The 57,671-nt window shown below is 30.7% G+C and carries 61 protein-coding genes and 1 riboswitch (2 of these 62 running past the window's edge); of the genes, 45 read left to right on the forward strand and 16 right to left on the reverse strand.

The window, feature by feature from the left end; genetic code table 11:
* From ABDZ69_RS01185 to ABDZ69_RS01200, 4 genes are all read left to right on the forward strand, one after another.
* Positions 1-3,170 carry the 3' portion of an ABC transporter permease gene (locus tag ABDZ69_RS01185; protein ID WP_343765588.1) on the forward strand. It extends 58 nt beyond the left edge of the window, so only the last 3,170 of its 3,228 coding nucleotides appear in the window; its start codon lies off the left edge, out of view; it ends in the stop codon at positions 3,168-3,170.
* 160 nt (positions 3,171-3,330) lie between these two features.
* Positions 3,331-3,672 carry a PadR family transcriptional regulator gene (locus tag ABDZ69_RS01190; RefSeq protein ID WP_343765590.1) on the forward strand — a complete coding sequence of 114 codons (342 nt, stop codon included), beginning with the start codon at positions 3,331-3,333 and terminating at the stop codon, positions 3,670-3,672.
* A gap of 12 nt (positions 3,673-3,684) precedes the next feature.
* A complete protein-coding gene (locus tag ABDZ69_RS01195; protein WP_343765593.1) occupies positions 3,685-4,683 on the forward strand; it encodes an HAAS signaling domain-containing protein in 999 nt (332 codons plus the stop codon).
* Positions 4,684-4,740: 57 nt separating this feature from the next.
* Positions 4,741-5,001, forward strand: a complete 261-nt coding sequence (locus tag ABDZ69_RS01200; protein ID WP_343765596.1) for a YkuS family protein — start codon at positions 4,741-4,743, stop codon at positions 4,999-5,001.
* Between the two features lie 174 nt (positions 5,002-5,175).
* Here the strand turns inward: ABDZ69_RS01200 and ABDZ69_RS01205 are convergent, their stop codons facing one another.
* Positions 5,176-7,131 carry a hypothetical protein gene (locus ABDZ69_RS01205; protein WP_343765598.1) on the reverse strand — a complete coding sequence of 652 codons (1,956 nt, stop codon included), beginning with the start codon at positions 7,129-7,131 and terminating at the stop codon, positions 5,176-5,178.
* A 166-nt stretch (positions 7,132-7,297) separates the two neighbouring features.
* Here ABDZ69_RS01205 and ABDZ69_RS01210 point away from each other — a divergent pair, with 166 nt between their 5' ends.
* The 4 genes from ABDZ69_RS01210 (at position 7,298) to ABDZ69_RS01225 (ending at position 8,908) form a co-directional block, all read left to right on the forward strand.
* Positions 7,298-7,774 (forward strand): hypothetical protein, encoded by a 477-nt coding sequence (locus ABDZ69_RS01210; RefSeq protein ID WP_343765600.1) that lies wholly within the window; start codon positions 7,298-7,300, stop codon positions 7,772-7,774.
* A gap of 111 nt (positions 7,775-7,885) precedes the next feature.
* Positions 7,886-8,017 carry a hypothetical protein gene (locus ABDZ69_RS01215; RefSeq protein WP_343765602.1) on the forward strand — a complete coding sequence of 44 codons (132 nt, stop codon included), beginning with the start codon at positions 7,886-7,888 and terminating at the stop codon, positions 8,015-8,017.
* Positions 8,018-8,120: 103 nt separating this feature from the next.
* Complete coding sequence (locus ABDZ69_RS01220) at positions 8,121-8,363, forward strand: hypothetical protein (protein WP_343765605.1); 243 nt, start codon at positions 8,121-8,123, stop codon at positions 8,361-8,363.
* Positions 8,364-8,413: 50 nt separating this feature from the next.
* Positions 8,414-8,908, forward strand: coding sequence for a hypothetical protein (locus ABDZ69_RS01225; RefSeq protein WP_343765608.1), 495 nt, complete (start codon positions 8,414-8,416; stop codon positions 8,906-8,908).
* Positions 8,909-8,951: 43 nt separating this feature from the next.
* Here ABDZ69_RS01225 and ABDZ69_RS01230 read toward each other — a convergent pair whose 3' ends face one another.
* The 5 genes from ABDZ69_RS01230 to ABDZ69_RS01250 all read right to left on the reverse strand — a co-directional run bounded on the left by ABDZ69_RS01230 (position 8,952) and on the right by ABDZ69_RS01250 (position 12,218).
* Positions 8,952-9,098, reverse strand: a complete 147-nt coding sequence (locus ABDZ69_RS01230) for a hypothetical protein (RefSeq protein WP_343765611.1) — start codon at positions 9,096-9,098, stop codon at positions 8,952-8,954.
* A 418-nt stretch (positions 9,099-9,516) separates the two neighbouring features.
* Positions 9,517-10,392, reverse strand: a complete 876-nt coding sequence (locus ABDZ69_RS01235; protein ID WP_343765614.1) for a LysR family transcriptional regulator — start codon at positions 10,390-10,392, stop codon at positions 9,517-9,519.
* A 26-nt stretch (positions 10,393-10,418) separates the two neighbouring features.
* Positions 10,419-10,949 carry a chromate transporter gene (locus tag ABDZ69_RS01240; RefSeq protein ID WP_343765616.1) on the reverse strand — a complete coding sequence of 177 codons (531 nt, stop codon included), beginning with the start codon at positions 10,947-10,949 and terminating at the stop codon, positions 10,419-10,421.
* Position 10,950: 1 nt separating this feature from the next.
* A complete protein-coding gene (locus tag ABDZ69_RS01245; protein WP_343765619.1) occupies positions 10,951-11,487 on the reverse strand; it encodes a chromate transporter in 537 nt (178 codons plus the stop codon).
* Positions 11,488-11,606: 119 nt separating this feature from the next.
* Positions 11,607-12,218 carry a DUF2238 domain-containing protein gene (locus tag ABDZ69_RS01250; RefSeq protein WP_343765622.1) on the reverse strand — a complete coding sequence of 204 codons (612 nt, stop codon included), beginning with the start codon at positions 12,216-12,218 and terminating at the stop codon, positions 11,607-11,609.
* Between the two features lie 138 nt (positions 12,219-12,356).
* Between ABDZ69_RS01250 and ABDZ69_RS01255 the strand changes: the two genes are divergently transcribed.
* A complete protein-coding gene (locus tag ABDZ69_RS01255) occupies positions 12,357-12,644 on the forward strand; it encodes a DUF6199 family natural product biosynthesis protein (protein WP_343765624.1) in 288 nt (95 codons plus the stop codon).
* Positions 12,645-12,822: 178 nt separating this feature from the next.
* On the opposite strand, the gene ABDZ69_RS01260 is transcribed toward ABDZ69_RS01255, so the two are convergent.
* Complete coding sequence (locus ABDZ69_RS01260) at positions 12,823-13,269, reverse strand: ImmA/IrrE family metallo-endopeptidase (RefSeq protein ID WP_343765626.1); 447 nt, start codon at positions 13,267-13,269, stop codon at positions 12,823-12,825.
* Positions 13,270-13,307: 38 nt separating this feature from the next.
* Complete coding sequence (locus ABDZ69_RS01265; protein WP_343765629.1) at positions 13,308-13,685, reverse strand: helix-turn-helix domain-containing protein; 378 nt, start codon at positions 13,683-13,685, stop codon at positions 13,308-13,310.
* Between the two features lie 243 nt (positions 13,686-13,928).
* Between ABDZ69_RS01265 and ABDZ69_RS01270 the strand changes: the two genes are divergently transcribed.
* The 27 genes from ABDZ69_RS01270 to ABDZ69_RS01400 all read left to right on the forward strand — a co-directional run bounded on the left by ABDZ69_RS01270 (position 13,929) and on the right by ABDZ69_RS01400 (position 30,602).
* Positions 13,929-14,378 carry a sigma factor-like helix-turn-helix DNA-binding protein gene (locus tag ABDZ69_RS01270; protein WP_343765632.1) on the forward strand — a complete coding sequence of 150 codons (450 nt, stop codon included), beginning with the start codon at positions 13,929-13,931 and terminating at the stop codon, positions 14,376-14,378.
* Positions 14,379-14,497: 119 nt separating this feature from the next.
* The gene (locus tag ABDZ69_RS01275; protein ID WP_343765634.1) at positions 14,498-14,674 is read left to right on the forward strand and encodes a hypothetical protein; all 177 of its coding nucleotides are present in this window, start codon (positions 14,498-14,500) and stop codon (positions 14,672-14,674) included.
* Between the two features lie 27 nt (positions 14,675-14,701).
* Positions 14,702-15,133 carry a phage tail terminator family protein gene (locus ABDZ69_RS01280; protein WP_343765636.1) on the forward strand — a complete coding sequence of 144 codons (432 nt, stop codon included), beginning with the start codon at positions 14,702-14,704 and terminating at the stop codon, positions 15,131-15,133.
* Entirely contained in the window at positions 15,126-15,302 is a 177-nt protein-coding gene (locus tag ABDZ69_RS01285; protein ID WP_343765638.1) for a hypothetical protein, read from the forward strand. Before ABDZ69_RS01280 ends, ABDZ69_RS01285 begins: the two co-directional genes overlap by 8 nt.
* Complete coding sequence (locus tag ABDZ69_RS01290; protein ID WP_343765640.1) at positions 15,303-16,619, forward strand: phage tail sheath family protein; 1,317 nt, start codon at positions 15,303-15,305, stop codon at positions 16,617-16,619.
* 3 nt (positions 16,620-16,622) lie between these two features.
* Positions 16,623-17,087: a phage tail tube protein gene (locus tag ABDZ69_RS01295; RefSeq protein ID WP_343765642.1), complete on the forward strand. Its 465-nt coding sequence runs from the start codon at positions 16,623-16,625 to the stop codon at positions 17,085-17,087.
* A gap of 16 nt (positions 17,088-17,103) precedes the next feature.
* Positions 17,104-17,514, forward strand: a complete 411-nt coding sequence (locus ABDZ69_RS01300; protein WP_343765644.1) for a phage tail assembly chaperone — start codon at positions 17,104-17,106, stop codon at positions 17,512-17,514.
* Between the two features lie 258 nt (positions 17,515-17,772).
* A complete protein-coding gene (locus ABDZ69_RS01305) occupies positions 17,773-18,855 on the forward strand; it encodes a hypothetical protein (RefSeq protein WP_343765647.1) in 1,083 nt (360 codons plus the stop codon).
* Positions 18,856-18,924: 69 nt separating this feature from the next.
* The gene (locus ABDZ69_RS01310; protein ID WP_343765650.1) at positions 18,925-20,814 is read left to right on the forward strand and encodes a phage tail tape measure protein; all 1,890 of its coding nucleotides are present in this window, start codon (positions 18,925-18,927) and stop codon (positions 20,812-20,814) included.
* On the forward strand, positions 20,814-21,470 hold the full coding sequence (locus tag ABDZ69_RS01315) for a LysM peptidoglycan-binding domain-containing protein (RefSeq protein ID WP_343765653.1): 657 nt from the start codon (positions 20,814-20,816) through the stop codon (positions 21,468-21,470). Before ABDZ69_RS01310 ends, ABDZ69_RS01315 begins: the two co-directional genes overlap by 1 nt.
* 10 nt (positions 21,471-21,480) lie before the next feature.
* On the forward strand, positions 21,481-22,455 hold the full coding sequence (locus ABDZ69_RS01320) for an XkdQ/YqbQ family protein (protein ID WP_343765655.1): 975 nt from the start codon (positions 21,481-21,483) through the stop codon (positions 22,453-22,455).
* A gap of 2 nt (positions 22,456-22,457) precedes the next feature.
* Positions 22,458-22,790, forward strand: a complete 333-nt coding sequence (locus tag ABDZ69_RS01325; protein WP_343765657.1) for a DUF2577 domain-containing protein — start codon at positions 22,458-22,460, stop codon at positions 22,788-22,790.
* 2 nt (positions 22,791-22,792) lie between these two features.
* A complete protein-coding gene (locus tag ABDZ69_RS01330) occupies positions 22,793-23,206 on the forward strand; it encodes a DUF2634 domain-containing protein (RefSeq protein WP_343765659.1) in 414 nt (137 codons plus the stop codon).
* A complete protein-coding gene (locus tag ABDZ69_RS01335; RefSeq protein ID WP_343765661.1) occupies positions 23,207-24,250 on the forward strand; it encodes a baseplate J/gp47 family protein in 1,044 nt (347 codons plus the stop codon).
* A 4-nt stretch (positions 24,251-24,254) separates the two neighbouring features.
* Entirely contained in the window at positions 24,255-24,854 is a 600-nt protein-coding gene (locus tag ABDZ69_RS01340) for a YmfQ family protein (protein ID WP_343765663.1), read from the forward strand.
* A gap of 11 nt (positions 24,855-24,865) precedes the next feature.
* The gene (locus tag ABDZ69_RS01345; RefSeq protein WP_343765664.1) at positions 24,866-25,966 is read left to right on the forward strand and encodes a pyocin knob domain-containing protein; all 1,101 of its coding nucleotides are present in this window, start codon (positions 24,866-24,868) and stop codon (positions 25,964-25,966) included.
* A gap of 13 nt (positions 25,967-25,979) precedes the next feature.
* On the forward strand, positions 25,980-26,309 hold the full coding sequence (locus ABDZ69_RS01350; protein ID WP_343765667.1) for a hypothetical protein: 330 nt from the start codon (positions 25,980-25,982) through the stop codon (positions 26,307-26,309).
* A 1-nt stretch (position 26,310) separates the two neighbouring features.
* Positions 26,311-26,499, forward strand: coding sequence for a hypothetical protein (locus ABDZ69_RS01355; protein WP_343765668.1), 189 nt, complete (start codon positions 26,311-26,313; stop codon positions 26,497-26,499).
* 121 nt (positions 26,500-26,620) lie between these two features.
* A complete protein-coding gene (locus tag ABDZ69_RS01360) occupies positions 26,621-26,905 on the forward strand; it encodes a putative phage tail protein (protein ID WP_343769549.1) in 285 nt (94 codons plus the stop codon).
* Positions 26,906-27,156: 251 nt separating this feature from the next.
* The gene (locus tag ABDZ69_RS01365; protein WP_343765670.1) at positions 27,157-28,011 is read left to right on the forward strand and encodes a pyocin knob domain-containing protein; all 855 of its coding nucleotides are present in this window, start codon (positions 27,157-27,159) and stop codon (positions 28,009-28,011) included.
* Between the two features lie 4 nt (positions 28,012-28,015).
* Complete coding sequence (locus ABDZ69_RS01370) at positions 28,016-28,312, forward strand: hypothetical protein (RefSeq protein WP_343765672.1); 297 nt, start codon at positions 28,016-28,018, stop codon at positions 28,310-28,312.
* Between the two features lies 1 nt (position 28,313).
* Positions 28,314-28,472 (forward strand): hypothetical protein, encoded by a 159-nt coding sequence (locus ABDZ69_RS01375; RefSeq protein WP_343765674.1) that lies wholly within the window; start codon positions 28,314-28,316, stop codon positions 28,470-28,472.
* 135 nt (positions 28,473-28,607) lie between these two features.
* Positions 28,608-29,120, forward strand: coding sequence for an SHOCT domain-containing protein (locus ABDZ69_RS01380; protein ID WP_343765676.1), 513 nt, complete (start codon positions 28,608-28,610; stop codon positions 29,118-29,120).
* Between the two features lie 161 nt (positions 29,121-29,281).
* Complete coding sequence (locus ABDZ69_RS01385) at positions 29,282-29,482, forward strand: hypothetical protein (RefSeq protein ID WP_343765678.1); 201 nt, start codon at positions 29,282-29,284, stop codon at positions 29,480-29,482.
* A gap of 75 nt (positions 29,483-29,557) precedes the next feature.
* The gene (locus tag ABDZ69_RS01390; protein WP_343765680.1) at positions 29,558-29,791 is read left to right on the forward strand and encodes a hemolysin XhlA family protein; all 234 of its coding nucleotides are present in this window, start codon (positions 29,558-29,560) and stop codon (positions 29,789-29,791) included.
* Positions 29,792-29,803: 12 nt separating this feature from the next.
* The gene (locus ABDZ69_RS01395) at positions 29,804-30,061 is read left to right on the forward strand and encodes a phage holin family protein (protein ID WP_343765682.1); all 258 of its coding nucleotides are present in this window, start codon (positions 29,804-29,806) and stop codon (positions 30,059-30,061) included.
* A gap of 1 nt (position 30,062) precedes the next feature.
* Positions 30,063-30,602: an N-acetylmuramoyl-L-alanine amidase gene (locus ABDZ69_RS01400; RefSeq protein ID WP_343765684.1), complete on the forward strand. Its 540-nt coding sequence runs from the start codon at positions 30,063-30,065 to the stop codon at positions 30,600-30,602.
* Positions 30,603-30,640: 38 nt separating this feature from the next.
* Here ABDZ69_RS01400 and ABDZ69_RS01405 read toward each other — a convergent pair whose 3' ends face one another.
* On the reverse strand, positions 30,641-31,336 hold the full coding sequence (locus ABDZ69_RS01405; protein ID WP_343765686.1) for a cyclic nucleotide-binding domain-containing protein: 696 nt from the start codon (positions 31,334-31,336) through the stop codon (positions 30,641-30,643).
* 112 nt (positions 31,337-31,448) lie between these two features.
* Here ABDZ69_RS01405 and ABDZ69_RS01410 point away from each other — a divergent pair, with 112 nt between their 5' ends.
* Together ABDZ69_RS01410 and ABDZ69_RS01415 are read left to right on the forward strand one after the other, a co-directional pair.
* Positions 31,449-31,871 carry a DMT family transporter gene (locus ABDZ69_RS01410; RefSeq protein WP_343765688.1) on the forward strand — a complete coding sequence of 141 codons (423 nt, stop codon included), beginning with the start codon at positions 31,449-31,451 and terminating at the stop codon, positions 31,869-31,871.
* 10 nt (positions 31,872-31,881) lie between these two features.
* Positions 31,882-32,325: a DMT family transporter gene (locus tag ABDZ69_RS01415; RefSeq protein WP_343765690.1), complete on the forward strand. Its 444-nt coding sequence runs from the start codon at positions 31,882-31,884 to the stop codon at positions 32,323-32,325.
* A gap of 318 nt (positions 32,326-32,643) precedes the next feature.
* On the opposite strand, the gene ABDZ69_RS01420 is transcribed toward ABDZ69_RS01415, so the two are convergent.
* The 3 genes from ABDZ69_RS01420 to ABDZ69_RS01430 form a co-directional block, all read right to left on the reverse strand.
* The gene (locus ABDZ69_RS01420) at positions 32,644-33,012 is read right to left on the reverse strand and encodes a phage holin family protein (protein WP_343765693.1); all 369 of its coding nucleotides are present in this window, start codon (positions 33,010-33,012) and stop codon (positions 32,644-32,646) included.
* 153 nt (positions 33,013-33,165) lie between these two features.
* Complete coding sequence (locus ABDZ69_RS01425; RefSeq protein WP_343765695.1) at positions 33,166-34,314, reverse strand: DEAD/DEAH box helicase; 1,149 nt, start codon at positions 34,312-34,314, stop codon at positions 33,166-33,168.
* Positions 34,315-34,341: 27 nt separating this feature from the next.
* The gene (locus ABDZ69_RS01430) at positions 34,342-35,085 is read right to left on the reverse strand and encodes a flavodoxin family protein (protein WP_343765698.1); all 744 of its coding nucleotides are present in this window, start codon (positions 35,083-35,085) and stop codon (positions 34,342-34,344) included.
* 102 nt (positions 35,086-35,187) lie between these two features.
* Between ABDZ69_RS01430 and ABDZ69_RS01435 the strand changes: the two genes are divergently transcribed.
* Positions 35,188-37,392 carry a DNA topoisomerase III gene (locus ABDZ69_RS01435; RefSeq protein ID WP_343765700.1) on the forward strand — a complete coding sequence of 735 codons (2,205 nt, stop codon included), beginning with the start codon at positions 35,188-35,190 and terminating at the stop codon, positions 37,390-37,392.
* A gap of 101 nt (positions 37,393-37,493) precedes the next feature.
* Here the strand turns inward: ABDZ69_RS01435 and ABDZ69_RS01440 are convergent, their stop codons facing one another.
* Positions 37,494-38,735: a Fic family protein gene (locus tag ABDZ69_RS01440; protein WP_343765702.1), complete on the reverse strand. Its 1,242-nt coding sequence runs from the start codon at positions 38,733-38,735 to the stop codon at positions 37,494-37,496.
* A 185-nt stretch (positions 38,736-38,920) separates the two neighbouring features.
* Between ABDZ69_RS01440 and ABDZ69_RS01445 the strand changes: the two genes are divergently transcribed.
* Positions 38,921-39,421, forward strand: coding sequence for a TspO/MBR family protein (locus tag ABDZ69_RS01445; RefSeq protein WP_343765704.1), 501 nt, complete (start codon positions 38,921-38,923; stop codon positions 39,419-39,421).
* A 265-nt stretch (positions 39,422-39,686) separates the two neighbouring features.
* Here ABDZ69_RS01445 and ABDZ69_RS01450 read toward each other — a convergent pair whose 3' ends face one another.
* Positions 39,687-40,583: an acetamidase/formamidase family protein gene (locus ABDZ69_RS01450; protein WP_343765706.1), complete on the reverse strand. Its 897-nt coding sequence runs from the start codon at positions 40,581-40,583 to the stop codon at positions 39,687-39,689.
* Between the two features lie 236 nt (positions 40,584-40,819).
* On the opposite strand from ABDZ69_RS01450, the gene ftsH reads away from it, so the two are divergent.
* Entirely contained in the window at positions 40,820-42,679 is a 1,860-nt protein-coding gene (gene ftsH / locus ABDZ69_RS01455) for an ATP-dependent zinc metalloprotease FtsH (protein ID WP_343765708.1), read from the forward strand.
* On the forward strand, positions 42,672-44,807 hold the full coding sequence (locus ABDZ69_RS01460; RefSeq protein ID WP_343765710.1) for a HelD family protein: 2,136 nt from the start codon (positions 42,672-42,674) through the stop codon (positions 44,805-44,807). Before ftsH ends, ABDZ69_RS01460 begins: the two co-directional genes overlap by 8 nt.
* A gap of 21 nt (positions 44,808-44,828) precedes the next feature.
* Here the strand turns inward: ABDZ69_RS01460 and ABDZ69_RS01465 are convergent, their stop codons facing one another.
* Together ABDZ69_RS01465 and ABDZ69_RS01470 are read right to left on the reverse strand one after the other, a co-directional pair.
* Positions 44,829-45,902 (reverse strand): PRK06851 family protein, encoded by a 1,074-nt coding sequence (locus ABDZ69_RS01465; RefSeq protein WP_343765712.1) that lies wholly within the window; start codon positions 45,900-45,902, stop codon positions 44,829-44,831.
* A 78-nt stretch (positions 45,903-45,980) separates the two neighbouring features.
* Positions 45,981-47,138 (reverse strand): cation diffusion facilitator family transporter, encoded by a 1,158-nt coding sequence (locus tag ABDZ69_RS01470; protein WP_343765714.1) that lies wholly within the window; start codon positions 47,136-47,138, stop codon positions 45,981-45,983.
* Positions 47,139-47,255: 117 nt separating this feature from the next.
* On the opposite strand from ABDZ69_RS01470, the gene ABDZ69_RS01475 reads away from it, so the two are divergent.
* The 3 genes from ABDZ69_RS01475 to ABDZ69_RS01485 all read left to right on the forward strand — a co-directional run.
* Positions 47,256-48,557, forward strand: coding sequence for a M18 family aminopeptidase (locus tag ABDZ69_RS01475; RefSeq protein WP_343765716.1), 1,302 nt, complete (start codon positions 47,256-47,258; stop codon positions 48,555-48,557).
* A 63-nt stretch (positions 48,558-48,620) separates the two neighbouring features.
* Positions 48,621-48,787: riboswitch (Lysine riboswitch) on the forward strand.
* A 69-nt stretch (positions 48,788-48,856) separates the two neighbouring features.
* Positions 48,857-50,149, forward strand: coding sequence for a diaminopimelate decarboxylase (gene lysA, locus ABDZ69_RS01480; RefSeq protein WP_343765718.1), 1,293 nt, complete (start codon positions 48,857-48,859; stop codon positions 50,147-50,149).
* Between the two features lie 197 nt (positions 50,150-50,346).
* Positions 50,347-57,671: the 5' portion of a glycoside hydrolase family 94 protein gene (locus ABDZ69_RS01485; protein WP_343765721.1), read on the forward strand. 1,111 nt of this gene lie beyond the right edge of the window; 7,325 of the gene's 8,436 nt are visible here — the first part of the coding sequence; its start codon is at positions 50,347-50,349; its stop codon lies off the right edge, out of view.

The following is a 57,671-nucleotide window of genomic DNA, read 5'->3' on the forward strand; positions in this document are numbered from 1 at the left end:
GATTTCTATCTATTTTAGCCATTGTAGCCTTGGGTGTAGCTTTTTTCTCGGGTCTTAAGATATCTCCAGAGGATATGAAAAATACCGCAGATAAATATTATGACGATTACAATTTAATGGATATAAGAGTGGTGTCCACCTTAGGTTTAACGGAAGGGGACTTAGGAGAAATAAGAAAAATTCAAGGAGTAGAAGGGGTCTTTGGAACCTATAGCTTAGATGCCTTAGCGGAATATGAGGAAAAGGAAGTAGTGCTAAGGGTTCATGGGTTACCCTTAGATAAATTAAAAGATAACCATGGAGATTATATTAACAGAGTAAGACTCATTGAGGGAAGGTTACCTGAGAAGTCTGGGGAGTGTGTCATTGAAAAGGGAAAAAATGATTCTATAAATGTGCCTTTAGGTACTGTAATTAAGGTTAATTCAGGAAAGGATACCCCTTTAAGTGATAACCTTAAAACAACAGAATATAAAGTAGTGGGTATGGTGCAGACCCCTTACTACCTATCGTTTGAAAAGGGAAGCAGTAATATTGGCAATGGTCAAGTAAGAAATTTTATAATGATTCCACAGGAAGATTTTAAATCAGAGGTTTTTACAGAAATTTTTGCTACAGTTAAAGGAGCGAAGGAACTAAACTCTTATAAAGAGGAATATTTTAATGTGGTTCATAAAGTTACAGATGAGATTAAAAACTTGGCTAAAGATAGGGAAGTTCTTAGATATGCAGATATTTTACAAGAAGGAAAAGAGGAATTAGAAAAAGGTAAAAGGGAATATTTAAAGGAAAAGACTGATGCAGAAGAAAAATTATCTAAAGCTTTAAAAGAAATAAATGATGGTAAATTAGAAATAAGTAGTAATGAAAATAAACTTGCAAAAGAAGAAAGAGATTTCAATTTTTCTATTAAAGAAGGAAAAGAGAAAATAGCTAAGGGTGAGGCAGATTTATTAAAAGGAGAGGCGGAATATGAAAAAGGCCTTAAAACCTTCAATGAAAATAAGGCTTTGGCAGAAGAGGGATTTAAAAAGGCCGAGGAAGAAATTAAAAAAGGAGAAGATGCTATAGTTTTATTACAGAGTAAGATAGAAGAAATTAAGGCTGCTTTAGAAAATCCAGAAGTACCTCAGAGCGAAAGGGAAAAGCTTTCTCAGGAATTGCAAACCACTCTTCAAATGTTAACTGGAACTAAAGAGAGTGTAGAAAAGGGGAAAAGAGAATTAGGGATAAAAAAGACTGAATTGGCTAAAGGACAGGAAGAACTTAATGAATCCAAAGCTTTATTGATTTCTTCTAGAGAAAAGTTAGAAAAGGAAAAAATAAAGCTTAAGGAAGGAGAAGAAAAGGGTCTTTTAGAATTTAAAAAGGGAAGAGAAGAAATTCAAAAGGCCAAAATAGACTTAAAAAAGGGTGAAGAAGAATATAAAACCTCAAAGGAAAAGGCAGATAAGGAACTTTTAAAAGCTTTAAAGGAAATTGAGGAGGGCGAAAAGGACTTAGAAAAAATTGAAAAGGGAAAATGGTATGTATTAGATAGAGATAGCCATTATTCCTATGTAGACTATGGTGGGGCAGCAGATAGAATTGATGCCTTATCTAGAGTGTTTCCGGTATTTTTTGCCTTAGTTGCAGCTTTAGTATGTCTAACCACTATGACTAGAATGGTAGATGAGCAAAGGGTAAATATAGGAACACTAAAAGCATTAGGGTATGGGAAGGGAGCTATAGCTTCTAAGTACATATTTTATGCTTTAACCGCAACATTTTTAGGTTGTGTAATAGGAATAGCTATAGGATTTACAGTATTCCCAATAGTTATTTTTAATGCCTATGGAATTATGTATGTATTACCTCCCGTTATCTTAAGTTTTAATGGGGCTTTAGCAACCTCAATATCATTAGGAGCTGTAAGCGTTACTACAATGGCTGCGTTTTTTGCTTGTAATAATGAATTAAGGGAAAGTCCCTCTTCACTAATGAGACCAAGGGCTCCTAAAGAAGGAAAGAGAATACTACTGGAAAGAATACCTTTCATTTGGAATAGATTAAATTTTAGTGGCAAAGTTACAACGAGAAATATATTTAGATATAAAAGAAGATTTTTCATGACCGTATTTGGGATAGCAGGATGTACTGCCTTAATGCTTTCGGCCTTCGGTATAAAGGATTCCATTAGAACTTTGGTAGATAAACAGTTTGGAGTTTTATTTACCTATGATATGACTGTAAGACTAGAGCCTGAGGCTGTGAAATATGTGGCTGAAGATGATAGAATAGCTAGCCATGAATTAATATTTAGAGAAAGTGGAAGTCTTTCATTAAATGATATAAAAAAAGATATTTCCATAATAGTTCCAAAGGATTTAGATAATATAGACGATTTCATACATCTTCAAGGACGTAAAGATGAAAAGAAAATTAATATTCCTGAAGATGGAGTGATAATCACTGAGCAGGTTGGTAAGATTTTGGGGGCAAAAGTTGGAGATGAGATAAAGCTTATTAATAATGAAGATGATGAAGCTTTAGTTAAGGTAAGTGCCATCACTGAAAACTATCTTTTCAATTATGTGTATTTATCTCCAAGGTTTTATAAGACGATTTTTAAGGAAAAAGTAGAATTTAATGAGGCTATAGGAGTTTTAAAGAATACTTCTAAGGAGTTTGAAGATAGCTTATCTAGAGATTTAATGAAAAAAGAAGGAATTTCTAACGTAAGCTTTAACACTGCTATTAAAGAAAATTTTGAGGATACCATAAGAAGTTTAAACTATGTAGTGCTAGTTATGATTATATCTGCAGGAGCATTGGCTTTTGTAGTCTTATATAATTTAACCAATGTTAATATAAGCGAAAGAATAAGAGAGATTGCCACTATAAAGGTTCTGGGTTTTTATGATAATGAGGTGTCTGCATACATTTACAGGGAAAATACAATCCTAACCCTTATAGGAACTCTAGTGGGACTGGTCATGGGAGTATTCTTACATAGGTTTATAATGACTACTGTAGAAATGGAAAACATGATGTTTGGACTTAAGTTGAATTTTAAGAGTTATATAATTTCTGTAGCTCTAACCCTAGTATTTGCAATTCTTGTAAACGTGGCGATGTATTATAAGCTTAGAAATGTTGAAATGGTGGAGTCTTTAAAGAGCGTGGATTAAAAAGAGTTATTTATGAGAATAAACATATTCATTAAAGTAGGAATGAATATGTTTATTTTTTTATATGTTTATTTATCAAAAAAATAATATTTATAAAATAATAATAATATATTTAGAATAGTGTGTATCGTACAGTATTATAAAATTAGGAGGTGATTAAGTGAAAGAAAACAAAGATGATGTGCTACTTAGCAGCTTAGTGCAGGAACTGAGAAGGGGTACAATAATTCTAAGTGTATTAAGTCAATTAAAATCACCGCAATATGGATATTCTCTCGTTGTATTGCTTGAAGAGAAGGGAATAGCTGTAGATGCAGGCACTCTATATCCACTTCTAAGGAGGTTGGAAAAACAAGGACTCTTATATAGCAGTTGGGAAGTAGAAAGCGCAAAACCAAGGAAGTATTATCATTTAACTGATAGTGGTAAGAATATATATAATAAACTATGTGAACAATGGCTGGATATGGTTAAAAACATGGATAATCTTATAAATAGTTAGGGGGGGAAATCAATGGATATAATTAATCGATATGTTTATGCTGTTACGAGAAATTTGCCAGAAAAACAACGGGAAGACATAGAAAAAGAATTAAAAACACTAATAGATGATATGATCGAAGAACTGGAAGAGTCAGAGCCTTATGAAAGTAAAGTGAAAAAAGTACTATTGGAGCTAGGAGATCCTGAAGTACTTGCAGATAATTATAGAGGTTCTAAACGTTATTTAATAGGTCCTAAAAATTATGATAAATATATAACTATACTTAAAATAGTTTTAGGGGCTGTATTTATAGGGATATCAATAGGAGTTATTGTAGGAAGTATCGTTGATAATACTCAAAATATAGTTAGTATTTTTTCAAATTATTTGGGAGCATTGTTCTCAGCACTTCTTCAAGGCTTTGCTTGGACTACTGTGGGCTTTGCTATTGCAGAGCGAAATAATGCCAATGATGCAGGAATTAGACTACAAAAGGATAAGTGGACTTTATCGGAGCTACCAATAATTCCAGAGAAAAAAGCCATAATATCTCCAATAGAATCAGTGGTAGCAATATTATTTTCAACTATTTTCATGGCTATATTCTATTTTTCGCCTGAACTTTTTGCTGCATATATTCAAAATTCCAAAGGAATATCAATAATACCCGTATTTAATTTAGAAATTGTAATGGGATATAAAATATTCTTTGTAATTATTTTCATACTAAGCATACTCAAGGAAGTACTAAAGCTTATTTCAAGAAGATGGACGTTGAAACTTGCAGCTTCCTTTACATTTTTAAGTGTAATTTCAACGATTTTAATGTTAATAGTATTTACTAACCCAGGAGTATGGAATCCAGACTTTGCAGGTGAAATAATTAAGTATACAAATTTAAGCGTTGATTTTAGTAACTTATGGTCAAGGCTAACATCATCATTCATTATAATTATGATTATAGCTTGTATTTTAGAAGTATCAACGGCACTGTACAAGGGAGTAAAGTATAACGTAACAAAACAGTAGAAATTATAGTATATATTAGCAGCTATCTGTACAGAATAATCCTGAGGTGATATAGTTATGAAAAAAGTTGGTATACAAAAAGGGTTAAAAAATGTAGCGGATTTTTTAACTAAAGAAGGGTATTCAGTGCAAGAACTAGGTGAATCAATGGAAAGCAGTGAGTCAAAGTTAGATAACCTAGATGTTATTGTAACAGCAGATTATAACGCTAACATGATGGGATATAGTAATACAGAAACTAAAACTCCTATAATAAATGCAAGTGGATTAACTCCCCAGGAAATAAAGAGTTTAATTGATAAGCATAATAGTAAGTAAATAAAAGCTACTAAGTATTGTAATAGATACTTTAGTAGCTTTTTAAATTATTTTTTTATAATTGTACTAATTTACAGGAGTACTTATTCATACGCTTTGTACATTAAAAATAGAGATAACCTTTGGGCTATCTCTATTTTTATCAATTTGTAGGAAAGCTGTGATTTGTGAAATTTAATTATTATTTAAAAGATTATCTATTACTTGATTAATTTCAGCTTTTGTTAAATTAGCTCCCTTTGCATTTCTTGCAATTATTATAGCATCTCTTACTGCTTTGACATTACTTGTTTGTACAGTATTTATTCCTAATTTTGTATAATAGCTAAGAGTTGTTGTTCCTGAATTTATCATTGAAAGTGACGTTATTATTGTGTTTGCATCTGCTTGTACTTTTCTTAGCGTTGAGTGCTTTTTACCTTTTAATGCTTCATTAACATCAACTAAATTGATATCAGTCACACCAGTTACTCCTATTAATTTATAATCATCTAAGGTTGCTGTCCCTGCATTTACCGATCCAAATGAGATTTGTATTTTATTTAAAACATCATTTATTACTTGATTAATTTCAGCCTTTGTTAAGTTAGCTCCTTTTGTATCTTTTGCGATTATTATAGCATCTCTTACTGCTTTAGCGTTATCTGATTGTACAGTATTTATTCCCAATTTTGTATAATAACTAAGAGTTGTTGTTCCTGAATTTATGGTTATAAGTGAATTTATTATTGTATTTGCATCTGTTTGTACTTTGCTTAACGTTGAGTGCTCTTTACCTTTTAATGCTTCATTAACATCGACTAAATTGACATCAGTTACACCAGTTACTCCTATTAATTTATAATCGTCTAAAGTTGCTATTCCTGCATTTACTGCATCAAGTGAGATTGCTATTTTATTTAAAACATCATTTATTACTTGATTAATTTCGGCTTTTGTTAAGTTAGCTCCCTTTGCATCTTTTGCAATCATTATAGCTTCCTTTACTGCTTTGGCGTTATCTGCTTGTACAGTACTTATTCCCAATTTTGTATAATAACTAAGAGTTGTTGTTCCTGAATTTATGGTTATAAGTGAATTTATTATTGTGTTTGCATCTGTTTGTAGCTTGCTTAATATTGTATGTTCTTTATCTTTTAATGCTTCATTAACATCAACTAAATTGATATCAGTTACACCAGTTACCCCTATTAATTTATAATCGTCTAAAGTTGCTGTTCCTGCATTTACCGATGCAAATGACCCTTCTATTTTTTGTGGTAACTCATCTAGAACTACTTTTATTTCATCTTTTGTTAAATCACATTCCTTTGAATTTCTTGTAATTATTATAGCAATATTTAACTGTTTTAAGTTATTTGATTGAACATTTTCTATGCCTATTGCTTTATAATCATTTATACTAGCTGTTCCTGTATTTATTTTTATAAGTGCTTCCTTTTCCTTTATTTCTATTTTTATCTCGTCTACTATTTGATTTATAGTTTCTTGAACATTAGCTGCGGTTACAGTTTTACCCTTAACTTTATTATTTACTGATTGCAAGTCAGAAATAGTTAAAGGATTTACTCCCACTATTTCATAATCATTCATAGTGGCATTTCCAGCATTTATATTTTCAATAGATTGTTGTATTTTTTCATCTTCGAATACTGGAATATTTACATAGCAGTAATCATTTAGAATCTGCCCGCCCAAATTATACGGAGCTGATCTTACTTCAATAAGATGTTTACCTGGAGTTAAATATTTTATTGCAAAAGTTGTATAACGTGATTGTTCCTTTTCTTGAAATTCAAGTAAAACATCCGTGCTTTCTCCTATAAACTTACCATCTACATGTACAGTTGTATTATCATAGTAATTAGTATGCTTAGTTTGAATTACAATTTCTTTAGTATTCATATCATATGTGCGACCTGAAAATTCAGCTACCTGTATATTGTTAACATAATAAGTAAGTATTTCTCCATTATAATCATAACGTCTTTTAGCATCACCTATTGCATTAATTTTAAAGCTCAAGCTTGAATTATTATCATAAGCTTGTACCTTTTTTGTGTGCATAAAAGTTGCAAATAATAATATAGTGACAAATACCGTCATGACTTTTTTATACATGTGTTTCATATAATCTCCTCCTTATACTCTATTTATATATTAAGTTATTTTTTTCAAAAGTAAATATATATTTCCAATTATTTAATTATATATTATTATTGTATTAAGTATTATATTTAAAATACGAATATAATAATATGAAATTTTATAATGATATTTAAAAGGGGAGATTTCTATGAGTAGAATATATAATAATATAAATAATCAGAGCGTTAATATTAATCAGAGCCAAGCTTTTGAAAAGGCAAAATTAAATAAAGAAAATGAATTAAGTAAAAATATTACGGAAGAAGTAAAAAAAAATGATAGCATAACAATAAGTGAACAAAATGAAAATATAATTAATACTAAAAAAGCTCATGATGCTTTTAAAGATACTTGTTCCGATTTTGGATATACAGAAACTTCACTGGGTGCATATGCTGATATGAGCCTTTATTATGCTATTGCAGTAGATCAGATGAGAAGCCGAGGAATTTCAGTACCATACTTCACTCTTGATGGAAAAAACAATGATTTTTTACCATTTGTAGATAAATTAAAGGACTTTGCTAAAGAATTAAATATGAGTAATCCAGGTTTTTTACCAAGTCAATTTTTGGACTTTTGTGATGCATTCAAAGAAAAATTAATTCAGTATGGTTGTGAGTAAAGTTAATTAAATAAGTATTAATATAAGTTACTAATTATTGTATTAGGTGTTATATTTAAAACACGAATATAATGATAGGACGATTTATAGTGGTATTTAGAGGGAGCTTCTATGAGTAGAATATATAATAATATAAATAACCAAAGCCTTAATGTTAATAAGAGCCAAGTTTTTGAAAAGGCAAAATTAAATAAAGAAAATGAATTAAGTAAAAATATTACTGAAGAAGTAAAAAAAAAATGATAGCATAACAATAAGTGAACAAAATGAAAATATAATTAATACTAAAAAAGCTCATGATGCTTTTAAAGATGCTTATTCCGACTTTGGATATACAAAAACTTCAATGGGTGCATATGCTGATATGAGCTATTATTACGTTATGGCAGCGACTCAGATGAGAAACCGAGGAATATCAGTACCATACTTCACTCTTGATGGAAAAAACAATGATTTTTTACCATTTGTAGATAAATTAAAGGACTTTGCTAAAGAATTAAATATGACTAATCCAGGTTTTTTACCAAATCAATTTTTGGACTTTTGTGATGCATTTAAAGAAAAATTAATACAGTATGGTTGTGAGTAAAAATGCAGTAAAACTTTTGACGATACTAGTATCTGCAAGGGGAGATTTCTATGAGTAAAATATATAATAATATAAATAACCAAAGCCTTAATGTTAATAAGAGCCAAGCTTTTGAAAAGGCAAAATTAAATAAAGAAAATGAATTAAGTAAAAATATTACTGAAGAAATAAAAAAAAATGATAGCATAACAATAAGTGAGCAAAATGAAAATATAATTAATACTAAAAAAGCTCATGATGCTTTTAAAGATACTTGTTCCGACTTTGGATATACAAAAACTTCAATGGGTGCATATGCAGATATGAGCTATTATTATGTTATGGCAGTAAGTTTGATGGAGGATAAAGGAATTTCAGTACCATACTTCACTCTTGATGGAAAAAACAATGATTTTTTACCATTTGTAGATAAATTAAAGGACTTTGCTAAGGAATTAAATATGAGTAATCCAGGTTTTTTACCAAGTCAATTTTTAGATTTTTGTGATGCATTTAAAGAAAAGTTAATACAGTATGGTTGTGAGGAAAATATAGTAAGTAAATAAAAGCTACTAAGTATTGTAATAGATACTTTAGTAGCTTTTTAAATTATTTTTTTATAATTGTACTAATAAGGTTCTTAATATAATCTAAGTCTATTCCTTCATTTTTACAATAAAGTCTAATTTCAGATTCATATTTATTATTAAAAGAATCAACGTAATAATCTAAATAAGGGGCTCCGATGATGAACATATATATCACCTCCCAATAAAGTATTTGTGTTTGTGAAATTAAAACTTGAAATTAACATAATACATGCACTCCTTTCGTAAATTTTTTATATTAAAAAAAGCCGCAGGTATACCACGGCTTTTAATACACAAAAATAAAATTATAAATTAAAAAACCATGGGTCATGATAACCCATGGTACAAAAGCAAATAAACATTATAAATCAAAAAAATTTATATAACACTTTTGGCAGAGCTATCAACATTTAATGTTTCTATATATTTAATTGCAGTGTTTGATGAAAATATTGTATTTAACATAACTCTACCTCCTTGTTTAAATTTTATTTTAATAAAAGTATTATAACACATGTAGAAAATATTGTAAACATTTTTTGGAATTTTATTTTCTAAATATTAGTAATTAAATATAAAATTAATTATTCAAGAACTCTGTTTATAAAATCATCTATAAAGCTAATTTCTGTATCATAAAGGTACACAAAATTAAATTCTCTATGAATAAAAACATTTTCTATAGGAATTATTTTCATAGTTCCCGCTGCTATTTCCTTTTCTACAGATACTTTAGACAATATGCTAAGGCCGGCTTCTTCTTCTACTAAAGTCTTTATTCCATTAATGCTGCTAATCTCTAAATGGTGGTTTAATACATCTTGGCTATAACCCTTGCTTGTTAGAACTCCCTCTATTATTTCCCTAGTACCAGAACCTTTTTCTCTTAGAATAAGATTCTCTTTAAGTAGTTCATCAATAGTTATACTCTCTATTTTACATAGCTCTCCCTTTGTTGGACCGACTAATACAAGGTCATCATCTCTAAACTTTTTATATTTAAATTTAGTTTTATCAAAGGGACCCTCGATTAAAGCCATGGATAATTCCCTATCTAATAATTTTTTTAAAATAATGTTAGTATTATTAACAGTTAATGCTATACTTATATTTTTATTTACTTCCATATAATCATAAATAATTCTAGGCAACACATAATCACCAATAGTCATTGTGGCACCTAGTTTGTATCTTTTTTTGTTCAAATCTTTTTGTTCTAACTTATCTTTTAAGTTTTCGTGTATATTAATCATTTCACTAGCATATTGAAGAAAAATCTTTCCTTCATCAGTTAATCTAAGTATTCTACCTTCTTGCTTAAAAAGGCTAACGCTATAATAGTTCTCCAAGTACTGAATTTGTTTATATACTGCAGGCTGGGTTAAATTAAGGATTTTTGCAGCCTTAGTATAATTTTTTGTTTTCGCTACAGTTATAAAAGTATATAATCTAGAATCCATATATTTCACCACCTACTATAAGTATACTACAAAATACCGTAAAGTAGAGAACCCATTCCTCCAGCTATTACAATGGTGACTATTGGATGTATCTTAGTTTTCAAGCTAAGTAAAAGTATTGATAAACCTATAAATACAGATTTTATATCTAAATAGGATTGATCGGCTAGGGAGAAGAAGGCACTAAGAATAAGTGCAATTAAAGCAGGTCGCATGCCCCTTAGACCAGATTTCAGGATTTTTGAGTCTTTAAATTTAAGAATAAAATGTGTAGCTATTGATACTAAAATAAAGGAAAAGGATACAACTCCTAAAGTTGCAAAGAAACTTCCCCAAAATCCATATATTTTATATCCTACAAAGGTAGCAGTGTTTATTGAAATTGGCCCTGGAGTCATTTGGGATACTCCGATAATATCTAAAAATTCTGAAGAAGTTAACCAGCCATTGTTAGTCACCACTTCTCTTTCTATTAAAGGCAGCATGGCATACCCACCACCGTAGCCAAATATTCCTATTTTAAAAAAGCTTATATATAATTTAAAAATAGTACTCATGTTAAATTTCCACCTTTCTTAGTGATAATATGCCATAAGTTGCAGAAAGAAATATAATTGCAACAGGATGTACATTTAATATTTTGATGGCAACTAGAGATAAAATTATAATAAAAACACTAGTAAGATCTTTTTTTACTGACTTAGATAAACTCTTTACTGCTAATAGCACAAGGACAGGAACAGCGCCGTTTATTCCTTTGAAGATATTATCTATGAAAGCTATATCCCTAAATTTTGCAAAACACATTGCTATAAGTAAAATAATTAAAAATGATGGTAAGATAACACCCATTAATGCCAAAATAGCACCAAGTATTCCACCAAGTTTATATCCAATAAATAAAGAGGAATTAACTGGCATAGCCCCAGGAAAACTTTGAGATATAACTAAAATATCTGTGAATTCTTCCTTTGTAATCCATTCTCTATTATCAACTACTTCTCTTTCGATTAAAGGTATCATGGCGTACCCACCACCAAAGGTAAATGCACCTATTTTAAAAAAACTAAAAAACATAACAATTAATTTTTTCATCATAATCCTCCCGACAAATTTAATGCTTGTTTAAATTTTAGCACAGAAGATTTATAACTAAAACTTATTGTTTATTATTATATTATAACTAGTTGGAATACAAAGGCATTTATAGTTAATTAAAGCTTGCTTCGTTTTTTTATACTTTTATTATTTCGATAATAATATATTATAGAAGTAATAAAGGCAGCTAAAATTTTTACAATAAGATCTGTTGAGGTATCTTCAAGCCCACCTTTAACCATATTAGTATTAAATAAATAATCTCCTATAAACTCAAACATCTCCCATAGAGTACCTAAAGTAATTGAAATGCTAAAGGCAAAAATTGCTGTAAAAAAATCAAATCTTTGATTAGTGATCCCTTCTTCTTTTGTTATAACTCCTTCCATTGAATATAATGCGATTATAACCACATAACTACCAGACGTGGCGTGGAGAAGTATATCCCACCACCAAAATATACCATAGAAATTTTTGATTTCTCCTAAGTATTGTGCAAGAAAAATAAATATTAACGTCATTAATTGAAAGTTATAGGGCAGCCTTATCTTCTTTATATTAGCAATACGCGTAAGTATAAAAGGAATTATAAGACATACAACAGCTAATAGTGATAGCCACAGGTTTTTCCATTGTCTTGATACAATACTAAGTATAGCTGTGATTATTAGAGTTATTTCAAAGAGAAGAGCTATTCCAATTACTAATCTATTATTTTTGTTATTCATTAGAATATATTCCTTTCTAACTATTTATATTTACAATAGTTATTCTTCTTATATACATAAAATATACTCCTATAGAATTGTGTAAAATAAGTGAAAATATGGTATGATTATACTAGGAATTTATAGGAGGGAGTTTTTATGAATTCGCAAAACATGGAATTAACTAGAATAATATTAAGAAGAATAACTGGTGGTGATATAGCCTCAAGTATAATAATAATTATATTTCTTCTAATGTTGATTGCATATTTAATATACGTTATGGAATATCCTAAGGACTCTATATTAATGGGTGAAAGATGGAAATATAAAAGTAATTTAGAACCCAGTGAATCCCATGTAAAGCATACAAAAGTTATGGCAAAAGTATTGTTAGCTGTATGTATTATCACAATAATAACGATTTTAGTTAGTATAATAATATAAAAATTTCATAAAAATTTTTACAGCGTTTTTATGAAATTAAATACAAAAGAGCTTGAATATATTTAATATCCAAGCTCTTTAGAAATATTAGCTGTAGTTTCTCTTACCTTTTTTAAACTCTCTACCATTTCTTTTTTTGTGGTCAAAGTATTTTCAGTAAGCTTCACAATATTCTATGTTATCCTAAAAGTAGTTTTAAGCATTTCACAGGAAGATTAAAGCTTTTTGCTATTTGCTCTATGGTAAAACCTTCAAAGATAATCTCATCTATGTTTAGATTTACTAGTTTTAAAGCAAAGTAATTAGCTTGTCGTTCCATTTTATCTAAATTTAAGAGATTTATATTAAAGGCACTAGTTATCATATTAGTATGTAGGATAGCATGGCCCAATTCGTGAGCTAATATGAATTGCTCATATTCAACAGTTAAGTTTTCTCTAATAAAAACTACCTCTGTGTCAAAAAAATTTCTATTATAAAAAGCTTCATTTCCATGGAGTAAAACATTACTCATAGGAAGCTTTTTTATGGAAATGTCTAAATAATCGTACAAATCATAGATATTGTTAGTTCCATAAATGTCTATTAGCCCATCTATTATGTTGTCAATCCATACATATTCCATAGGATCCCTCCGTTAATATATTAAGTATAAAATTAGAATTATTTTTTATATTTATAACTCAATAGTCTAAGCTGCCTTAATAATTCATTAGCAAATTCAATAATTTCATCGTCACTCATTTTATTTATGTCAAATCCCCCGAAGCCCATTATAGCTGGTTGTTCTAGAATAAACCTCATAGCATCTTCAGGAGTGTTGAAGTTTATAGGGGCATCCTTGCTTTCGTCGTCTAATAAATCACTAACCTTTAAGTTTAAGGAATTAGCAATAGAATTTAACACATCTAAGCTGGGGTTATACCTATTATTTTCCACATCTGCAAGGTAAGAACGGGAGATATTAGCTTTTTCTGCAAGTCCCTTTTGAGTGAGGTTACTTTCTTTTCTATACATTTTTATATTTTTTCCAATAGACATTTGAATCTCTCCTATATTAATAATTACTTGAATTTACTGGTTCAACCGACAATTTACATATAATTATATATTATAAAATATGGAAATACAATATATGGTTAGAAAATAAACGTAAAAGGAAGGAAAATACAAGATAATTTAATGAGATGAGTAATATACAACTTTTACATATTGACGGAAATACAATACAATATTATCAAATGGAAACATGTGTTTGCATAATAAACTTAGGGGGTATAGCGTATGAATAAAAGCTTACTAAAGGAAACTGATGAATTACTAAATAATTATAATTCAATGGCAGCTGAGATAAAGAACTTAGAGATAGAAATTGAAGAATTAAAATTAGAGTACATAGGGTATAAATCAATTAGTTATGGTGAAAAAACAAGTAAAACTTTTAAAATTAGCAATACAGTAGAGGAAGAATATATTAGAAAAGAAACTTTAATAGACAAGCTAAGAAAGGAAAAAGAATACAAAGAAAGATTAAAAAATAAAATTGATAATGCCTTAAATGTACTTGATGAAAAGGAGAGGACAATAATTAAGTTAAGGTGCATTGAAAATAGACCTTGGAAAGAGGTTGGGGACATACTAGGCCTGGATTATGACTATGCTGGAAGAATAAAAAGAGCTGCAATAAATAAAATGTTAAACTTAATTTGGATTAAAGAAAAATATAGTAAATAAGTCGTAAACTTTACTTTTATAATGAGTTAAACTTGTGGTTTAATAGTAATTGTGAAAGACTCTTGAAATGCCAAGGGTCTTTTTTATTTATAAATATTTTTATTAAAGGAGGTGGAATTATGGAGATAGCTACTTTGGTAAACGAAAAGATAAAAAATCAGCTATATGAAAAGTACAATAAAGATAGGGATGGTACTTACAAGGAAAAGTTTTCTGTGAAAGATTTAGAAGAGCTTATGGGAATTAATAGACCTACTTATAAAAGACATAAGGGAGCTTATAGGCAAAATTATTAAGTGGAGTATTAATGGCAGGTGATTTAAATGGCAAATATAAATGATTTAATAATAGGAATTAGCCAAACACTGGAGAGGGAATTTCCCAACATAAATATATATAAAGAAGAAACAGAAGAAGGCTTTAAGAAGCCTTATTTTTTTATTAAAGTTTTAAATTCAACGCAAAAAAAAGAGTTTAATAATAGATATAAAAAAAGTGTTTCTTTTGATATCCATTACTTTAGTGATAAAGAAGATATTAATTCAGATTGCTTAAACATAGCTGATAAGCTCTATGAACTTCTTGAATATGTGTCTGTGGAAAGTAGTTTATATAGAGCTACTAATATGAAACATGAAGTTATAGATGGAGCTTTATACTTCTTTTTACAGTTTAATTACAAAATAATTAAGCAAGTAGAGGAAGAACTTAAAATGCAAACATTACATGGGGAGGTATTAACTAAGAATGACTAAGAAAGAAATTAATCAAGAAATTAAATTTACAAAGGAACAGATTATCAACTCTAATAAATTCAATATGATTCAAAAGGATATTCTAGAAGCTCTACTAGAAAATAAGGAGTACAGCTTAGATGAGGTCAAAAATATTATAGATAACTTTAATAAGAAAGAGGTGAAATAAATGGCAGGAGGAACATGGAATACACAAAACAAAATTAGACCAGGAGCATATATAAACTTTAAATCTAAAAGTAAAGATTCTTATATCCTTGGAGAAAGAGGAGTAGTTACAATGCCTTTAAATCTTCCATGGGGAGCAGAAAAGGAAGTAATAGAAATAAATACAGGCGAGGATTTATTTGAACTAATAGGAATGGATACAACCGAAGAAAGTACATTGTTAATTAAAGAGACTCTTAAAAGAGCAAAGAAGCTTTTACTATATAGGGTTAATGCAGGGACTAAGGCGACATCTACAGTTGAGGGTTTAACTATAACAGCTAAACATAGTGGAACAAAAGGGAATAGCATTAAAATTATTATACAAAACAATATTGATGATGAAACTTCCTTTGATGTAATGACTATGTTAGGAAATACACAAGTAGACAAACAAATAGGAGTCAAATCTATAGAGAATTTAAGCTCTAACTCTTTTGTAGAGTTTAAAGGTGCTGGAGAGCTAAAGGCTACTGCAGGTATTACCCTTAGCGGAGGGGATGATGGTGTAGTTAGCAATGGAGATTATACCGATTATTTAGCTACAATTGAATTATACGATTTTAACACTATGGCAATGCCTACAAAGGATTCTAGTATTAAAGCTATAGCTACAACCTTTATTAAAAGGCTTAGAGAGCAGGAAGGAAAGAAGGTGCAATGTGTACTTGAAAACTATCCAGAAGCTGATTATGAAGGAGTAATTTCCGTTAAAAATGGTGTAATTTTAAATGACATGACAGTTATTTCTTCTGAAAAAGCAGTGGCATTTGTGGCAGGGGCGACTGCTGGGGCAAATGTTAACCAGTCTTTAACTTATAGTGCCTATGATGGAGCTATAGATGTGGATACTAGATATACAAATAAAGACATAGAAACTGCTCTTAAGAATGGTGAAGTTGTATTTATAGCAAATAATAGCAAAGTAATCATAGAGCAGGACATAAATACCTTAAAGACTTTTGTAGAAGATAAAAATAACGATTTTAGAAAAAATAGAGTTATAAGAGTACTTGATGGAATAGGTAATGATATTAAATCCTTATATGAAAATAGTTATATAGGTAAGGCTTCAAACAATGAAGATAGCAGAAATTTATTTAAGAAAGATATAATAAAATACTTGGAAACTTTGCAAGGTATAGGAGCAATAGAGAATGTTTCTACAGAGGATGTAGTTGTACTACAGGGAGAAAACAAGGATTCTATACTTGTTAAAGTAGGAATACAATCCATAGACAGTATGGAAAAACTTTATATGAACGTGGAGGTGCAATAATATATGGGATTTTTTAAAGCAGAAGATACTATAGGTGGACAAGAGGCAAGAGGTTACATTACCATAGAAGGGCGTAACGAAGAGCTCTTTTATGCTAAGAAAATAGAAGCTAAGGTAGAGAAGCAAAAGTCAGAAATAAAAACACTTGGTAAAAGAGGAACACAAAATAGAGCCATAGGGTGGAAAGGGACAGGAACACTTACAGTGTATTATGCTACATCTTTATTTAGAGAGCTTATGCTTAAATATATGAAAGAGGGTAAGGATGTTTATTTTGATATTACTGTAATTAATGAAGACCCAACAAGTAGCTTAGGTAGACAAACGGTTGTACTAAAAAACTGTAACCTAGATGAAGTGAGCATGGCTGCTTTTGATGTGGATAGTGAAGTCTTAGAGGAAGAGATGGCCTTCACTTTTGAAGATGTGGATTTATTAAATAAATTTAATAAACCAATATTAGGATAATAGGAGGAATATATAAATGGATTTTAAAGATTTTTTAATGGATGAGTTTGAAGATGTGGAACCTATAGAGAGAATTATAAAAATGGGTGGTAGGGAAAAGAAAATGAAATTTAAGCCTATATCAGCAGCACTAGGAGATGAACTTAGAAAAAAGTGCAGAAAAGTAGATTTTTATAAAGGGCAAAAGGTTATAGAAACTAATCAAGATAAGTATATTGCTAACTTAATAATAGAAACCACCATGCATCCTGATTTGAAAAATGCAGAACTTCAAACTGCATGGGGAGTTAAAGGGGCAGAGGAATTATTAACTTCTATGAAAGCTAAGATGAATGATGGAGAATATGCAGAATGGTCAAGCATAGTTAGCCAGATAAACGGATATGATAAAAGTATGCAGGAGTTAGTTGAAGAAGCAAAAAACTAATAAAGGAGGGCGACAGTGAGGCAAGCTATGCACACTATGCCCTCCATAAGTTTAAAATTAGACCTGGAGTATTAATGGGTAAATCTCCTTTAGACACAATAGATAGAAAAGAAAGAGCTTATATTTATGCTAGCATAGACCTCCATATAGAAAGTGAAAAGAAGGCTATGAATAAATCCAAAAAGAAAAGATAGTTACTAAAGCGTAGACTCTTAAATGTTATATTGGTATAATATAGTATATAAGGGGGAATTTATAATGAAAGTAAAAATGAGAAAAATATTAGTTCTTTTAATCATCACTATTTTTACCATTACACCAACTTCTGTATTTGCTAGTACCAATAAAAAAAATATAAAGGTAGTATTTAACAAAGCTAACATTAAAGTTGATGGAGTTAGTTTTAATGGCAACAGAATGGTGTACAACAATAAAATATATCTACCAGTTGAAAGTATTGCTAAACTATTTAATATGAATATTTATCACTATAAAGAAAAAAAGACAATATATATAGGTCAAGTACCTGCAGGAGAGGTTCCTAAAAATGTTGTTGATTCTTGGAAAAATGTGAAACAGCCAGATAAAAATAAAAAAGAAACACTAATTTCAAAAGAATTGACCACTATTAATGGAGTATTTAATAGCGTCAATGTTAAAATTCATGGGGAAAAAATCAACACGGAAAATATCCTTTACAACAATAATATTTTCATATCATTACAAGAAGTATGCGAAATATTGGAAACTAGTTACAATTATTATAAACCAACTTCAACAACATATGTAGGAATGATTCCTCAGAATGAAGTTCCATACGATGTGTATAAAGAATGGTTTTCCGATAAAACAGAGGAATTATACTCAGAACCAGCAACAGGAGAAATGGTAGGATGGCAAAAACTTATAGGGCACGAATATGAGAGTATCGCTGAGATTTACTATAAATTTGATGAAAGTTTTTTAGAAGTAAGGGTAAATGATATAAGGAAGATTGATTTAAATAGGATTGTAGAATGGACAAATGATGATGGAATAAAAATACGTAATACTGTAGGAGATATATATAGAATGCTTTCTAAATTTGGCCCATATACAACAGAAAGATTTAGAAGTAAATTTGGCAAAGTTTATGAGGATTGGATACTGGTGAATAGCATAAGCGCTGAAAACATAGTAGCTGACTATCTAGAAGAAACAGGGCAAATTAAAGAAGAAAACAATATAACCCTAACTCCAGATGCTGAATTTAAAGTTATAGAACCTGAGAAAAAGAGCCCTAGTGCTGAAGAAATAATAAGAAATATAGAAAATTCTATGAAAAACATAAAGAATAAATGAGAATATGAATTTTAAATTAAAAAAGTAACTTAGTAATAAAAACACTTACATTTTGTAGGTGTTTTTATTATGTATAAAAGTGAGGTGATAATTATAGATGCGGTATTGACAAATTTAAGAATGTTTGAACAAATTACAACACCCTTATACCAAATGACAAGAGCAGCGGAGATTACAGTATTAGCTATAGATGATGTGAGTAATAGTTTAAATAAGGGGACAGATTCATCTAATGGATTAGCGAGCAAGATTAAAGGCTTGATAACTAATCTTCTAGGATTTGAAAATATAAAAAAGGGACTAGATGCAACAATAGGTGGAGCTGCTAGATTAGAACAAGAAATTATTAATATGGGCAATGCATTAGGTAACAAAGATGCTGGAAAGGCTTTATTTTTAAATTTAAATAAATATGCTAATGAAAGTGCATATAGCATAGAAGAACTTAGTGGGATAACAAGACAATTTAGTCATTCCACAAAAGACCCTAAGAAATTGATGAATTTAAATAAAACATCTGAAAGACTTACATTATTAGATCCAAGCCAAGGGTTAGAAGGCGCCGGAGGGGCATTAAAGGAAGCTCTTGGAGGAGACTACACTTCTTTACAAAGTAATTTTGGATTTAGCGATAGTGACAGTCAAATGTTGCAAAGTGCTAAAGGTATGGATGATTTCATAAATAAGTTTAATATTTTATTAGATAAAAAAGGAGCTACAGAGCAGGCATTACAAGAATTAAATATGTCAGCTTCATCTCAGTTTAGTAATCTTGGTTCTAATATACAAACTGCTTTTGCACAAGCTGGAAGTAATGCTTTAGAAGCTTTAAAGCCTATTTTAAGCATTATTAATGAAGATTTTGCAAGTGGTAGCTTTCAACCGTTTTTTAACGGAATAGCTGGTGGACTAAGTTTTATAGCCAATATGGGAGCAAAGCTAATAGATGTTTTTAGCTGGATAGGTGAAACAGTGCAAAATAATTGGGAAATAATAGGACCTATATTGTCATTTGCAGCAGGAGCTTTGCTAGTGGCGTTGATTCAAAAATTGAAAGCTTCAGCTTTAGTGTTATGGGCGCAAGTAGCACCATTAATATCTCAAGCTTACGGGTGGATTGCTCTCAATTGGCCTATTATGGCTACAGTTGGGTCTATAGCTGTTATTATTTATATGCTGAATAAATTTGGAGTTACAGCAGATCAAATAGTCGGATTTATTGGGGGAGCTTTTGGTGTTTTATTTGGATTCTTATACAATAGAGTGGGTACAATATGGAACATATTTGCAAGTTTCGCAGAGTTTTTAGCCAATGTATTTAACCATCCACTTTATTCAACTAAAAAGTTATTTTTTAACATATGGGATAGTATAGTTAAATTTGTTGGTGGAGCTTTAGATTCTATAGTCGGACTTATTAAGAAAGTTCCATTTTTAAAAGATTTAGTAGGGGATTTCTCTTTTGTAAATACTTTTACAGCGGATGCAGGACCTCCACCAGAAGATTATTGGGAAGCACCTAAAATAAAAATGAAGGATTATGCTAATGAATTCAATTTTGGATATAATAAAGGCGCAGATATAGCAAATGGTATAGGGAATTTATTTGGTGATTTTAAGACACCAAAAGACCAAAATGCATTGTTAAACAATGGACTGGATGCGAGTCTAGATAAATTCGGAGCTACTTCAGAAATGGGAAGCAAAGATGGCTTAGCATTAGCTAACGATAATCTTGGAACAATTAAAGATAGCATAGATATAAGCAATGAAAATTTGGAACTTATGAGGGATTTAGCTGAGCAAGAAAGCATACAAAACTTTGTTACTCTAACTCCTACAGTACAAGTGACTACAGGAGATATAAAAGAGGAAGCGGATATTAACAAAATAATATCCAAGATAGAGAATTACATGCAAACTGAATTGGTTAATAGTGCAGAGGGGGTATATGTTTAATGTATAAGATGTATTTAGGAATAAACGAAGGGGAAGAAGGTTTTATTCTTCCTGTACTCCCTGAAAAGATAGAATTTAATGAAAGCGGAGATAACAAAACCTTTGATATTGTAAATTTAGGAGAGGTTAGTACAATAAATAAACCTAAGTTAACTCAAATATCTTTTGAAAGTTACTTTCCTAAGAATGTAGGACCATATGTAAGTTCAGAGCAGTTGTTTTCTCCAGATGTTTATATTTTTAAAATAAAAGAGTGGAGAGAAAAACAACAAAAGGTAAGATTTATATTTACGGGAAGTCCCTTGGATATTAATAATTTATTCACTATAGAAAGTTTAAAGCTAACTGAAAAAGGTGGAGAAGTGGGAGACATATATTATTCTATAGAACTTAAGATGTATAAGCCTTATGCAGCGCAGAAAGTAGTTATAGATGATAAAAAAGATAATACCAATAAAGCTATAGTAAAAGCTAAGCCCCCAAGGCCAGTGGAAAAGCCAAAACAAAAAACACATACTGTTGTTAGCGGAGATACATTGTGGCATATTGCTAAAAGGTATCTTGGTAATGGTGCTAGATATCCAGAAATAGCAAAAATAAATAATATTAAAAATCCTAACTTAATATATCCAGGGCAAGTTTTTAAAATTCCATAGGGGTGATTTTATGCAGATACAATTATTGCTAGATAATAAGGATGGAAATGTATTTGATATATCTAAACTAGTCACAGAGGTTACATGGAAAACCAAAAGAAAAGGAAAGCCTTCTAGTTTAGAATTTAATTTTTTAAAAGATAAATCCATAACTATAAATAATGGTGATGTAGTAAGCTTTAAGGTAGATGATCATAAAGTTTTTTATGGATATGTATTTGATATAAGTGGCAGCAAAGGCCAGGAAATAAAAGTAGCAGCCTACGACCAAATAAGGTATTTATTGAGCAATGATGGTTGTTTATTTGTCAATAAAAAAGCTAGTCAAATAATAACCCAGATTGTTAAAAATATAGGATTAACAATTGGAACCATAGAAGATACAGGTTATGTTATACCAGCTTTTCATGAGGATGACAAGAAGCTTTTGGATATAATGTATAGTGCACTGGAAAAGACCCTAATGAGTACAGGAAAGACCTATACACTATATGATGACTTTGGTTTTCTTTGTTTAAAGAATATAAACAATATGAAGCAATTAGCGGTAATAAGTGATGATAGTAACTTAAGTGATTATGATTGGAAAAATAGCATAGATAATGATACTTATAACAGGATTAAAGTAGTTAGGGATAATAAAGATACTAATGAAAGAGATGTATATATAGCACAGGATAGCAAAAATATTGCTAAATGGGGAAGGCTTCAATATTTTCATAAAGTAGATGAAAAATTAAATAAAGCACAAATACAAGAAATGATTGATAACACACTAAAACTTAAGAATAGAGAAACTAAAACATTAAAATTAAAGGATGTTATTAGTACAGACATTAAAGAAGATTTAAAGCTAAGAGCGGGATCAGGTGTGTACGTAGAAATAAAAGAAAAAGGTATAAAGCAGTATTATTTAATAGAAGATGCTACACATAAATTCCATAAAGGTAACATGGTTATGGATTTTGATTTAAAGGTGGTGTAGATATGGGAATGATAGATATTATAAAGAAGGCTGGAGTGGATGCAGTAGGAGCAAACAATCCAGTTAATATTTTGTTTGGACAAGTACTAAATGTAGAGGATTTTAAAATAAAAATAGATCAAAAGCTTATATTATCTAAAGAATTTTTTATTATTCCGCAGAGTTTAACTAAATACGAAATAGATTTAGGCCATAGTCATAGCTATTCCAATGGTTCAACTTCTAAAGAACTAAATAAAGTAATTATAAGAGAAGGATTGAAACAAGGAGATAAAGTTTTATTATTAAGAGTGCAAGGCGGACAACAATATATTATATTAGATAAGGTGGTGTAAATATGAGTAATGTTAACATATTACCCCAGGGAGCCACTATAGGAAATGGCTTGGAAGTAGAAGAAATAATCGAAACAACAAAAACTTATAAAATTGATTTTGAAAAAGGAAAAACAATAGGGTTTTGTGATAAGATTGAAGCACTTAGACAGGCTATACGGTTAATATTAAACACCGAAAGATATGAGCATCTTATTTATAGCTGGGATTATGGCAGTGAATTGAAGGATTTAATTGGTAAGGATAAAGATATAACAGAAAGCGAAATCAAAAGAAGAATAAGAGAGTCTCTTATGCAAGATGATAGAGTTAATAATGTGGATAATTTTATATTTAATTATAATAAAGACAGTGTAATAGTAAATTTCACTGTCTTTTCTATTTACGGAGAATTTACTGAAAGTGTGGTGAAATAGTTGTTTGAGAAAGTAAATACAGATGAAGCTATACTCAAAAGAATGATGGATAAGGTTCCTAAGGATTTAGATAAAAGAGAAGGTAGTATAATGTATAATTCCATAGCTCCTATAGCTTTAGAGTTAGCTGTAGCTTATTCTAATTTAGATAGGTTCTTGGAGTATACTTTTGCAAAAGCAGATACTCCAGAGGAATATTTAGAAAAAAGAGTAAGCGAAATAGGAATGTATAGAAAACAACCAACCAAAGCTATTAAAAAAGGGCAGTTTTTTAATGGTGAAAATAAATTAATAGATATACCTTTGGGTAATAGATTTTTTATAGATGATTTAAATTACAAAGCAGTAGAAAAGATAGACACAGGTATATATAAAATGGAGTGTGAAGAATTAGGAACTGTAGGAAACAAGCCAGTAGGAATTTTAATTCCCATAGATTATATAGAAAATTTAGCAACTGCCAAATTAGGAGAAACAATACAGGAAGGACAGGATATTGAAGAAGGTGAGGATTTATATAATAGGTTCACAGAAAAGATTCAAAATCCTACGACTTCTGGCAACTCGAATCATTATAAGCAATGGGCTATAGAGATTCCAGGGGTGGGAGATGCATTAGTATTTCCTACATGGAATGGTCCAGGTACAGTGAAAGTAGTTATTGTAGATAGCAATAAGGCTAGGCCATCAGAAAGCATTATCAAAGAGGCAAGAGAAAATATAGAAAATAATAAGCCCATAGGTGCGCAAGTCACTGTGGAGGGCGCAGTAGAAAAGCTAATTAATATTTCAGCTAGGATAGAGTTAGCTACATCCTTTAACTTAAGTACCGTCCAAAATTTATTCAAGAAAAATGTTGAAGAATACTTTAAATCTATAGCCTTTAAAAAATCCTACTTAAGCTACGCTCAAATAGGAAACCTTCTAATAAATACCGATGGAGTAATAGACTATTCGGATTTAAAAGTAAATGGAGATGTTAAAAATATAAGCTTTGCGCAAGAAGAGATTGCAATAGCGGGAAGTATTGAATTGGGGGTGTAATAAAATGTACCCAAATCAATATGAAGAAAAACTACCCTCAACAAATGAAAAAATAAATTTATATAGACCAAATTTACTAGCTTATTTACCTCCTGTCTTAAGAGAGATAAGAGAGTTTAAAGCCATTGATGATATTGCAGGGTATGAGCTTGGGCTTGTGAAATTAACAATTCAAGATATACTTAATCAATGCTTTGTAGATACAGCTACATGGGGACTGCTTTTATGGGAAAAGGAATATGGAATAGAAACAGATTTAAATAAAAGCTATGAGGAAAGAAGAGAAATACTAAAGGCTAAAAAGAGAGGGCATGGAACTGTAAATAAAAAAATGATAAAAGAAACAGCAGAAGCTTTCAGTGGTGGAGAAGTGCAAATCCTAGAACATCCTGAAAGCTATTCTTTTACAGTTAAGTTCATAGGTACCAAAGGAATTCCAAGGAACCTAGCAGCTTTTAAGGATATGTTAGATAACATAAAGCCAGCTCACTTATCCTATGATTTTAAATACACCTATACTCTCTGGGAGCACATAAAAGAAAAAGGTTTAACATGGGAGAGTAGTAAGTTAAAGACATGGGATGATTTGAAAATATATGAATAGAGGTGATTATATTGAAAACTACAGTAAATTATGGACTTAAAAAACCATATGGAACCGACGTAGTGAACATTGATGATTTTAATTATAATTCAGATATTATTGATCAAAAGCTAAAAGAGGTGGATACTAAAGCATCAAACATAACAGTACCTGTAACATCTGTAAACACAAAAACAGGAGCAGTTATATTATCAGCAGGTGATATAAAGGCATCAGATGGGAAGACTTTAGAGGCATATAAAACAGAAGTTACTTCGGAATTGGCTCAAATGGTATCAAGATTTAGTAAGGAATTAAAGGCTACTGGTATAAATGATGTAGACATGGCAACAGTTACTGGAGCATATTATGCTATGCCCAGTGTAAAGTTACCGTCTGGAGTACAAGATGGTAGCTTATTTGTTCAATCCTACGACACCACATGGGTAACACAATTACTAATAGATTGGAGAACTAATATACAATACACTAGAGTAAAAACTCAAAACGTGTGGGGAACATGGAAAAAACTATTAACTAACATAGACTACGACCAACTTTTTCAATATGCCAATAACGGTAAAACAAGTATTGCTAACGTTGTTGGCGAAGTAACGGGTAGCAATACATTTTCAGAGATAACCGACCAAATTTGGAGATGCAAAGATTTAATATCCAAAAACTTGGGTTCAAAGGGTATCAGTGCTAGTGTTAATGAAACATTAGGTGTTTTAAGTTATAAAGTAGGACAGATAGAAATTTTTTCGGTAATGGCTGGTGATACAGTATTAGCAAGCAGTAATATATGGAGAGATATATCTTACACAAGAACTCCGACACCTTGTAGTAATAACTTCACAGTTAAGTTTTCGGGAGTTATTCGATTTAAATTTCGAGTACACGCAGGAAACTATGCTAGTGATGCTTATGGGATAATATATAAAAATGGTGTAGCTACTGGATATTCGGGAAGTGCAAGTGCAAGTATTAACGATTATTCTTATGACATACCATGTAAAAAGGGTGATGTATTTGTGCTGATGGGGTACACATCTAGTAGCAGTAACACAGGTACTTGTGGAAATGCGTCTGTGTGTATTGATTTATCAAATCTACTTACAATTAGTGGATAGGAGGAAGATAATAATGCAAGGCAAAATTTTAATCGTAAATAAGTTAGATGGTTCAGTTTTTGGGTGGTTCGGAGAAGTTATGATAAACGATGAATCAAGACGACCAGATATCGAGAATATACTATTAGTAGAACTAGAATCTAATCAAAACCAAAAAGAGTTTATGAACTTAACAAATGGCATAGAAAGCGTAAAGGTTATTGATATTAAGAATAAAATACTAGAATTTGAGTTAAAACATGAGAATATAGAAACCGAAGAACAAAGGCTACAAAGAGAACTACTTGAAGCACAAAATCAAATTGTAAATTTAGAATTTGAAAAATTAACAGGATGTATTTAGTGTGTTATATAATGCATTAAAAAATTTAATAGTAAATAATAGGTATGAAAAAGAGGACATGAAAAATAAGTTAGATATTTTTCTAAATCTTGACAGGATAACACTAGAACAGTACACAGAGTTATATGCATTGGCTAATCCAGAAATAAATATACCAGCAGAAGAACCAATTGAAGGTGAAACACCATAGATAATTATTGCAACACAATATAATTATCAAGAAAGGCAAAACAAGGACCGGAGCAAGGTCTTTTTATTTTGCCTAATCTCTTAATAAAGATACTATTCAGCAAGAAGAAAGCTCGCGTATAATAACTAGAAAATTTATAAAAGAAACAGCAGAGGCTTTCAGTGGTGGAGAAGTGCAAATCCTAGAACATCCTGAAAGCTATTCTTTTACAGTTAAGTTCATAGGTACCAAAGGAATTCCAAGGAACTTAGCAGCTTTTAAGGATATGTTAGATAATATAAAACCAGCTCACTTATCCTATGACTTTAAATACACCTATACTCTCTGGGAGCACCTAAAAGAAAAAGGTTTAACATGGGAGAGTAGTAAGCAAAAGACATGGAATGATTTGAAAATATATGAATAGAGGTGATTATATTGAAAACTACAGTAAATTATGGACTTAAAAAACCAGATGGAACTGACGTAGTGAACATTGATGATTTTAATTATAATTCAGATGTTATTGACCAAAAGCTAAAAGAGGTAGACACTAAGGCATCAAATATAATAGTGCCAGTAACATCTGTAAACACAAAAACAGGAGCAGTCACTTTATCAGCTGGTGATATAAAGGCAGCTGATGGAAAGACGATAGAGGTTTTTAAAACAGAAGTTATGTCGGAATTGGCTCAAATTAAGACAGGTACATCAACATTATTAGCGAATCGAATAGAAATAACAACAGGTACAGACCTAAATAACCTAAAAACAGAGGGTAATTATTGTTCAAAAATGCACGCGATAACTTCAACGTTATTAAACTGCCCTGTTAATGCTGGACAATTCAATTTAGAGATTCAGAATGCAGGTAATTATACAGGGAGAATTATACAAATGTTAACGCATTATACATCGCGTGCAGTAATGTATGTAAGAACATTCACAGATGTTGGGTGGTCACCATGGAGGAAAATGCTTAATCAAGACGATTACGACCAACTTTTTCAGTATGCCAATGACGGTAAAACAAGTATTGCTAACGTTGTTGGCGGTGTAACTGAATACAATACACATCAAGACATAGCTATTCATATACAATGGAGTAAAGATGTACTAGCTTATCATCTAATCAATAAGGATGTTTCTGCGGTTAGAGCCGAACGATTACAGGATTTAGTTGCAAAAGTAGAACAAATAAAAACTGGTAAATTTGCAACAGGAAGTTTAACACTTACAAATCCAACAAGTAATAGTGTTGTAACTGTTTCTGATATTGGTTTTACGCCAGACACTATAATGTTGTGGATAGATAACAATAGTAGTTATCCATATTTCGCCACATATACAACTCATAATAGGTACACAAACCCGTCAATTTATGTACCTATAAGTTATAACTACGGACAAGCAAAGGGAGCAAACTCTAACTTCATTGTAACTGTAGGTGAAGGTACATTCACATTTAAGTATCCTGGAGAAATATATGCTTCAAATCCTGTTATTAAATGGGTTGCTTTAAGGAGGGGTTAAATTAATGAATCGAGGAAGTCTTATTTTATATGATAATATCGGAAAAGTGTGGTTAATACTTGGAGATAGTGAAGGGGTTCTGCCTTATACATTACCTGTGGGAATACCATACATTGAAACACAGTTTGGGGAATTAGATGGGAAAATTGTAAAAGGTGTAGATATATCTGCTAATCCACATAAATTAATCTTAGAGGACGTGAATACAGAAACTGAAGAACAAAGACTACAAAGGGAACTGCTTGAAGCGCAAGAAACAATTATTAATCTAGAATATGAAAAATTAACAGGAGGTATTTAGTATGTTATACAATGCTTTAAAAAATTTAATTGTAAATAAGAGGTATGAAAAAGAGGATATGAATAATAAGTTAGATATTTTCTTAGCTTTTGACAGGATTACATTAGAGCAGTATACAGAGTTATATGGTTTAGTTAATCCAGAAGTTGTGGCAGAATAGATAAATATTGCGACATAAATTAAATACAAGATTAAACAAAGTATGAGAATAGATGCAAAACGAAAATGAAACATATCTAGACTACAAAGGAAGGAGTTGGTATAATATAGAAAAAGGTGTTTAGGGGATCAATGTATGGGAGCAAAAAATAAAGTAATAGCAGGAGACTTTGAAGGTAAAAATGTTGTACAATCTGGAAAAGGAGTAGCTATTCAAACTGGATTTATGAAAAAAATTGATTTAAATGAAGAAACAGTTAAAGATTATGAAGTAGTTGGGGATGATAAAAGAACTAGCGCTAAAAGTGCCATTGGAAGAGGAGCGGTAGGAAGTTTACTTTTGGGGCCCATTGGGTTGATAGCAGCAGCATCAGCAAAGAAAAAAGGAATCTATTCAGTTGCTATTCAATTTAAGGATGGTAATAAAAGCCTACTTGAAGTAGATGATAAAATATATAAGTCAATGTTAAAAGCACTATTAAAAGTTGATCAAAATAGTGAATTGGAAGATAATTCAAGATCTGATACAGAAAGTAACCAACAAGATGTAGCTGGACAAATAAAAAAATTAGCAGAACTAAGGGATCAAGGTATACTAACAGAAGACGAGTTCAATATAAAGAAAACGGAATTGTTAGCAAAAATTTAATAAAGAGTTCATTAAGCACTTACTTAATTGTAAGTGTTTTTTATTGTAATCGATATGTAACAATAAAATTCCTATTCCTAAAATATATACGAACTAATGTTTGTAATATTTGAAAGAAAATGATATAATAATCTTATAGCTCAATAGAATGAGGTGTTAAAATGTATGATTACGTATTAAGGACATCTTTAGTAGAGCACAAGGTTATTGATATTATGTATTTAAAAGGAATGGAGATTACCCAAAGAAAAATAAAGGTATTAAAGATTAACGATAATAATATAGAAGCATATTGTTATTTAAGGAAGAGTGTTAGGCACTTTAAAAAGGACAATATACTTGCAGCTATGTACACCCATTAGGGTGTATTTTTAATTAATTATATAGAGGGAAGGTGTAGCTAAACCTTCCCTTATTTTTATTAGGAGGAGATGTAAATGCATGATGAAATAATTCAATTAAAGGTTAGTGAACATGATAAAAGGATTGAACTACACGACAAAAGGCTTGATAAATTAGAGCATTATAAATCTAAAACAGAAGCTAAAATAGAGAGCTTATGCGAACAAATAACATCCTTGGTGGTAACTATGAGATGGTTTATTGGACTTTTGGTAGGAAGCTTTGCAAGTTTCTTTTTTTACTCAATTCAACAAGGATTATTTAAGTAAGGAGCTGATTTTATGAACGTGATGGAATATGTAGTTGAGCAGGCTTTTATATTAATACCTGCTCTTTATATTATAGGACTTATGCTAAAGGAGTCCTATATAAAGGATTGGTTAATTCCTTGGGTACTTCTAGCCTTAGGTGTAGCTGGAGCTATATTAATTCTTGGGACTAATATAGAAGCCATTATTCAAGGGATATTAGTTGCAGGGGTTACGGTATACGCTAATCAGCTAATAAAGCAAACTTTTATAAAAAGAGAAGAGGGATAAAATGAAAATAGCCATAAGGCGTGGACATCAAAGAACGGGACAGGACATAGGAGCACAAGCTTTATTAAAGGAGATAGATGTAACGGATTCCTATTATAAAGAAGTAATAGATATTTTAAAAAAACTAGGTCATGAAGTTTTGGATGTAACCCCACCAGAAGCTAATAGGACTGTGGGAAATAGTTTAATGTATGGTATAGATAAAGCTAATAAATGGGGAGCAAATTTATTTATAAGTTGTCACGCTAATAAAGCCTATAATAAATATGAAGGAGAGCTAGGCTGTGAGGTTATATATTATCCAAGTAGTAAAAAAGGAAAGGACTATGCTATAAAAATAGAAAAAGAGCTATCAAAACTTGGATTTAAATCCAGAGGAGCTAAGGAAGATAAAAGAGGATTAGCTGAATTGAGATTAACTAATATGGCAGCAGTAATAATAGAACCTTTTTTTATAGAAGCTACAGAGGATGTAAAGTTATATGAAAGAATCGGAGCAAAAGCCATTGCTAAGGCAATTGTTACGGGGATTTTGAGATAGTGCTCTAGTTTAAAACTTTAACTTACAATAGGGGATATTTATTCGTATATATCCCCAGCTAATTTTTCTAAAGAATCATAGTCAAGAATAACTAATGATTGGTTATCTTTTTTTATAAAACCTTCATTACACAACTTATTTATAGTTCTATGTAAATGTCTATAGCTAGTTCCAAGCAAATCAGCTATTTCTGTTAACTTATATGTGGAAATACCACTTATATCAGAACTAGCTTCATCACTAGATGAAATAGCTAATAGATAACTTGCCAGCCTATTTTCAAGAGGATACAAAAGATTGATAGAATTAGCTCTTGAGTTCTTTTCTAATTTATCTCCTAAACTATTTATAATATACCTAAGAAAACAAGTGTCATTAATAGCAAATCTTCTTAAATTTTTCATAGAAATTCTAATACATAGTGCCTTTTCTACCACTTGAATGTTAGAACTAGTGTGGCTATCTTTAACAATCTCAACATCACCTATAACACTTAAAGGTTTATAAAACCTTAATAATAATGATTTACCATTTTTAAGAAGTAAATAAACTTTAGTTTTACCATGAACTAAAAAGTAAAAGTAATCTAAGTCCTCTTTAGATTTGCAGATGTATTCATTTCTATCAAAAATACAAAGCTCCATGTAGGGAGTCATATCTGTGGCAAAAATGTCTCTAATATTGTATTTATTAATATAATAATTTAACTTATGCTCATCTATAATTTTTTGCAAATTATCACCTCATTCAAATAAATAATAAAACTATGACATATGTCCTACTATGTGAATTAATTTATATTATAACATTAATAGAGATAAATGATTTGAAATGAGGAGTAAATAAATGTATAAGTTAGCATCAGTATTTATAGGGTTGTTGATTACAATTATGGTAACTATTAATGGTGCCTTATCTAAAGGCATAGGAGACTATAAATCTGTATTAATAATCCACATCGTAGGTCTTATAACTATAACTTTTTTATTAATTTTAAAAAAAGAAAAATTAAATTTAAAAAAGGATATTCCTAAATATCTTTTTAGCGGAGGAGCAATTGGAGTTTTTGTAGTTCTTTTTAACAATATGTCTTTTAATAAACTAGGAGCCTCTCTTACCCTATCTTTAGGATTATTTGGACAACTTATTTTGTCAGGAATAATTGATCACTTTGGTTTATTTAATATGGAAGTTAGTAAATTCAATGTAAAGAAGATAGTTGGTTTTTTATTAATATTTGTCGGCATAATCGTAATGGTTATATATTAGGAGGTAGGATATGCTTTATATTATGATCGCTTTTATAACTGGAGGGTTGGTTATTTTATCTATGGTAATAAACTCTCGTTTAGGAGATAAAATAGGAGTCTTTGGAGGCACTTTAGTAAATTACATTGTAGGATTAGTTGGAATTACAATAGTGCTTCTTATTAAAGATGGAGGAGTAAATATGCCTTTAAGTAAGTTGCAAAGCATACCTATTTGGGCTTACTTGGGAGGAGTCATAGGAGTTTGTGTAGTATCAGCTTTAAATATAGTAATTCCTAAAATTCCAACCATATACACCACTTTGTTAATTTTTATAGGGCAAATTACAACAGGTATGGTTGTAGACTTTATAAATCTTCATACAGTATCTATGGGAAAGATATTTGGAAGTATTCTTATATTATTAGGACTGTTATATAATTTCTATGTGGATAAGAAGGAACAACAATTATAAATTTCAAGCTATCTCATGAACAAAGCATTCTACTCTTTTGCATTTTTTTTAGGTTCTAAAATTTTCAAACTCGCTTCGCTCAAACACGAAAATTTTTTAACGAACCTTTAAAACCGCAAAAGAAGAATGCTAAATGTTCATTCGAATGCTCTTAAATTTATAATCATTGTTCCTATTATTATATTTAATGAAGAAATTCCATAAAGGAATTTCAACTTTAACTATTTATCTAAAAAACTAAAAATCTAAAAAACAGAAATCTGGAAAACCAGACTTCTGTTCCTAAGACAGCCTAAAATTTATAATCTTTATGACCCCTTACATTACTCTACCAGGCATTAAAGCGTCGATTATTCCAATAACTATGGCTGCAAGTATAGCTCCCCAAATTGATACGCTCATATTTGGTACGAAATATTGAGTTACGTATATTATTATAGCAGCTATTACAAAACCCTTAAAACCCTTTCCAAAAGGAGAGGCATCCACTCCCATGAAATTTTCTATCAAAGCATCTATTGCAGTGATTATAACTGCTGCTAGTAACATTGGCCATAGTCCTACTATGCTAAAGCCAGGAGTGAAGAAAGAGGTTATAGCTAGCACTATAGCTGTAAGTACTAGTCTTATAATATAACTCATAATTCCTCCACCGGTACTCTCTCTTCTTGCGTTTTTATCATCCATAAAATTTCCTCCTTTTAAAATAAAAAATTAATACACTTATATTGTGTGTATTAATCTAAAAAATATTTATTTTTTTAGTTTGAGGAGATTTTAAAGAATTTAAAACTCCCAGGAATCTTTACCATACAAAAGATTACACAAGAGTTTAAAAATTTATTTCTTTCTAATAGGAAATAAGGTTCCTTTATAAATAGTCATAGCTTTAATTTCAACATTTAAGTCTTTTTCTAATTTATTAATTGAAGGAACTTCTCTTTCTGCTACTATAGATATAGCAGTACCAAGTTTTCCAGCCCTTCCAGTTCTACCTACTCTGTGTAAATATTCCTTAGAATCCTTAGGTAAATCTAGGTTAAATATGTGGGATACATCTTTTACATCCAGTCCTCTAGCAGCTATATCAGAAGCTACTAAAAGTTGATACTTTCCACTTCTAAAACCTTCTAAAGCTTTTTTTCTTTCTTCTTTTGTAGCGTTACCATAAATACCATAAACGTTAATATTATGATGCATTAATTTTGAAGTAGTGATTTCTACTTCATCAGGTTTATTTATAAAAATAATTCCTCTTGTAGGTTTTGTAGAAGCAATTAACTTTCTAAGTAATTCAATCTTATCCCTTTGTTCGCAAGTAAGATAGAGGTGAGTAATATTTTCGTTAACTAAAACTTTGTCTTCTATTAAGACAAACTCAGGTTCCTTCATCATACTCTTAGCTATTTCTAAGGTCTTACTATTAACTGTTGCAGAAAATAGCATTAACTGTCTATCTCTCAAAGTAGTCTTTATAACATCCTTTACCTGAGTTAAATTATTTTGGTCAAGTAGCCTATCACCTTCATCTATAACTATAGTTTTTACAGTATGAGCAGATATTTTTTTAAGCTTTATAAGTTCAAGTATTCTTCCAGGAGAACCTACAATTATATGAGGTTTTTCTTTAAGTTTTTCAATTTGTCTTTTTATATTAACATCACCTATTATGGAAGTTGAAGTTACAGCCATTTCTGAGTTTTTAGCCAAAAGCTTAGCTTCACTTTCTATCTGCATAACTAATTCATGGGTTGGAGCAAGAATAATAACCTGCATTTCTCTTTTTTCTAAATTAATTCTTTGAAATAAAGGAAGTAAATAAGCCAAAGTTTTACCACTTCCTGTCTGAGACTGACCTATAATGTCTTTGTTCTCTAAGGCCAAGGGGATAGTTTTTGCCTGAATATCCGTAGGCTCTAGTATATTTTCTTTTTTTAATCCCTCTATTAAACTAGGATTTAAATTTAAATCTTCAAATGAAACTTTCATATGTATCTCCTTTTTAATTTTATCTATTTAAAAATTATTATTTACTGGATTAACTTTTTTATAAAGCATCTTATAAAATGAGCGACTTATTATTTTACTTACAATTGGAATCTTAGCATTAAAAAAGTAATCCTTAGAAATCCAATCTTTATCTTCCCAATACTTTCTATCAAAGGTTAATATTTTAACTGCAAGAACCTTTTGAACTTGAAAATTTATTAGTTGATTAAGGTTGGGTTTAAATTTACACTTATCCATATATAAATGCATTACAAAGTTATCAATATCTTTATCTTTAACATCCTCATTAAGATTACCAAGACTTCGACCTATTTTCCCAACAGGAAAAGCTCCCCATTGATACATAATTTTTTCTAAAGTTAAGAAGGTATCCTTTAGACCAGAACCAGCAGTAGTAGACACAAGTAAAATTGGGCAACCCGTTAATTCAGGTCTATGAAACCATCTACAAGTTCTATCTAAAAATACTTTTAATTTTCCACTAAGGTTAGACATATAAACAGGGGTGCTTATAATTATACCATCATAGTTTTTTAGTTTGTTCATTAATATATCCATATCGTCATTTAAATTACAAATATCTTTAGTAATACAAAGCTCACATCCAACACATTCTTTTATATTGTAATCTTTTAAGTTTATAAAATCTACCATTATGTCCTTTTCGTTAAGTTTTTTCTCTATTTTCTTTAAAAGGTTAAAGGTATTGTTTTTTCTAATACTACTGTTGATGGCAAGGACTTTTTTCATATTAAATCCTCCTAAATTATAATATCCTTATAATATTATATCATTTGTTTTAGTTATGATATAATAAAATTACTATGCAATTTTACAAGTGGAGGAAAACAAATGGGAAAAATTTTAGTACTGGCAGAAAAACCTAGTGTAGGTAGAGAACTAGCTAGAGTTTTAAAATGTAATATAAAAGGAAATGGATATTTAGAAGGAAATAAATATATAGTAACTTGGGCTTTAGGACATTTAGTTACTTTGGCAGATCCTGAGGCTTATGATGATAAGTATAAAAAGTGGAGCATGGACACTCTTCCAATGCTACCTAAGAGAATGAAACTTAATGTTATAAGTAAAACTGCAAAACAGTTTAGTGAAGTTAGAAAGGTTATGACGAGAAATGATGTAGATGAGCTTGTAATAGCTACCGATGCAGGAAGAGAAGGAGAGCTAGTTGCAAGATGGATTGTAGAAAAGGTTGGATTTAGAAAGCCTATAAAAAGACTTTGGATTTCTTCTCAAACGGATAAAGCTATAATAGATGGTTTTAATAATTTAAAGCCGGGGCGAGATTATGAAAACCTATATAAATCTGCTGTATGTAGATCAGAGGCGGATTGGCTTGTAGGACTTAATGTAACAAGGGCTTTAACTTGCAAATATAATGCTCAGCTTTCAGCAGGAAGAGTACAGACCCCAACCCTAGCATTAATTGTGGAAAGAGAAGAGGAAATAAAGAGATTTAAACCGAGAGATTACTATACTATAGTTGGAACCGCCAATGGAACTAAGCTTAATTGGCAAGACAAGAATGGAAATCTTAGTACCTTTAATGAGGACTACGCAAAAGAAATTCTATCTAAGGTAACTGGGAAAAGTGGAAGTATAGTTGAGGTATCAGAAAAGGATAGAAAGCAAAATGCACCAGCTCTTTATGATTTAACAGAGCTTCAAAGGGATGGTAATAGATTATTTGGATTCTCCGCAAAAGAAACCTTATCTATAATGCAAAGGTTATATGAAAACTATAAACTTTTAACCTATCCAAGAACAGACTCAAGATATATTTCTAGTGATATAGTTCCTACGTTGAGTGCTAGGCTTAAGGCTGTAGGCATAGGGCAATATAGCAAATTTGTAGGCGATATACTAAGGGATAAAATAAAAGCTCATAAAGGCTTTGTAGATGACAGCAAAGTTTCAGATCACCATGCTATAATTCCAACGGAAGAAAGAGTGAATTTATCCTACTTGAATAGTGATGAAAAGAAAATTTATGATTTAGTTATTAAAAGATTTTTAAGTGTCATGCTACCGCCCTTTGAATATACTCAAGTTACCATAAAGGCGGAGGTAAATGGAGAGGCTTTTATAGCTAAAGGTAAAAATATAATATCAAAAGGATGGAAAGCCATTTACGATAGGGAAGAAGATTTTGATGATAAAGATGGGGAAGATAGCGATATTAAGGAGCAAATTCTTCCAAAGTTTAATAAGGGAGATGCAATAAATCTAACCTCAGTAAATATAAATAAAGGTCAAACAAAACCACCATCAAGATTTAATGAAGGAACTTTATTATCAGCTATGGAAAATCCTCAAAAGTATATGGAGCTTAATAAAGAACAGGCAAAAACTCTAGGAGAGACAGGTGGACTTGGAACAGTAGCTACTAGAGCGGATATAATAGAAAAGCTATATAATTCTTTTTATATTGAGAAAAAGGGAAAAGAAATTCATCCAACATCTAAAGGAATACAATTAATAGACTTAGTACCAGAAGATTTAAAATCTCCAATTCTAACAGCCAACTGGGAAAAAGAGCTAGATGGTATAAGTAAAGGAAGAATAAATGGAGATGTTTTTATAAACAAAATGAGAGAGTATTCTTCTAAGCTGGTGGATGATGTTAAAGATAGCAAGGACAAATTTAAGCATAACAATTTAACAGGAAGTAAGTGCCCAAATTGCGGAAAATACATGTTGGAAGTTAGTGGGAAACAAGGTAAAATGCTGGTTTGTCAAGATAGAGAGTGTGGCCATAGAGAAAATTTAAGCAGGCTTACAAATGCTAGATGTCCAGAATGTAAGAAAAGATTAGAGCTTAAAGGGCAAGGAGAAGGGCAGATTTATACTTGTCCAAATAGTAATTGTAACTTTAGAGAAAAGGCATCTTCTTTTAATAAAAGATTTGAAAATAAGGGCGATAAAGTAAATAAAAGAGAAGTATCTAATATGATGAAAAAAATGAAACAAGAAAGCGAAGCGCCAATTAACAATGCTTTTGCAGATTTGGCAAAAATGTTCAATAAAGATAAATAGGATGTGAAAACTAGCAGGATGGAATTAATTCATCCTGCTAGCCTAATTCTTATCTAATGATTACCCACTCTAATACTACATTTTTACTATAATTGAACGATTTAAATACTAATAAAGTTTTCATGGATATTACTTATTATTTCGTTTAAATCATTAAATATAAATATATATTTTTTACCTTTTTTGGACTTCTTAAAAAAGCCTATGGTTTCTAGTTCTAATAAATCAGTTCTTGCCGTTTCGTATGATATTTTAAACTTCTTTTTATAATCTTCAATTGTTATAAAGTTTTTATCAATGGTAATAAAATGATTTATTATCTTATTTTGACGTTTATCCAATATAATTCCAGATTTATCCAAAGTATCTTTTATTAACCTTCTTCCAAATTCTTTTTTAAAGTTATTTTTAATTTTGCTAATTGATCGTACAATCATACTACTGTAATACTTGATAAAGTAGGTGAGGTCACTATCATAAATTTCTGTGTTTTCAATTGCATCATAATAACGATTTTTTTCTTCGTTAATTACGCTGGAAATAGAAAAAAATTTAAAGAACTTGTAGCCGTTTTGTAGAAGATACATATAGGAAATTGCACGAGCGGTTCGTCCATTACCATCAAAAAAAGGATGAATATAAACAAAGTAAAAATGGACTATACAAGCTTTAATTATAGGATGATAATTATTATTAGAATTTATAAATTTTAATAATGAATTCATCAGCTCTTGAACCGTTTCATGAGGTGGAGCTGTATAAGTTATCTTACTAGTTTTAGTATCCCAGACATAAACAGCATCTGTTCTATATTTTTCTACTATATCATCTTCTACAAGGGTGTCTTGAGTAAGTATCTTATATATGGATAGAATAGTATCTTCACTTATTGGCTCATCTAAATGTTCCATTATATATAATAATGCTTGATAGTTATTCAATATCATAATTTCACTTTTGTTTGATGGCTTTAAATGCTTTTCTATCATTTCTTTTGTTCTTCTTTTAGTAGAAAAGGCACCCTCTATTACACTTGAATTGAAAGCCTCATCAATTAGAGCATCTGCAATAACAGAAGCTTCTAAATCTATTGGAACAGATTTAAATAAATCTTCCGTAGCTGAGTTATCTATTGAATCAATATTTTTAATGATATCGTTAGTTAAATTGAACCAGAAGTTATTTGAGGATTGATCTATAAGTGGAACTTCAACTCCTGTTTTTTTTCTATTAAGGAGTAATTCGCCCCAAAGAATATCTAAATTTACATCTGATTTAATGCGATATTCGATCTCTTTTCTTGTTAAGTATTTCTCATTAAAATTTATTATTAAATTGTTCATAGATAAGGCACCTCCTATTCTCAAAGTATAACCAAACTAAAGGTTTTTATACTATTTTACTACTAATTTATTACTAATACAATAAAAAGTTGATAAGTAGATGTTGTAGGATATTACACATTGCATGTTCTTTTATTTTTAAGCATATATATAGTCAGAGTATATATATGTAGGGAGTAGTTACAATGAAAAATATATTTAAAGTTAAAGGTAAAAAGAATATTCCATTGCTTATAATTATTATAGCTATAATTGAAGGTTTGGGATTTTTATCAGGTTATCTAGGCATGCCCAATAAAGAATTATATGAAACTTTAATAAAACCACCTTTTTCTCCTCCAGGTTGGGTTTTTCCTGTAGTATGGACTATATTATATTTTTTAATGGGTCTTGCCTTATACAGAGTATTGATAAAAGGAAAAGAAGGCAAAGATGTAAGAAAGGCAGTTAAGTTATTTGTAATCCAATTGGCATTAAATTTACTATGGACTCCCATATTCTTTAGGTTCAATCTATATGGACTAGCATTTATAGTTCTTTTATTAATGCTAATATTTATATTATTAACTACTTTTGAATTCTTTAAGATAGATAAAACTGCAGGTCTTTTAATGATACCATACATACTATGGGTTTCCTTGGCAGGGATTTTGAATTTTTATATATGGGTGTTTAATGAAATGTAGGTGGAGGGAACAAAGTTATAAATTCTAGGCTGTGTCATGAATAGAGCATTCTAATCTTTTATATTTCCTTCAGGTTCTAAAATTTTCAAACTCGCTTCGCTCAAACATGAAAATTTCTTGACGAACCTTCTTAAATATAAAAGAAGAATGCTTACTATTCATTCCAATGCCCTAAAATTTATAACTTTGTTCCTTATTATATTTGTCTAAGGAAGAAATTCCGCAGGAATTTCATCGTTAACTAAGAAACTAAAAATCTAAAAAACTAGAAAAAGCTGTCTACTGCAAGTATCTTTTTAGGGGCACAAACCCTCACCGTCACCAGTGGGTTTACAGCTTGGCTTACTTTTAAGTGACAGGTTGCACTCATAAGTCTATAGGCATCTTTAAAGGTTAAGTGTAGAGTTTCTTGAAGGAAATAAACCATTTCCTCTGAAGCTATTTTTATAGCATCTCTAAATTCCTTTGCACTGGCTATGGTAATTAAATAATCCTTTGTTTCTACCCTTGGATTATTAAGAACTGTTCTTTTAATTAAGCTAACCTTTAGCTTAACTTTCCCTCCAATTTCAATGCCAGTTCCGCTAAGTTCGCCATCTCCCATGGCTGCATGAAGATCTCCAATAGCTAAGTTTGCACCTTTTATAAATACGGGCAGGTAAACTTTTGACCCTATAGTAATTTCTCTAGTATCCATATTACCTCCATGAATTCCAGGGAGTACACAGCTATGGTTTCCTTCTTTAGGAGCAGTACCTATAACTCCTATCATAGGTTCTATGGGAATTACTATATCCTCCATAAAATAAGCTTTGTTATCTTTGATAGGTATGATTTTTGTATTATAATCTTTTACATTGTGGCCTAAAACCCCTAAGCCAGGAGCGGTAGTCATAACCCCTTGATTATCTAATAAAATATCTAGTATTTCTACGCATAATGTGTCGCCTTCAGCAGCTCCATCCAAAACTATTGGACCTGTAGAAGAGTTCATTAGTGATGTATCTATGTTTGGTCTTAAATCTTTTTCGCTCTGTAACTGTCCTCCAAAGCAATCTAAGGTTTCAACCCAAAATTCTTCGTGTTCTGATACAAAATATATTCCTTGATTAGTATTGTTAAACTCGCGTATGGTGTTGTTGTTGGAAAATATCTTTAACACACAATCACTCCTTTTAATATATACTTATATTTATATTATGAGTTAGGGTAAAATGTACACCTTGAATTTGTTCTTTATTATTCCTAGAGAATAAAGTATAATTACCATATAGGGGTATCATAAATAAAATATGTATAAATAAATAACTATTATTAAAACTATTGTAAACTATATTATAAATTGTATAATTATCTATTATAATTAATGTAGACTTTAAATTATGTGGGAGGGGAAACATGGCTATTAATAATAAAAAAAGTGACAATAATAAAAATACTAATTTCGATGATAAGAAGTTTAAATATATTATTTACTACGCTATCATTGTAACTCTAGTTGTTTTTTTGATTAATGACTATTTTGTAAATACTGAGGTTAAACATATTAAATATCCTCAGTTTATTTCCATGGTAGAAAAGAATGAAATTAAAGAGGTACAGTTTGGTACAGATAGAATTGTATTCACTACAAAGGAAGGTACAGAGTTTGAAAAGAAAACTCTTTATACTGGTAAGTTTCAAGATAGCGAAACTAAGCTTAAAGAAGACTTAGATAAAAGAGGAATACCCTATGATAAACCTCTTCCTAAACCTATTAGCCCTTTAAAAAGCTTCATAATAAATTGGATTTTACCATTCTTTATGTTTATGGCTCTAGGGAGATTCTTATTTGGGAGATTGGATAAAAAAATGGGTAGTGGAGTTATGTCCTTTGGAAAAAATACTGCTAAAATTTATGCTGAAAGCGAGACAGGGGTAACATTTTTAGATGTGGCAGGACAAGAAGAAGCTAAAGAATCCTTAGTAGAAATTGTAGATTTTCTCCATAATCCTAAAAAGTATGCTGAAATTGGTGCAAAGCTTCCTAAAGGAGCACTACTTGTTGGTCCTCCAGGAACGGGAAAAACCCTTTTAGCTAAGGCTGTAGCAGGGGAAGCGAAAGTTCCATTTTTCTCAATTTCAGGGTCAGGTTTTGTTGAAATGTTTGTAGGTATGGGAGCTGCCAGAGTTAGAGATTTATTTAATCAAGCTCAAGAGAAGGCACCGTGTATTATATTTATTGATGAAATAGATGCTATAGGAAAGAGTAGAGATGGAGCTATTGGCGGAAATGATGAAAGGGAACAGACCTTAAATCAATTGCTTGCTGAAATGGATGGATTCGATTCTTCTAAGGGAGTTGTAATACTAGCAGCTACAAACAGACCTGAAGTTTTAGATAAAGCTCTTTTAAGACCAGGTAGATTTGATAGAAGAGTTATTGTAGATAGGCCTGATTTGAAGGGAAGAGAAGATATACTTAAAGTTCATGCTAAAGGTGTTAAAATTTCCGACACAGTAGATTTAAATGCTGTGGCTAAATCAACTCCTGGAGCTGTAGGTGCAGATTTAGCAAATATCATAAATGAAGCGGCTTTAAGAGCAGTTAAAAATAGCAGAACGGAAGTTATTCAAGAAGATTTAAGTGAAGCTGTTGAGGTAATAATTGCGGGAAAAGAGAAGAAGGATAGGATATTATCTCCTAAGGAAAAGAGAGCAGTGGCTTTCCACGAAGTTGGTCACGCCTTGGTTGCAGCCCTTCTCCATAATACTGACCCTGTTCACAAAATTACAATCGTTCCAAGAACCATGGGGGCGTTGGGATACACTATGCAACTACCTTCAGAGGAAAAGTATTTAATTACAAAAGAAGAAATGTTTGATCAAATTTGTGTTATGCTAGGAGGAAGAGCGGCAGAGGAAGTAGAATTTAACAGTATGTCCACAGGAGCCTCTAATGATATAGAAAAAGCTACAAGTACGGCAAGAAGCATGGTTACTATTTATGGTATGACTGAAAGATTCGATATGATGGGATTAGAGTCTGTATCTAATAGATATTTAGATGGAAGACCTGTTAGAAATTGTAGTGCAGAAACAGAGTCCGCCATTGATGAAGAAACTTTAAGTATAATAAAAGATGCTCATAAAAAAGCAATCGACATTTTAACAGAAAATAGAGAGTTATTAACTAAGATTGCGGAAACGCTACTAGAAAAGGAAACTATTATGGGCGATGAATTTATGAAAATTGTAAAGGGTGAGGATAATGATTAATCCTGAAATTGAAAGAGAACTTCTAAAGGAAATAGAGTTTAATGTAGAAAAAGAAAAGTTAGAAGACACTATAGCTATTATAAATAGTGAGATAAAACATTCAATAGAGAGCAGAAAATCTATAATCGACTATATTACAAATCATAGAAAAGATAATCTTAATGAGTATAGAGATGATGAAGATGAGGTAGCAGAATACTTCGACCATGAGCGATATGTTTTAGAAGAGCAATTTAGATTTATAGATAAAAGATTGAAGGAGCTAACTATACTCGCTTCTTCCCCTTACTTTGGAAAAGTAAACTTTATTGAAGAAGATTCATTAGAAGAAGAACAAATTTACATAGGAAGATTTGGAGTTACACCAAAGGATACCTATGAGCCTATTGTAATTGACTGGAGATCTCCAGTATCAGGTCTTTTTTATGCTGGTAAATTAGGAGAGGCTTCTTATAGAGCCCCTGCTGGAGAAATTAAGGCGGAAATTTTAAAAAAGAGCCAACTAATTATAAAAAAAGGCAAGCTTATGGGACTATTTGACTCAGCCTTAGATGTAAAAGATGAAATACTTCAAATGGTTTTAAGCAGCAATTCCAGTGATAAGTTAAAAGATATTATCATGACAATACAAGAAGAGCAGGATAATTTAATAAGACAGTCTTACAACAAAACTTTAATAGTTGATGGGGTAGCAGGTAGTGGAAAGACAACTATAGCTCTACATAGAATAGCATACTTACTCTATAACTTTAGAAATATTTTAGGAGACAAGGTTTTAATACTTGGACCTAATAGTATATTTATGGAGTATATTTCAACGGTTTTACCAAGTCTCGGTGAAGTAGGAGTTAAACAAAGCACCTTTACTGATTTTGCATTATCTCTTATAAATTTGGATGAAGTGATGAGTTTAAGAGAATATATGGAGAGAATAATTAATGGTGATGAAGAGTTTATAAAAGAAGTTAAACATAAGGGTTCTTATAAATATATTAAAGAACTAGATGAATTGATAGAAGATATAAATAAAAATTATTTTCAGCCGGAAGATGTGAAATTTTTCGGAGAGGTAATTTTACATAAAGAAGAAATAGAAAAGCTATTTAATTATCACTTTAAAACCATGCATCTATTTAAAAGAAGTAAAAGAATTAAGAGAGTTATATTTACTAAAATTAAAGATGCTAGGGATGAAAAAATAAGGGAAATAGAAAAGAAATATAAAGAAACCTTATCTAAAATGACTCCGGAAGAATTAAATCTTCATGGAAGCCAATTAGAGTATGGAAGAAGAAATAGTATTAGAAATGTAATAATTGAAGTTATAGAAGAAAAGAAGAGGCTTTCTTGGCTTAAAAATGAAGAAATCATAGACATATATGATAAATTTAATAAAGATAAACCTCTTATAGTGGATGATTTAGCCCCTATATTATATTTAAAACTTAAATTAGAGGGCATAACTTATAAAGAAGATATTAAACATGTGGTTATTGACGAAGCACAAGATTATAGCCCACTTCAGTTTATTGTAATTAAAGAACTGACTAAATGTAATAACTTTACTATTGTTGGAGATAGTAATCAAAGATTAATTCCTTATGAAGATAGAATAGCTATGAGCTATATAGAAGAGTATTTAAAGCTTGATAACTTGGAAAGATATCCACTAAACAAAAGTTATAGATCTACTCAAGAAATAATGAAATATGCTAATGGCTATTTGGATAAAGAAGAAATAATTCCATTAGTAAGAAATGGGGAACAGATAGTAGAAGAGGAAATAATCCATGAAGAAGAACTAGCAAACAAAATAATAGCTGCTATAAAGGAATTAAAAGATAAGGGATTAGAAACTATTGCGGTAATATGTAAAGATTTAAACTCTACGGAATATATAAGTAAACTTATTAAAGCAAAGATGTATATTAAAACTATAGATAGAGAGGATGCTATTTATAGTTCAGGGGAAATTGTCATACCTTCTTATCTTTCAAAAGGATTAGAGTTTGACGGAGTAATAATAATAGATGAGGGGAATAACTCTCCTAACTATTCAAAAATGATGTATGTTAAATCTACAAGGGCACTACATAATTTATATGTTTTCAAGGTGAAAATAAAGTAAAGGAAGCTAAATTAGCTTCCTTTAATATTTCATAAGTCTATTCATAATACCTTCAGATATATGGTCTCTACATTTAAAATCTATGTTATCCACATAGAACTGCTCAATTTCATCATGAAGCTTTTTACAATTTACTAAGTTTTTAAGTCCTTGCTCTAGTAACGTATAAAAAGTATCCTGACTTTCCTTTATAAAGTGGCTAGCGGAAGTTATATGGTCTTTATCTAGCAAGGTTTCCATATCAATCTCTATACCGCTAAAGGACTGTTTGTTTATTTCGTTTGAAGTGAGAATAGCAATACTTAGTTCAGGAAGGACTAAATGTTCTATTCTTTCAGGAATTAAAGGATCGTGAAATACTTCAACATTATGTCCGTTTATTAAAGCTTCTTCTTTTAAATAACTTAATACTTCAGTTTTTCCCGTGCCTGGGCCACCCTTCAAAACATAAATTTTTTCACAAAAATCGTAAATTGTATTTACATAGCTTATTATTCCATTTGGAGTAAAAGCTGTAGCAAATAAATGTCTTTCTTCGCCTAAACCCTCTAAGTTTGTTTCTAGTATGGAATCCTTTAGTTTTTTCTTTAAATCCTTTAGTTTGTTTCTGTCTAAGGCTTTATTATTTTGGTAGCTCCAATCATCATGAACGGCTCTTGCAGCTGCAAAATAGGAATAAGCTCTTTTAAAGCTATCTTTTATTTTATTATCCACATTCATTATATCGTTTTTTGATAAGCTCAAATTTTTCTCATCTAAACAAACCCCAAAATCAATGATTTCATCTAAAGCTCCAGGAACTTTAGGATCGTTAATGTGAGGGGCGGTACCATCTAGCAATACTATGCCAAGTTCTTTGATTAACACTGCATCTAAGGATTCATTATCAGAAGAACAATGAAAGTACTCAATGGAATATCCTTTATCAGCAAAAGTCTGGCCTATTTTTTTCATAAAATAGGATTTGCCTGTACCAGGGCCACCTTTTATATAGAATAATCTCTTCGCATCTTTTAATGGTAAAATGTATTGAAAAAATGAATGAAAACCCTTAGAAGTATTGCTTCCAGGGAAAAAATGTCTTTCTTTTATCATAATATACTTCACTCCCAAATATAAGAATCAATATATACTATGCTGATGCCACTATTATGTTGAAAAAAATTTAAAAAATCACATAAAATCCCTATCTATGGTTATAATGGCATTATATTCTGGATGAATATTTTTGATATCTTTATTTAATGATTCTACTATATTACACTGAAATTCCTCTGTAAGGGGTTGTTTGTAATCAATAACTATATCAAAAATTAGATTTTTTCTTTCACCCTCTCCAACCATTCTAAAATCATGAAGGGAAGTTATAAGAGGATAATTCTTAATTATTTTTTCTAATTCCTCTAAGGCAAAATTAACTTCTTCATCATTAGTGTTTATTGGGTCCATATGTATAACCAGCACTATGTTAAGATTTTCTGAAAGCTCTCTTTCCGCTCTATCTATAATTTCATGTATCTGAACTAAAGAAATGTCTTGAGGAACTTCTGCATGTATTGAAGCCATGAACTTTCCAGGGCCATAGTTGTGCATAATCAAATCATGAACCCCTGTAATATATTTATAACTTAACACTCCATTTATTATTTTATCTACTAAATCTGGATCAGCAGCTTCACCAAGTAATGGGTTTAAGGTTTCTTTTATTAAAGAATACCCAGAATACATAATGAAAAGTGAAACTAAAATCCCGATGTAGCCATCAATAGGAAATGAAATCCACTTTGATGCTATTAAGGATAAAGCAACACAGCTGGAGGTAAAAACATCACCTAGAGCATCATAAGAAGAGGCTTGTAGGGCTGAAGAATTAATTTTTTTCCCCACGTAATTATTAAATCTACTTAGCCAAATCTTAGTACCTATTGATAGTAGAATTAAAATAAATGGTATAGTTTGAAAATTTACTGGTACAGGGTTAGTTATCCTTTGGTAAGAGGATTTTATAAATTCAAAGCCTACAATGATAACCATAAAGGAAACTACAAGTCCAGATAAATATTCTAATCTTCCATGCCCAAAGGGATGTTCCTTATCTGCCGGCTTAGAAGCTAATTTAAAACCAAGCATAGTTATAAGTGATGAAGTTGCGTCTGAAAGATTGTTAAAGGCATCAGCAGTAACGGATATACTTTTAGTTATTATGCCCACAAAAAGTTTTATTATAAATAAAAGGGAATTAGTGAGTATTCCCACTATACTCGCTAGGAAACCATAGGAATCTCTAGTATCTTTTTTTATAAAGGTTTTAATTAATAATTGAGAAAGCATTGTATTACCCTCCTGTCTTTATATTATAGCTATTATAACAAATATTAATAAAATAATACAATTCATAAATAAAGTATGTTATTCTAATAATAATAGTATTTTAACGGAGGGATAAAAATGAATGATAAGTTAAAATTAGCGCAGGAATTAATAAATTTTACATATAACAGCCCAACATCTTTTCATGCTGTGGAAACTGTGGAAAATATGTTGATAAGTTGTGGATATAAGGAATTAAAAGAAAAGGATAGTTGGCTTTTGGAACGTGGAGGAAAATACTATGTTAAAAAGAATGGTTCAGCCATAGTAGCTTTTCTAATGGGAAAGGAAAGTGTAGTGGAAAATGGATTTAAAATCATAGGTGCTCATACGGACTCTCCTACTTTCAGAATAAAACCCAATCCATACATGGTAAGTGAAGGAGCATATTTGAGATTAAATACTGAGGTTTATGGAGGACCTATTTTAAATACTTGGCTGGATAGACCTTTAGCTATAGCTGGAAGAGTTATAATTCGGGGAGAAAATTTAATGGAACCTGTAGAGAAGTTAGTAAATATTAATAAGCCATTACTCGTAATACCAAATTTAGCAATTCATATGAATAGAGAAGTTAATAAAGGAGTAGAGCTTAATCCTCAAGTTCATACAATACCTTTAATGGGAGTAATAAATAGCACTCTAGAAAAAGAAGATTATTTAGTAAATTTAATATGTGGTGAATTAAATTTAAATAAAGAAGAGGTTTTAGATTTCGATTTATTCTTATATGAGTATGAAAAAGGCTGCATAATGGGATTAAATAATGAGTTTATTTCCTGTTCAAGATTAGATAATTTATCTATGGTTCATGCTGCGCTTAAGGCATTAATTGAAAGTGAAGATACTAAAGGAGTTAATGTGGCAGCTTTTTTTGACAACGAAGAAGTAGGAAGCGGAACAAAACAAGGTGCGGATTCAATGTTTTTATCTAGTATATTAGAAAGAATTGTAGAAAAAGAAGAAATGGGAAAAGAGCCTTACTTTAGAGCACTGGCTAAATCATTCCTTATATCCTCAGATTTAGCCCATGCAGTTCACCCAAATTCCCCAGAGAAAGCGGATCCTGTAAATAGACCAATAATAAACAAAGGACCAGTTATTAAATTAAGTGCCAATGGAAGTTATACTACAGATGCTTACTCTTCAACTATATATGAGAATTTATGTAAAGAGGCTGAGGCGCCAGTACAAAAGTTTGTAAATCGCTCAGATGCAAGAGGGGGTTCTACTATAGGACCAATCACTTCTTCTCACATAAGCATACCTTCTGTGGATGTAGGAAGTCCAATTCTTGGTATGCATTCAATAAGAGAACTTGGTGGAGTTGATGATCACTATTTTATAACAAATTCATTTAAGATATTCTATAAACTATAATTACTATTGAAAGATAGTAAGCATTGTGTTAAAATGTTTTTAATAATTTAACATATTAAAGTTACCTAGGGTAGAGGTGCTGTAATTAATAGTACTTATTTGGAGCGGCCACGCTTTGAAGAATAAGGAAAGGAGTTATAGCCGAAGAAAACAATGAGGAAAGTTGTTTTCTGGCGTTGCATAAAATATATGTAATGTTGTCACTATGATGGTGGAGAGCTACAGGGTCACAAAGTTGTCATTATTGCAGCTATAGGTGTACCTTAGCTGCATTTATTTTATTAGAGGAGATGAGGGTAATGAGATTATTTGGTGATATGGAAGTTAAAAATAACACATTATATATAGGAGAAATAAGTACTTTAGATTTAGTTAAAGAACATGGCTCACCTCTATATGTAATGGATGAAGGCTTAATGAGAAAAAATTGTAGGGATTATATTAAATATTTTAAAACAGAGGAAATGGGAAACAAGGTGGCTTATGCAGGAAAGGCCTTTCTAACTAAGGAGATGTGTAGATTAGTTAAAGAAGAAGGATTATATTTAGATGTAGTATCAGGAGGAGAATTATATACCGCCCATAAGGTAGATTTTCCAATAGATAAAATATATTTTCATGGCAACAATAAAAGTTTAGAAGAAATTAAAATGGGTATAGAACTTGGGGTTAGAGCCTTTGTAGTAGACAATTTTGAGGAAATAGACATAATAAATGAAATAGCTAAGGAAAAGGGAATAATTCAAAAAATACTTTTAAGAGTATCTCCTGGCATAGAAGCCCATACTCATGATTATATAAAAACTGGTCAAGTGGACTCTAAATTTGGTTTTACTTTATTAGAAGATGAAGTCTTTAAAGGAGTAGAAAAGAGTATTAATAACTCCAATGTAAACTTAATTGGATTACATTGTCATATTGGTTCACAAATTTTTGAAACTACCCCTTTTGAAGATGCCGTAGATGTAATGCTAGAGCTTACAAATGAAGTTAAAAATAGATTTAACTATAAATTAGAAGAATTAGACTTAGGCGGAGGCTTTGGTATTTACTACAAAGAAGGAGATAAGCCGAAAACCACAGAAGAATATTGTAATGCTATTATAAATAGGGCAAAGGAAAAAGTTAAAGAGTTAAATATGGATATTCCATATTTAGGTATTGAACCAGGAAGATCCATAGTAGGTAACGCAGGAACAACATTGTATACCATTGGAGCTATTAAGGATATTCCAAAGGTTAGAAAATACGTTTCAGTAGATGGTGGAATGACAGATAACATAAGACCTGCACTATACAGCGCAGAGTATGAATGTGTAATTGCAAACAATGTGGAAAATATAGATTTAGAAAAGGTAACTATAGCAGGAAAGTGCTGCGAATCTGGAGATATACTGCTAAAGGATATGGTAATTCCAAAATTAAATAGAGGAGACATTTTAGCGGTATTAACTACAGGAGCCTATGGATATTCTATGAGCAACAATTATAATAAAACACCAAAAGCCCCAGTGGTATTTGTTAAAGAAGGAAAAGCTAAAGTAGTTTCAAGACGCCAAAGTTATGATGAATTAATAAGCAATGAAATATAAAATAGTAAAATATTATGGAGAAATTTCTCCATAATATTTTTTTGTTTTTTGGGAACAATATTTTAAGATAATTAGATTTTTAGTTGATGAGGAAATTCCCATGAAATTTTCACTATATCTAGACATCTAAAAAACTAAACATCTAAAAAACTGAAAAATTGCTTAGCAATTTTTTTGATTTTCAAGGGGTGGAGATAATGATAGATTACAAAGACTTTTATGATGACCTAGTAGAAGAATGTCCTTACAATAGAAAAGATAAGAGTATAAAAGCAAGAATAAAGCTTATAAAGAATTTAGATAGTAACTATGAAAAAATTTTAAAAGGGTATGATTTTATAAGCAAGGAAGTTAAGGCGAAAAGAGATATACCTCCTGCAGGAGAGTGGCTATTAGATAATTTATATTTAATACAAAAGGAATACAAGTACATAAAAAGTAGCATGCCTAGAGACTACTATGAAAACTTACCTTTGGTTAAGGACTATCCTAGAATTTATCATATAGCACAGAGGATAGTTAAGGAAACCGATGGAAGAGTTAGTGGAGGAAATATTGAAGGTTTCATAAAGGAATATCAAAAACATACTATACTAGGCAGTGGAGAGCTATGGTCATTACCAGTAATGATAAGAATAGCCCTAATACATAATATTAGCAAAGTAACTAGCAATATAGTTTATTGTCATAGTGAAAAAATCAAAGGAGAAATATTTGGAGAAAAACTTATAGAAAGTTCTAATAATGAGGAAGAATTACAAAATTTAATTAAACAAGATATAAGTTTTACACCTTATTTCACGGAAAGACTTTTAAAAGTATTAAGGGATAGTGGCTTTGAAAATAAGCAAGTATATGAATGGATAGATGAAAAGCTAGCCATGGAAGACATCAATAATGAGAAAATAATTTCACTAGACCATAAAAGGCAAGCCTTCTATAGGATGTTAATTGGAAATAGTATAACGGGAATGAGAGAACTTTCATCTCTCAACTGGATAGAATACTTTGAAAGATTAAGTTATGTGGAAAAAACACTTAAAAAGGATCCTAGTAAAGATTATGGGAAAATGGATTTTCCTAGTAGAGATTATTATAGACATAATATAGAAAGGTTAGCAAGACATATGAAGCTTGGAGAATCCTTCGTAGCTAGAAAAGCTATAGAATGTGCTCTTGAAGGAGAAGAAAATCCAGATAAGCCTTATTTAAAGCATGTGGGATATTATATTATTGACGAGGGAATACAGTGTTTAAAGGATAAAATTGGCTTTAAGGATGAGGGTTATAAAAAATTAAAATTTAATGATAGAAATCATAGAGCTAAAAATTATATAGCATTAGCCTTAATTTCCACTTTAGTATTAGCCGTGTTGTTAGTTTATTTTACCTCGGATATAGATATGAGCTTATGGAAATACCTAGTTACATTTTTATTAGTATTAGTTCCTTCTAGTGAAATAGTTATATCCATAATTAATTGGAGCATTACTCATTTAACACCACCGGATTTCATACCTAAAATGGAGTTTGAAGAGGAAATACCAGAAGAATTCAGTAGTGTTGTAGTTATTTCTACTTTAATAAATTCTGAAAAAAGAGCAAGAGAGTTGGTAAAAGATTTAGAGGTTTATTATCTTGGAAATAGAAGTAAAAATATTTATTATGCAATACTAGGAGACTTTAGAGATTGGAAAGAAGAGAACCATGAAGAAGACAATAAGATAGTGAAAACTTCCTTAGAAGAAATTAAAAAGTTAAACGAAAAATATTCTAAGAAGGGAGAAGATATATTTTATTTCTTAAGTAGATATAGGCAATACAATGAAAAGGAAAGTTTATGGCTTGGATGGGAAAGAAAAAGAGGAAAACTTGTAGAGTTTAATAGACTTATAAGAGGAGATGAAACTACTAGTTATAACATTATAAGTGGAGATATAAAAAAACTATGTAAGGTAAAATATGTAATAACTTTAGATGCAGATACAATTCTCCCCATAAATTCTTCAAAGAAGCTTATAGGTGCCATGGCCCATACCCTAAATCATCCCCATATAGAGACAGGCAAAAAAAGAATATTAAGAGGGTATGGGTTAATGCAACCTAGGATAAATATTTCTAGTATTAGTGCAAATAAAAGCCTGTTTTCTAAAGTTTTCTCAGGAGAAACAGGTATAGACCACTATACAACAGCTATTTCAGATGTATATCAAGATAGATTTGGAGAAGGCATATTTACAGGAAAGGGAATTTACCATATAGATACTTTTAGCTTTATGTTAGAGGGAGAAATAGAAGAAAACTCAGTTTTAAGCCATGATTTATTAGAGGGTTCCTACGTTAGAACAGCTCTTCTTACGGATGTAGAGTTAATAGATGGTTATCCAGCTTATTATAATTCTAGTTGCAAAAGGATGCATAGATGGGTTAGAGGAGATTGGCAATTGATGACCTGGTTATTTAAAAAGACTTCTTTAAATTTATTATCCAGGTGGAAAATATTTGATAATTTAAGAAGAAGCTTATTATATCCATCCATAATTACATTATTAATAGCCTCTTTATTGCTACTTAAAAACCCAGAGATAGCATTAATACTTTCTTTTGTATCCTTAATTACACCTTTGCTATTTGGTGTTTCAGAAGGCGTTGTTCCACCTGTAAAAGCTATAGGAATGTTACCCTTTAAGCAGTTTTTCTTAATCTTTACTTTTTTACCTCATACTTCTTATTTGATGGTAGATGCTATAATTCGAACTTTATATAGACTTAAGGTAAGTAAGAAAAATTTATTAGAATGGCAGACTGCAGCAGATGCAGAGGCTGCTTCAGGAAAGAGTTTAGCAGATTATATTAAATATATGTGGGTAGGTTCCGCTATTGCTTTAGGAATTTGGATTTTAGCCTTTAATAATTCCTTTAATCTAGCTCTTATATTTTTACCCTCCTGTATAATTTGGTTTTTAAGTCCCTATGTAGCATATTATGTGAGTAAGGATTTGGAAATACACAAATATAATTTAAATAAAGAAGAGGAAAAGATTTTAAGAGGATTAAGCAGAAGAATATGGGCATATTTTGAAGATTTTAATAATGAAAAAAACAATTGGCTTGCTCCAGATAACTATCAAGAATACCCTGAAAATGGAGTGGCGCCTAGAACTTCTCCAACTAATATAGCTATGGGTTTAGTATCTAATGTAGTAGCCTATGATTTAGGATATACTGATTTGATAGGGTGCGTTGAAAGAACAGAAAAAACCCTAAAAACTATGAAAACTCTAGAAATGTATAATGGACATTATTATAATTGGTACAATACAGAAACAAAGGAACCTTTATATCCTAAATATGTATCTACTGTAGATAGTGGTAATCTTTTAGGATATCTATGGCTTATAGATAATAGTTTTAGTGAATTTTTAGAAGTTCCATTATTTAACCCAAAGATTTTTAAAGGAATTGAAACTTTGCTAATGCTTAGTAATAAAGAGGTAGAAAGTTTTCATAAAGATTTATATAAAAGCTCCATAGAAATCATAGGAAACCCTAAAGGAGAGGTACGGGTTTTTATAAGAGAGCTAAATATAATAAAATCCAAAATAGAAGAAGCCTCAAAAGTTGATAATTGGGAAAGCTTGTATTGGAATAAGAAGTTAAAAAATACTGTAGAAAATCTATTGATAAATTTACTTAACTTATTTCCATGGCTCCAAATGGAATACTTTCACGGGGAAGAAGAAATGTACTTAGAAGAATTAAACTCTATTCCAAAGAATATAGAGGCTAAGAATTTAATAGATATTTTAGAAGAAATAATAAATAAGCTAGAGGATAAAGATACATCACTATATAACTATATTTTACTTGGAAAAGATAATATAAAGAACCTCTTGAATAGAATTTATAAAATTAAAGATGATTTGAATAAGATTTCAGAGAAAATGGATTTTAAAATGCTCTTTAACGATGAAAGAGGATTATTTTCCATTGGATATGATGTGGAAAGGGATAAAATAGATAACTGTTATTATGACTTGTTGGCATCTGAGGCAAGGCAGGCTAGTTTTTTAGCCATAGCAAAAGGAGATGTTAAAGTAGACCACTGGTTTAAGCTAGGAAGACCACTGGCATCTATAGATAAAAATAAAGGTTTAGTTTCCTGGAGTGGTACTATGTTTGAGTATTTAATGCCACTACTTATAATGAAATCTTATCCTAATACTCTGTTAAGTAACACTTATAAATTTGCAGTAGAAACACAGAAAAATTACGGTGATAAGAAAAGTATTCCTTGGGGTATATCAGAGTCAGGATTTTATGGTTTTGATGTAGCTTTAAATTATCAATATAAAGCCTTTGGAGTACCAGGAATAGGACTTAAAAGAGGACTTGCAAATGATTTAGTTATATCTCCATATTCAACTATAATGGCGTTAGGGGTAAATGCAAGAGATGCTATGGAGAATATTAAAAAATTTATACAAGAGGGATTTTTAGGCAGATATGGTCTTTATGAAGCTATAGATTATACAAAGGAAAGAATACCTAAAGATGAAAACTATATGGTAGTAAAATCCTATATGGTTCATCATCAGGGAATGAGCTTTATGGCAATAAATAATTTGTTAAATGAACAAATACTTCAAGAAAGATTTCATAGAGAGCCTAGGGTAAAAGCTTCTGAGCTTTTACTTCAAGAAAGAATGCCAGATTATGTAGTTTACGATCGAGAAGAAAAGGGAGAAGAAAATATATTTACAAAGGATAGAAATATTGGAGTGGTAAGAAAATTTGCCACAGCCAAAACAATTTATCCAGAAACACATATGCTTTCAAATGGAAACTATTCTCTTATGATCACCAATAGAGGAAGTGGTTATAGTAAAAGAGAGGGTATGAACGTATACAGATGGAAAGAAGATATAACAAATGATAATACTGGGATGTTTTTTTATATAAAAAATCTCAATTCTAATGAATATTGGAGTAATACGTATCAGCCTTGCAAATATGAGGGAGAAGAGTATCAGGTTATATTTGCCCAAGATAAGGCTGAATTTAAAAGAAGAGATGGGAATATAGTAAGTTTTACAGAAATAGGAGTTTCCAGTGAGGATGACGGAGAAGTTAGAAAGATAAAAATATCTAATAATAGCAATAGTAGCAGAACCATTGAAGTAACAAGCTATCTAGAAGTTACCTTAGCAAATTACAGTGCAGACATAGTGCACCCAACCTTTAGTAATCTATTTGTGAGAACAGACTATTTGGAAGAGCCTATGTGTTTACTAGCTTATAGAAGAAAGAGAGAAAGTCATGGAAAAGAGCCTTGGGTTATGCATACTCTAATAGGAGACGAAAAGGTTGTAGGAAAAGTTCAATACGAAACCAGTAGGTCAAATTTTATAGGACGAAATAGAGATTTAGATAAACCAGAGGTGATGGAAAATGATGCACCTTTAACTAATACTAAAGGAGCAGTACTAGATCCTATTTTAAGCCTTAGAGTAAGAGTGGAAATTCCATCAGGAGAAAGTGCAACTTTAGCATTTATTACGGCAGTGGCAGATAAAAGAGGGGATGCAATAAATCTTTGTAAAAAATATAGAGATTGGAATGCCATAAACAGAGTTTTCGAACTTGCATCTACACAGTCCACAGTGGAAAATAGATATTTAGGTATTAATTCGTCAATGGGAAATTTATATCAGTCCATGGCTTCTAAGATTATATTTATAAATGGTAATCTTAAAGAAAGAGAAGATTATATAAAAAATATTAACAAAGGGCAATCTGAACTTTGGAAATATGGATTATCAGGAGATCTACCAATAATAGCTATAAAAATAAATAAAGAAGAGGATTTGGATTTAGTTAGACAGCTTCTAAAAGCTCATGAATATTGGAGCATTAAGGGACTAAAAACTGACTTAGTTATACTAAACCTAGAGGATACTTCTTATATTCAACCCTTAGAAGAAGGGATTAGAGAGTTAGTATACTCCAGCCACGCAAGAGATAAAATAAATAAATTTGGAGGAGTATTTACCTATAACAAAGCTACTATGGATAGTGAGGATATGAAGTTAATATTGTCTATTGCAAGGCTAGTTATAGATGGAGAAAAGGGAAGTCTTATAAATCAAGTTAAAGTTAAAGAAGATTTAAGTAATGAAAATAATTTTATTGAGCCTAGAGAATTGGTTTATAAGGAGGGAAATTTCCAATTTACTATTCCTAAACTTCAATTTTTTAATAGCTTAGGTGGTTTTAGTGAAAGGGGAGATAAGTATTTTATAATATTGGAGGACTATAAAAATACTCCAGCTCCTTGGATAAATGTACTTTCTAATGGAGACTTTGGTTCTCATATTTCTGAAGGAGGTATGTCCTATACCTGGAATAAAAATTCTAGAGAACATAAAATAACTACCTGGTCTAACGACCCTATTAAAGATAGCGAATCAGAGGGATTATATCTTAGAGATGAGGTTACAGGTAAGATTTGGAGCATATCACCGAGACCTGTAAGAAATAGTGGGCGCTATATTATCGAACATGGCTTTGGATATTCTTCTTTTAATCATAAGAATAATGGGATAGTTGGAGAATTTACAACCTACGTAGCCTTAAATAAAAGTGTAAAAATAAATTTGGTAAAACTAAAAAATGACACGGATATAGAAAGAAATCTATCGCTAACCTATTACTCTCAGCTTGTATTAGGTGTTGTACCTCAAGGAACAGCTCAATATATATCTACTTATATAAATGAAGATAAGCAATATATATATGCTAAAAATCCATATAGTAAAAGCTTTGGGAACCTAATAGCCTTCCTTAAGGTATCAGGTGGTGAGAATGTTAGTTTTACGGGAGATAGAACAGAATTTATAGGGAAAGAAGGCTCTTTTGAAAATCCTGGAATATTAAAGAAAAAGAGTTTTTCAGGCAGTGTTGGCGCAGGGTTTGACCCTTGTATGGCAGTAAACGCAAAGCTATCTTTAAAGCCTGGTGAAGAGAAAACACTGGTAGTTTTACTTGGAGAAGAGGATAGCATAGAGAAAATAGAGGATATTCTGCAAGAGTTTGCTTTCGTAAAAAACTCCCAAGAAGAATTAGAAAGAGTAAAGAACTATTGGAAGGATTTGTTGGGGACAATTCAAATAGATACCCCAGATAAAACCATGGATATAATGGTAAATGGTTGGCTTATGTACCAAGTAATAGTATGCAGATATTGGGCTAGAACAGCCTTTTACCAGTCAGGTGGAGCTTATGGTTTTAGAGACCAATTACAAGACACACTAGCAATATCTTATTTAAAGCCAGAAATTACAAAAAACCAAATACTCTATTCTTCATCAAGGCAATTTATAGAAGGAGATGTTCAGCACTGGTGGCACCCTGTTGTAGATAGCGGTATTAGAACGAGATTCTCTGACGACCTTTTATGGCTTCCTTATGTAACTGTAGAATATATAAAAAATACAGGAGATTATTCAATATTGGATAAGGA

Source organism: Clostridium malenominatum (assembly GCF_039521365.1).
In the GTDB taxonomy this organism is placed as follows: Bacteria; Bacillota; Clostridia; order Clostridiales; family Clostridiaceae; genus Clostridium_AW; species Clostridium_AW malenominatum.

What these genes read in the sequence shown, in the direction of transcription:
- ABDZ69_RS01195 (WP_343765593.1), top strand. Translation starts at nt 3,685, where the DNA reads ATGGATATAATTAATCGATATGTTTATGCTGTTACGAGAAATTTGCCA.
- ABDZ69_RS01200 (WP_343765596.1), top strand. Translation starts at nt 4,741, where the DNA reads ATGAAAAAAGTTGGTATACAAAAAGGGTTAAAAAATGTAGCGGATTTT.
- ABDZ69_RS01205 (WP_343765598.1), bottom strand. Translation starts at nt 7,131, where the DNA reads ATGAAACACATGTATAAAAAAGTCATGACGGTATTTGTCACTATATTA.
- ABDZ69_RS01210 (WP_343765600.1), top strand. Translation starts at nt 7,298, where the DNA reads ATGAGTAGAATATATAATAATATAAATAATCAGAGCGTTAATATTAAT.
- ABDZ69_RS01215 (WP_343765602.1), top strand. Translation starts at nt 7,886, where the DNA reads ATGAGTAGAATATATAATAATATAAATAACCAAAGCCTTAATGTTAAT.
- ABDZ69_RS01220 (WP_343765605.1), top strand. Translation starts at nt 8,121, where the DNA reads ATGGGTGCATATGCTGATATGAGCTATTATTACGTTATGGCAGCGACT.
- ABDZ69_RS01225 (WP_343765608.1), top strand. Translation starts at nt 8,414, where the DNA reads ATGAGTAAAATATATAATAATATAAATAACCAAAGCCTTAATGTTAAT.
- ABDZ69_RS01230 (WP_343765611.1), bottom strand. Translation starts at nt 9,098, where the DNA reads ATGTTCATCATCGGAGCCCCTTATTTAGATTATTACGTTGATTCTTTT.
- ABDZ69_RS01235 (WP_343765614.1), bottom strand. Translation starts at nt 10,392, where the DNA reads ATGGATTCTAGATTATATACTTTTATAACTGTAGCGAAAACAAAAAAT.
- ABDZ69_RS01240 (WP_343765616.1), bottom strand. Translation starts at nt 10,949, where the DNA reads ATGAGTACTATTTTTAAATTATATATAAGCTTTTTTAAAATAGGAATA.
- ABDZ69_RS01245 (WP_343765619.1), bottom strand. Translation starts at nt 11,487, where the DNA reads ATGAAAAAATTAATTGTTATGTTTTTTAGTTTTTTTAAAATAGGTGCA.
- ABDZ69_RS01250 (WP_343765622.1), bottom strand. Translation starts at nt 12,218, where the DNA reads ATGAATAACAAAAATAATAGATTAGTAATTGGAATAGCTCTTCTCTTT.
- ABDZ69_RS01255 (WP_343765624.1), top strand. Translation starts at nt 12,357, where the DNA reads ATGAATTCGCAAAACATGGAATTAACTAGAATAATATTAAGAAGAATA.
- ABDZ69_RS01260 (WP_343765626.1), bottom strand. Translation starts at nt 13,269, where the DNA reads ATGGAATATGTATGGATTGACAACATAATAGATGGGCTAATAGACATT.
- ABDZ69_RS01265 (WP_343765629.1), bottom strand. Translation starts at nt 13,685, where the DNA reads ATGTCTATTGGAAAAAATATAAAAATGTATAGAAAAGAAAGTAACCTC.
- ABDZ69_RS01270 (WP_343765632.1), top strand. Translation starts at nt 13,929, where the DNA reads ATGAATAAAAGCTTACTAAAGGAAACTGATGAATTACTAAATAATTAT.
- ABDZ69_RS01275 (WP_343765634.1), top strand. Translation starts at nt 14,498, where the DNA reads ATGGAGATAGCTACTTTGGTAAACGAAAAGATAAAAAATCAGCTATAT.
- ABDZ69_RS01280 (WP_343765636.1), top strand. Translation starts at nt 14,702, where the DNA reads ATGGCAAATATAAATGATTTAATAATAGGAATTAGCCAAACACTGGAG.
- ABDZ69_RS01285 (WP_343765638.1), top strand. Translation starts at nt 15,126, where the DNA reads ATGACTAAGAAAGAAATTAATCAAGAAATTAAATTTACAAAGGAACAG.
- ABDZ69_RS01290 (WP_343765640.1), top strand. Translation starts at nt 15,303, where the DNA reads ATGGCAGGAGGAACATGGAATACACAAAACAAAATTAGACCAGGAGCA.
- ABDZ69_RS01295 (WP_343765642.1), top strand. Translation starts at nt 16,623, where the DNA reads ATGGGATTTTTTAAAGCAGAAGATACTATAGGTGGACAAGAGGCAAGA.
- ABDZ69_RS01300 (WP_343765644.1), top strand. Translation starts at nt 17,104, where the DNA reads ATGGATTTTAAAGATTTTTTAATGGATGAGTTTGAAGATGTGGAACCT.
- ABDZ69_RS01305 (WP_343765647.1), top strand. Translation starts at nt 17,773, where the DNA reads ATGAAAGTAAAAATGAGAAAAATATTAGTTCTTTTAATCATCACTATT.
- ABDZ69_RS01310 (WP_343765650.1), top strand. Translation starts at nt 18,925, where the DNA reads ATGTATAAAAGTGAGGTGATAATTATAGATGCGGTATTGACAAATTTA.
- ABDZ69_RS01315 (WP_343765653.1), top strand. Translation starts at nt 20,814, where the DNA reads ATGTATAAGATGTATTTAGGAATAAACGAAGGGGAAGAAGGTTTTATT.
- ABDZ69_RS01320 (WP_343765655.1), top strand. Translation starts at nt 21,481, where the DNA reads ATGCAGATACAATTATTGCTAGATAATAAGGATGGAAATGTATTTGAT.
- ABDZ69_RS01325 (WP_343765657.1), top strand. Translation starts at nt 22,458, where the DNA reads ATGGGAATGATAGATATTATAAAGAAGGCTGGAGTGGATGCAGTAGGA.
- ABDZ69_RS01330 (WP_343765659.1), top strand. Translation starts at nt 22,793, where the DNA reads ATGAGTAATGTTAACATATTACCCCAGGGAGCCACTATAGGAAATGGC.
- ABDZ69_RS01340 (WP_343765663.1), top strand. Translation starts at nt 24,255, where the DNA reads ATGTACCCAAATCAATATGAAGAAAAACTACCCTCAACAAATGAAAAA.
- ABDZ69_RS01350 (WP_343765667.1), top strand. Translation starts at nt 25,980, where the DNA reads ATGCAAGGCAAAATTTTAATCGTAAATAAGTTAGATGGTTCAGTTTTT.
- ABDZ69_RS01365 (WP_343765670.1), top strand. Translation starts at nt 27,157, where the DNA reads ATGTCGGAATTGGCTCAAATTAAGACAGGTACATCAACATTATTAGCG.
- ABDZ69_RS01370 (WP_343765672.1), top strand. Translation starts at nt 28,016, where the DNA reads ATGAATCGAGGAAGTCTTATTTTATATGATAATATCGGAAAAGTGTGG.
- ABDZ69_RS01375 (WP_343765674.1), top strand. Translation starts at nt 28,314, where the DNA reads ATGTTATACAATGCTTTAAAAAATTTAATTGTAAATAAGAGGTATGAA.
- ABDZ69_RS01380 (WP_343765676.1), top strand. Translation starts at nt 28,608, where the DNA reads ATGGGAGCAAAAAATAAAGTAATAGCAGGAGACTTTGAAGGTAAAAAT.
- ABDZ69_RS01385 (WP_343765678.1), top strand. Translation starts at nt 29,282, where the DNA reads ATGTATGATTACGTATTAAGGACATCTTTAGTAGAGCACAAGGTTATT.
- ABDZ69_RS01390 (WP_343765680.1), top strand. Translation starts at nt 29,558, where the DNA reads ATGCATGATGAAATAATTCAATTAAAGGTTAGTGAACATGATAAAAGG.
- ABDZ69_RS01395 (WP_343765682.1), top strand. Translation starts at nt 29,804, where the DNA reads ATGAACGTGATGGAATATGTAGTTGAGCAGGCTTTTATATTAATACCT.
- ABDZ69_RS01400 (WP_343765684.1), top strand. Translation starts at nt 30,063, where the DNA reads ATGAAAATAGCCATAAGGCGTGGACATCAAAGAACGGGACAGGACATA.
- ABDZ69_RS01410 (WP_343765688.1), top strand. Translation starts at nt 31,449, where the DNA reads ATGTATAAGTTAGCATCAGTATTTATAGGGTTGTTGATTACAATTATG.
- ABDZ69_RS01415 (WP_343765690.1), top strand. Translation starts at nt 31,882, where the DNA reads ATGCTTTATATTATGATCGCTTTTATAACTGGAGGGTTGGTTATTTTA.
- ABDZ69_RS01420 (WP_343765693.1), bottom strand. Translation starts at nt 33,012, where the DNA reads ATGGATGATAAAAACGCAAGAAGAGAGAGTACCGGTGGAGGAATTATG.
- ABDZ69_RS01425 (WP_343765695.1), bottom strand. Translation starts at nt 34,314, where the DNA reads ATGAAAGTTTCATTTGAAGATTTAAATTTAAATCCTAGTTTAATAGAG.
- ABDZ69_RS01430 (WP_343765698.1), bottom strand. Translation starts at nt 35,085, where the DNA reads ATGAAAAAAGTCCTTGCCATCAACAGTAGTATTAGAAAAAACAATACC.
- ABDZ69_RS01435 (WP_343765700.1), top strand. Translation starts at nt 35,188, where the DNA reads ATGGGAAAAATTTTAGTACTGGCAGAAAAACCTAGTGTAGGTAGAGAA.
- ABDZ69_RS01440 (WP_343765702.1), bottom strand. Translation starts at nt 38,735, where the DNA reads ATGAACAATTTAATAATAAATTTTAATGAGAAATACTTAACAAGAAAA.
- ABDZ69_RS01445 (WP_343765704.1), top strand. Translation starts at nt 38,921, where the DNA reads ATGAAAAATATATTTAAAGTTAAAGGTAAAAAGAATATTCCATTGCTT.
- ftsH (WP_343765708.1), top strand. Translation starts at nt 40,820, where the DNA reads ATGGCTATTAATAATAAAAAAAGTGACAATAATAAAAATACTAATTTC.
- ABDZ69_RS01460 (WP_343765710.1), top strand. Translation starts at nt 42,672, where the DNA reads ATGATTAATCCTGAAATTGAAAGAGAACTTCTAAAGGAAATAGAGTTT.
- ABDZ69_RS01465 (WP_343765712.1), bottom strand. Translation starts at nt 45,902, where the DNA reads ATGATAAAAGAAAGACATTTTTTCCCTGGAAGCAATACTTCTAAGGGT.
- ABDZ69_RS01470 (WP_343765714.1), bottom strand. Translation starts at nt 47,138, where the DNA reads ATGCTTTCTCAATTATTAATTAAAACCTTTATAAAAAAAGATACTAGA.
- ABDZ69_RS01475 (WP_343765716.1), top strand. Translation starts at nt 47,256, where the DNA reads ATGAATGATAAGTTAAAATTAGCGCAGGAATTAATAAATTTTACATAT.
- lysA (WP_343765718.1), top strand. Translation starts at nt 48,857, where the DNA reads ATGAGATTATTTGGTGATATGGAAGTTAAAAATAACACATTATATATA.